At 68.1% G+C, this 57,671-nt stretch carries 48 protein-coding genes (2 of these 48 running past the window's edge); 23 read left to right on the top strand and 25 right to left on the bottom strand.

The features are described 5' to 3' along the window. The 3 genes in view from nbrcactino_RS06165 to nbrcactino_RS06155 are tightly spaced (at most 46 nt apart) and all read right to left on the bottom strand, a layout consistent with a single transcriptional unit that may run on beyond the window. A protein-coding gene (locus nbrcactino_RS06165; protein ID WP_161926559.1) for an acyl-ACP desaturase crosses the window boundary here: on the bottom strand, window positions 1–545 show its 5' portion. It extends 325 nt beyond the left edge of the window; 545 of the gene's 870 nt are visible here — the first part of the coding sequence; the start codon lies at window positions 543–545; the stop codon falls past the left edge of the window. Between the two features lie 21 nt (window positions 546–566). After that, window positions 567–1,844 (bottom strand): serine hydroxymethyltransferase, encoded by a 1,278-nt coding sequence (gene glyA / locus nbrcactino_RS06160; RefSeq protein ID WP_161927619.1) that lies wholly within the window; start codon window positions 1,842–1,844, stop codon window positions 567–569. A 46-nt stretch (window positions 1,845–1,890) separates the two neighbouring features. After that, the gene (locus nbrcactino_RS06155) at window positions 1,891–3,117 is read right to left on the bottom strand and encodes a DUF885 domain-containing protein (RefSeq protein ID WP_161926558.1); all 1,227 of its coding nucleotides are present in this window, start codon (window positions 3,115–3,117) and stop codon (window positions 1,891–1,893) included. Window positions 3,118–3,251: 134 nt separating this feature from the next. On the opposite strand from nbrcactino_RS06155, the gene coaA reads away from it, so the two are divergent. Next, on the top strand, window positions 3,252–4,190 hold the full coding sequence (coaA, locus tag nbrcactino_RS06150; RefSeq protein ID WP_161926557.1) for a type I pantothenate kinase: 939 nt from the start codon (window positions 3,252–3,254) through the stop codon (window positions 4,188–4,190). 87 nt (window positions 4,191–4,277) lie between these two features. On the opposite strand, the gene nbrcactino_RS06145 is transcribed toward coaA, so the two are convergent. Further along, window positions 4,278–5,009 carry an SDR family oxidoreductase gene (locus nbrcactino_RS06145; protein WP_308470334.1) on the bottom strand — a complete coding sequence of 244 codons (732 nt, stop codon included), beginning with the start codon at window positions 5,007–5,009 and terminating at the stop codon, window positions 4,278–4,280. Window positions 5,010–5,118: 109 nt separating this feature from the next. Between nbrcactino_RS06145 and pdxR the strand changes: the two genes are divergently transcribed. Next, entirely contained in the window at window positions 5,119–6,564 is a 1,446-nt protein-coding gene (gene pdxR / locus nbrcactino_RS06140; RefSeq protein WP_161926556.1) for a MocR-like pyridoxine biosynthesis transcription factor PdxR, read from the top strand. Window positions 6,565–6,614: 50 nt separating this feature from the next. Here the strand turns inward: pdxR and nbrcactino_RS06135 are convergent, their stop codons facing one another. Continuing rightward, complete coding sequence (locus tag nbrcactino_RS06135; protein ID WP_161926555.1) at window positions 6,615–7,175, bottom strand: nuclear transport factor 2 family protein; 561 nt, start codon at window positions 7,173–7,175, stop codon at window positions 6,615–6,617. Window positions 7,176–7,389: 214 nt separating this feature from the next. Between nbrcactino_RS06135 and nbrcactino_RS06130 the strand changes: the two genes are divergently transcribed. After that, window positions 7,390–7,899: a TetR/AcrR family transcriptional regulator gene (locus tag nbrcactino_RS06130; protein WP_161926554.1), complete on the top strand. Its 510-nt coding sequence runs from the start codon at window positions 7,390–7,392 to the stop codon at window positions 7,897–7,899. 96 nt (window positions 7,900–7,995) lie between these two features. Here nbrcactino_RS06130 and kstD read toward each other — a convergent pair whose 3' ends face one another. Continuing rightward, a complete protein-coding gene (kstD, locus tag nbrcactino_RS06125; protein ID WP_161926553.1) occupies window positions 7,996–9,660 on the bottom strand; it encodes a 3-oxosteroid 1-dehydrogenase in 1,665 nt (554 codons plus the stop codon). Window positions 9,661–9,750: 90 nt separating this feature from the next. Between kstD and nbrcactino_RS06120 the strand changes: the two genes are divergently transcribed. Next, window positions 9,751–10,281 carry a TetR/AcrR family transcriptional regulator gene (locus nbrcactino_RS06120; RefSeq protein WP_161926552.1) on the top strand — a complete coding sequence of 177 codons (531 nt, stop codon included), beginning with the start codon at window positions 9,751–9,753 and terminating at the stop codon, window positions 10,279–10,281. Window positions 10,282–10,293: 12 nt separating this feature from the next. On the opposite strand, the gene nbrcactino_RS06115 is transcribed toward nbrcactino_RS06120, so the two are convergent. Both nbrcactino_RS06115 and nbrcactino_RS06110 read right to left on the bottom strand, forming a co-directional pair. Further along, complete coding sequence (locus nbrcactino_RS06115; protein ID WP_161926551.1) at window positions 10,294–10,941, bottom strand: CYTH domain-containing protein; 648 nt, start codon at window positions 10,939–10,941, stop codon at window positions 10,294–10,296. Window positions 10,942–10,976: 35 nt separating this feature from the next. Next, complete coding sequence (locus tag nbrcactino_RS06110) at window positions 10,977–11,762, bottom strand: isoprenyl transferase (RefSeq protein WP_161926550.1); 786 nt, start codon at window positions 11,760–11,762, stop codon at window positions 10,977–10,979. Window positions 11,763–11,844: 82 nt separating this feature from the next. Between nbrcactino_RS06110 and trhA the strand changes: the two genes are divergently transcribed. The 3 genes from trhA (at window position 11,845) to nbrcactino_RS06095 (ending at window position 14,578) form a co-directional block, all read left to right on the top strand. Next, window positions 11,845–12,519, top strand: coding sequence for a PAQR family membrane homeostasis protein TrhA (gene trhA, locus nbrcactino_RS06105; RefSeq protein ID WP_161926549.1), 675 nt, complete (start codon window positions 11,845–11,847; stop codon window positions 12,517–12,519). Between the two features lie 37 nt (window positions 12,520–12,556). Next, entirely contained in the window at window positions 12,557–13,099 is a 543-nt protein-coding gene (locus nbrcactino_RS06100; protein ID WP_161926548.1) for a hypothetical protein, read from the top strand. A 78-nt stretch (window positions 13,100–13,177) separates the two neighbouring features. Then, window positions 13,178–14,578 (top strand): PepSY-associated TM helix domain-containing protein, encoded by a 1,401-nt coding sequence (locus nbrcactino_RS06095; RefSeq protein WP_161926547.1) that lies wholly within the window; start codon window positions 13,178–13,180, stop codon window positions 14,576–14,578. A gap of 28 nt (window positions 14,579–14,606) precedes the next feature. Here the strand turns inward: nbrcactino_RS06095 and nbrcactino_RS06090 are convergent, their stop codons facing one another. The 4 genes from nbrcactino_RS06090 to mca all read right to left on the bottom strand — a co-directional run bounded on the left by nbrcactino_RS06090 (window position 14,607) and on the right by mca (window position 19,126). Further along, window positions 14,607–15,671 carry a 3-deoxy-7-phosphoheptulonate synthase gene (locus nbrcactino_RS06090; RefSeq protein ID WP_161926546.1) on the bottom strand — a complete coding sequence of 355 codons (1,065 nt, stop codon included), beginning with the start codon at window positions 15,669–15,671 and terminating at the stop codon, window positions 14,607–14,609. Window positions 15,672–15,957: 286 nt separating this feature from the next. Continuing rightward, window positions 15,958–17,943: a thioredoxin domain-containing protein gene (locus nbrcactino_RS06085; protein ID WP_161926545.1), complete on the bottom strand. Its 1,986-nt coding sequence runs from the start codon at window positions 17,941–17,943 to the stop codon at window positions 15,958–15,960. A 23-nt stretch (window positions 17,944–17,966) separates the two neighbouring features. Then, window positions 17,967–18,254, bottom strand: a complete 288-nt coding sequence (locus tag nbrcactino_RS06080) for a hypothetical protein (protein WP_186343312.1) — start codon at window positions 18,252–18,254, stop codon at window positions 17,967–17,969. 11 nt (window positions 18,255–18,265) lie between these two features. Next, complete coding sequence (gene mca / locus nbrcactino_RS06075) at window positions 18,266–19,126, bottom strand: mycothiol conjugate amidase Mca (RefSeq protein WP_228460701.1); 861 nt, start codon at window positions 19,124–19,126, stop codon at window positions 18,266–18,268. 23 nt (window positions 19,127–19,149) lie between these two features. Between mca and nbrcactino_RS06070 the strand changes: the two genes are divergently transcribed. From nbrcactino_RS06070 to greA, 3 genes are all read left to right on the top strand, one after another. Further along, window positions 19,150–19,596, top strand: a complete 447-nt coding sequence (locus nbrcactino_RS06070) for a DUF4307 domain-containing protein (RefSeq protein WP_161926543.1) — start codon at window positions 19,150–19,152, stop codon at window positions 19,594–19,596. Further along, window positions 19,548–20,351 (top strand): queuosine precursor transporter, encoded by an 804-nt coding sequence (locus nbrcactino_RS06065; protein WP_371864491.1) that lies wholly within the window; start codon window positions 19,548–19,550, stop codon window positions 20,349–20,351. Before nbrcactino_RS06070 ends, nbrcactino_RS06065 begins: the two co-directional genes overlap by 49 nt. Window positions 20,352–20,509: 158 nt before the next feature. Continuing rightward, the gene (gene greA / locus nbrcactino_RS06060; RefSeq protein ID WP_161926541.1) at window positions 20,510–20,995 is read left to right on the top strand and encodes a transcription elongation factor GreA; all 486 of its coding nucleotides are present in this window, start codon (window positions 20,510–20,512) and stop codon (window positions 20,993–20,995) included. Between the two features lie 78 nt (window positions 20,996–21,073). Here the strand turns inward: greA and nbrcactino_RS06055 are convergent, their stop codons facing one another. Beyond that, a complete protein-coding gene (locus tag nbrcactino_RS06055) occupies window positions 21,074–22,270 on the bottom strand; it encodes a Fic family protein (protein WP_161926540.1) in 1,197 nt (398 codons plus the stop codon). Between the two features lie 131 nt (window positions 22,271–22,401). Between nbrcactino_RS06055 and nbrcactino_RS06050 the strand changes: the two genes are divergently transcribed. The 5 genes from nbrcactino_RS06050 (at window position 22,402) to nbrcactino_RS06030 (ending at window position 35,884) form a co-directional block, all read left to right on the top strand. Continuing rightward, window positions 22,402–25,884, top strand: a complete 3,483-nt coding sequence (locus tag nbrcactino_RS06050; protein ID WP_161926539.1) for a helicase-related protein — start codon at window positions 22,402–22,404, stop codon at window positions 25,882–25,884. A 74-nt stretch (window positions 25,885–25,958) separates the two neighbouring features. After that, complete coding sequence (locus nbrcactino_RS06045) at window positions 25,959–28,748, top strand: DUF1156 domain-containing protein (RefSeq protein WP_161926538.1); 2,790 nt, start codon at window positions 25,959–25,961, stop codon at window positions 28,746–28,748. A 238-nt stretch (window positions 28,749–28,986) separates the two neighbouring features. After that, window positions 28,987–30,519 (top strand): HNH endonuclease signature motif containing protein, encoded by a 1,533-nt coding sequence (locus tag nbrcactino_RS06040; protein WP_161926537.1) that lies wholly within the window; start codon window positions 28,987–28,989, stop codon window positions 30,517–30,519. A gap of 118 nt (window positions 30,520–30,637) precedes the next feature. After that, window positions 30,638–34,012, top strand: coding sequence for a DUF499 family protein (locus nbrcactino_RS06035; protein WP_161926536.1), 3,375 nt, complete (start codon window positions 30,638–30,640; stop codon window positions 34,010–34,012). A 9-nt stretch (window positions 34,013–34,021) separates the two neighbouring features. After that, on the top strand, window positions 34,022–35,884 hold the full coding sequence (locus nbrcactino_RS06030; protein WP_161926535.1) for a hypothetical protein: 1,863 nt from the start codon (window positions 34,022–34,024) through the stop codon (window positions 35,882–35,884). Between the two features lie 13 nt (window positions 35,885–35,897). On the opposite strand, the gene nbrcactino_RS06025 is transcribed toward nbrcactino_RS06030, so the two are convergent. Next, window positions 35,898–36,266, bottom strand: a complete 369-nt coding sequence (locus tag nbrcactino_RS06025) for a helix-turn-helix domain-containing protein (protein ID WP_161926534.1) — start codon at window positions 36,264–36,266, stop codon at window positions 35,898–35,900. Window positions 36,267–36,429: 163 nt separating this feature from the next. Between nbrcactino_RS06025 and nbrcactino_RS06020 the strand changes: the two genes are divergently transcribed. From nbrcactino_RS06020 to nbrcactino_RS06010, 3 genes are read left to right on the top strand one after another with little or no spacing between them, the layout of a single operon-like run. After that, a complete protein-coding gene (locus nbrcactino_RS06020; protein WP_161926533.1) occupies window positions 36,430–38,655 on the top strand; it encodes an MMPL family transporter in 2,226 nt (741 codons plus the stop codon). A gap of 2 nt (window positions 38,656–38,657) precedes the next feature. Then, on the top strand, window positions 38,658–39,290 hold the full coding sequence (locus nbrcactino_RS06015; protein ID WP_228460699.1) for a TetR family transcriptional regulator: 633 nt from the start codon (window positions 38,658–38,660) through the stop codon (window positions 39,288–39,290). A gap of 53 nt (window positions 39,291–39,343) precedes the next feature. Beyond that, entirely contained in the window at window positions 39,344–39,835 is a 492-nt protein-coding gene (locus nbrcactino_RS06010; protein WP_161926532.1) for an SRPBCC family protein, read from the top strand. A gap of 25 nt (window positions 39,836–39,860) precedes the next feature. Here the strand turns inward: nbrcactino_RS06010 and nbrcactino_RS06005 are convergent, their stop codons facing one another. The 3 genes from nbrcactino_RS06005 to nbrcactino_RS05995 form a co-directional block, all read right to left on the bottom strand. After that, window positions 39,861–40,274, bottom strand: a complete 414-nt coding sequence (locus tag nbrcactino_RS06005; protein ID WP_161926531.1) for a hypothetical protein — start codon at window positions 40,272–40,274, stop codon at window positions 39,861–39,863. A 95-nt stretch (window positions 40,275–40,369) separates the two neighbouring features. After that, complete coding sequence (locus tag nbrcactino_RS06000) at window positions 40,370–41,521, bottom strand: cystathionine gamma-synthase (protein WP_161926530.1); 1,152 nt, start codon at window positions 41,519–41,521, stop codon at window positions 40,370–40,372. After that, complete coding sequence (locus nbrcactino_RS05995) at window positions 41,514–42,926, bottom strand: cystathionine beta-synthase (protein WP_161926529.1); 1,413 nt, start codon at window positions 42,924–42,926, stop codon at window positions 41,514–41,516. The genes nbrcactino_RS06000 and nbrcactino_RS05995 overlap by 8 nt, the downstream gene beginning before the upstream one ends. 88 nt (window positions 42,927–43,014) lie before the next feature. Here nbrcactino_RS05995 and nbrcactino_RS05990 point away from each other — a divergent pair, with 88 nt between their 5' ends. Together nbrcactino_RS05990 and nbrcactino_RS05985 are read left to right on the top strand one after the other, a co-directional pair. After that, on the top strand, window positions 43,015–43,956 hold the full coding sequence (locus nbrcactino_RS05990; RefSeq protein ID WP_161926528.1) for an SGNH/GDSL hydrolase family protein: 942 nt from the start codon (window positions 43,015–43,017) through the stop codon (window positions 43,954–43,956). A gap of 23 nt (window positions 43,957–43,979) precedes the next feature. Continuing rightward, window positions 43,980–45,203 (top strand): acetyl-CoA C-acetyltransferase, encoded by a 1,224-nt coding sequence (locus nbrcactino_RS05985; RefSeq protein WP_161926527.1) that lies wholly within the window; start codon window positions 43,980–43,982, stop codon window positions 45,201–45,203. Window positions 45,204–45,265: 62 nt separating this feature from the next. Here nbrcactino_RS05985 and nbrcactino_RS05980 read toward each other — a convergent pair whose 3' ends face one another. The 3 genes from nbrcactino_RS05980 to nbrcactino_RS05970 all read right to left on the bottom strand — a co-directional run bounded on the left by nbrcactino_RS05980 (window position 45,266) and on the right by nbrcactino_RS05970 (window position 49,115). Continuing rightward, the gene (locus nbrcactino_RS05980; protein ID WP_161926526.1) at window positions 45,266–46,108 is read right to left on the bottom strand and encodes a Bax inhibitor-1/YccA family protein; all 843 of its coding nucleotides are present in this window, start codon (window positions 46,106–46,108) and stop codon (window positions 45,266–45,268) included. An 81-nt stretch (window positions 46,109–46,189) separates the two neighbouring features. Continuing rightward, window positions 46,190–46,900: a TetR/AcrR family transcriptional regulator gene (locus tag nbrcactino_RS05975; RefSeq protein WP_161926525.1), complete on the bottom strand. Its 711-nt coding sequence runs from the start codon at window positions 46,898–46,900 to the stop codon at window positions 46,190–46,192. 10 nt (window positions 46,901–46,910) lie between these two features. Next, the gene (locus tag nbrcactino_RS05970; protein WP_161926524.1) at window positions 46,911–49,115 is read right to left on the bottom strand and encodes an MMPL family transporter; all 2,205 of its coding nucleotides are present in this window, start codon (window positions 49,113–49,115) and stop codon (window positions 46,911–46,913) included. Between the two features lie 132 nt (window positions 49,116–49,247). Between nbrcactino_RS05970 and nbrcactino_RS05965 the strand changes: the two genes are divergently transcribed. Both nbrcactino_RS05965 and nbrcactino_RS05960 read left to right on the top strand, forming a co-directional pair. Beyond that, on the top strand, window positions 49,248–50,396 hold the full coding sequence (locus nbrcactino_RS05965; RefSeq protein WP_161926523.1) for a phosphotransferase family protein: 1,149 nt from the start codon (window positions 49,248–49,250) through the stop codon (window positions 50,394–50,396). Continuing rightward, on the top strand, window positions 50,393–51,517 hold the full coding sequence (locus tag nbrcactino_RS05960; RefSeq protein WP_161926522.1) for an Rv3169 family protein: 1,125 nt from the start codon (window positions 50,393–50,395) through the stop codon (window positions 51,515–51,517). Before nbrcactino_RS05965 ends, nbrcactino_RS05960 begins: the two co-directional genes overlap by 4 nt. On the opposite strand, the gene nbrcactino_RS05955 is transcribed toward nbrcactino_RS05960, so the two are convergent. From nbrcactino_RS05955 to nbrcactino_RS05940, 4 genes are all read right to left on the bottom strand, one after another. Continuing rightward, the gene (locus nbrcactino_RS05955; protein WP_161926521.1) at window positions 51,514–52,251 is read right to left on the bottom strand and encodes a dienelactone hydrolase family protein; all 738 of its coding nucleotides are present in this window, start codon (window positions 52,249–52,251) and stop codon (window positions 51,514–51,516) included. The two genes, nbrcactino_RS05960 and nbrcactino_RS05955, sit on opposite strands and share 4 nt — an antisense overlap. Before the next feature lie 36 nt (window positions 52,252–52,287). Further along, window positions 52,288–53,466, bottom strand: coding sequence for an acyl-CoA dehydrogenase family protein (locus nbrcactino_RS05950; protein ID WP_161926520.1), 1,179 nt, complete (start codon window positions 53,464–53,466; stop codon window positions 52,288–52,290). 45 nt (window positions 53,467–53,511) lie between these two features. After that, the gene (locus nbrcactino_RS05945; RefSeq protein ID WP_161926519.1) at window positions 53,512–54,774 is read right to left on the bottom strand and encodes an acyl-CoA dehydrogenase family protein; all 1,263 of its coding nucleotides are present in this window, start codon (window positions 54,772–54,774) and stop codon (window positions 53,512–53,514) included. Between the two features lie 198 nt (window positions 54,775–54,972). Further along, window positions 54,973–55,818, bottom strand: coding sequence for a LysR family transcriptional regulator (locus nbrcactino_RS05940; protein ID WP_161926518.1), 846 nt, complete (start codon window positions 55,816–55,818; stop codon window positions 54,973–54,975). Between the two features lie 166 nt (window positions 55,819–55,984). On the opposite strand from nbrcactino_RS05940, the gene nbrcactino_RS05935 reads away from it, so the two are divergent. Further along, on the top strand, window positions 55,985–57,379 hold the full coding sequence (locus nbrcactino_RS05935) for an LLM class flavin-dependent oxidoreductase (protein ID WP_161926517.1): 1,395 nt from the start codon (window positions 55,985–55,987) through the stop codon (window positions 57,377–57,379). On the opposite strand, the gene nbrcactino_RS05930 is transcribed toward nbrcactino_RS05935, so the two are convergent. Beyond that, on the bottom strand, window positions 57,303–57,671 hold the 3' portion of the coding sequence (locus nbrcactino_RS05930; RefSeq protein WP_161926516.1) for a dihydrofolate reductase family protein. Its footprint extends 213 nt past the window's final position; 369 of the gene's 582 nt are visible here — the last part of the coding sequence; its start codon lies beyond the right edge, outside the window — the gene reads right to left on this strand; it ends in the stop codon at window positions 57,303–57,305. The genes nbrcactino_RS05935 and nbrcactino_RS05930 overlap by 77 nt on opposite strands.

Genomic DNA, 57,671 nt, shown 5'->3' with positions numbered 1-57,671 from the left:
AGGACATCATCGGTGACCACCCCGCGCAGCTTCGCCGTAAAGCCGGCGGTCTGCAGCTCGTGTACGGCCAGCAGCGCCAACACGCTCAGCGGACGCAGGTCGGCAACCGATTCCTCGGTCTGGCGGTATCCGGCGACGACGTGGATCCGGCGGCGGTTCTCCGCCTCGACGGGGTCGACCGCGCGGGTCACGACGAGGTAGTCGCGCAGCACGATCGCGTGCCGGTTGTCCTCGGCGGTCCACACGCCGACCAGCTGGCGCCAGTCGGAGAAGGCCGGGAAGTACATGGCCAGCAGGCGGTGGTAGGACGGCAGGTTGTCCTTGAGGAGCAGCAGCGCCACCAGGGCGGCGCGCACCTCGTCGGGGGTGTTGCTGTCCGACGGCTCCCAGTCCTTGCCGCCGAGGAACGCGTAGTTCTTACCCAGGTCCCACGGAACCCAATCGTGGGGCTGCCACGGGGTCGCGTCGGCTTGGTGCTCCTCCGACAACTCCGGAAGGGCTTTTTCCAGGGCGATGACGAGTTCGTCGGTATCGAGAATGCTCACAGTCGACCAGGATACCCGGTATCAGGCCCGGCTCATCAGTCCCCACTGCTCGAGGCCCTCGTACAGCGGGAAGTCCAGCGCCAACGCCGAAACCCGGGCGCGCAGGGCCGACACGTCGGCCGCCGAGCCGGCCGCCAGCGCCGTCGCGATGATGTCGGCGACCTCGGTGAACTGCTCGTCGCCGAAGCCGCGGGTCGCCAGCGCCGGGGTGCCGATCCGCAGACCGGAGGTGACCATCGGCGGGCGCGGGTCGAAGGGCACCGCGTTGCGGTTCACCGTGATGCCGACCTCGTGCAGCAGATCCTCGGCCTGCTGACCGTCGAGGGGGCTGTTGCGCAGGTCGACCAGCACCAGGTGCACGTCGGTGCCGCCGGTCAGGACCGAGACGCCGGCCTTCTCCACGTCGGCGCCGCCGAGGCGCTCGGCAAGGATCTTCGCGCCGGACAGGGTGCGCCGCTGACGCTCGGCGAACTCCTCGGTGCCGGCGATCTTCAGGGCGACGGCCTTGGCGGCCACCGCGTGCATGAGCGGACCGCCCTGCTGGCCGGGGAAGACCGCCGAGTTCAGCTTCTTGGCCCACTCCTGCTTGGCCAGGATGATGCCCGAGCGCGGACCGCCCAACGTCTTGTGGACGGTCGACGAGACGATGTCGGCGTGCGGCACCGGCGACGGGTGCAGGCCGGCGGCGACGAGCCCGGCGAAGTGCGCCATGTCCACCCACAGGTGCGCGCCGACCTCGTCGGCGATCTCGCGGAAGGCCGCGAAGTCCAGGGTGCGCGGGTAGGCCGACCAGCCGGCGACGATGACCTTGGGCTTGGAGTCGAGGGCGATCTTGCGCACCTCGTCCATGTCGACCCGGAAGTCTTCCTTGCTCACGCCGTAGAAGGCGTTCTCGTAGAGCTTGCCGGAGAAGTTGAGGCGCATGCCGTGGGTGAGGTGGCCGCCGTGGGCGAGGTCGAGGCCCAGCAGCGTCTCGCCCGGCTCCATCAGCGCCTGCAGTACTGCGGCATTGGCCTGCGCGCCCGAGTGCGGCTGGACGTTGGCGAACTCGGCGCCGAAGAGCTCCTTGGCCCGGTCGCGGGCGATGTCCTCGACGACGTCGACGTGTTCGCAACCGCCGTAGTAGCGACGGCCGGGGTAGCCCTCGGCGTACTTGTTGGTCAGCACGCTGCCCTGCGCCTGCAGCACCGCGCGCGGAACGAAGTTCTCCGACGCGATCATTTCCAGGGTGTCGCGTTGGCGGGAGAGCTCGCCGTTCATCGCCGCGGCGACATCCGGGTCGAGCTCTGCCAGGGACATCGAGTTCACCGACGTTGCTTCTTTCGCCTCAGCCATGCCGTCGAGTTTAGTTGGCCAGCTCCGCCCGCAGCCGAGCCGGGGTCAACGGCTCGTCGAGCAGGCGGTTGAACCGGGCCGCCCGGCCCGCCACACCGTCGTCGGCGGCGTCGAGCCACTCGCCGAGCAGGCGATATCCCTCGACGTAGGTGCTGATGTAGGCGCGCCACAGCGGAGAGGTCAAAAAACGCAGCATCTGGCGTGACCGGTCCTCGCCGACGAGCAGCCAACGGGAGAGGAAAGCGGCCACCTCGTCGGCGCCGGCGCCGCGGTCGTGAAGCATCAGGGCGGCGTCCTGGCGCGCCGCGAGCAGCCCGGCGGTGGCCTGGCCGACCGCCGAGGCCCGCTGCGCGTCGAAACGGAGGCCGAGGTCGGCATAGATCGTCTCGGCCCACAGCGGCCAGTCCGGCCCGATCGCCGCCTTCAGCGCATGATCGGCCAGTCCCTCGGCCATCAGGCACTGCGGGGTGTTGACCAGGAAGATCGACTGTTCGGCCTGACCACCGCCGACGAGGAGCTCCTCTTTGCGACAGTGCTCGGTGTGGTGCCCGGGATAGGCCTCGTGCGCGACGAGGTGCGGCAGCGCGGCCAGGTGCTGCGGCACGTCGGTGTTGATCGCGACGCGGGAGGTGAAGTCGCCCAGGTAGTAGTTGAAGCCCGACCACGGCTGGTCGGAGACGATCTGGAACTCCACGGTCTCGGTGACCGGCAGCGCGACGGTCTTGCGCACCTCGTCGCGCAGCGCCGAGGCGAAGGCGGTCACGCAGTCGCCGAGACGATCGGCCGGGATCTCGTGGGCCCGCTGATACGCCCGGTAGGCCACGCGCAGGGAGTCCGGCGAGTCGTCGGGGACGCCGAGCGCGTCAGCCAGGTCGCGGTGGGCCTGGCGGTAGACCTCGGGGTCCTGCGGCGCGATGTCGACGTCGAAGTAGGCGCGTACCTCGTCGACGAAGCCGATGTCCTCGCCGGCGAACTTGCGCGCCGAACACTCCAGGGCGCGCAGGTGCGAGTCCATGAACCCGGCCCGGTCGGGCTCGAGTCCGCCGGGCAGCCGGTCGCGCAGCACCGCGGCGCGGCGGGCGAGTGCCGCGGGATCGGGGACGCCCTCGTCGGCGACCTGGGCGCGCAACGCGGGATCGCCGGTGTAGGCGTCGACGAACCCCTCCTCCAGCAGGTCGAAGGCCAGTCCGAGGCGCAGGTATTCGGTGACGATCTCTTCGTCGGCGGTGGCTGTCACCCAGCCGAGCTTTCCACAATCCCCCCTCCCCCGTGGCACATGCCCGCACGAGGGAAATAGGCTTGACCAATGCTGTCCGCCAACAGCCCGGCCAATGGCGAGCGCCACATGCGGGACCGGTTGCAGGAGCGCCGATGAAACGATCATCGGGGCGCGACCCCAGTCTGTACCTGGAACTGGACCGCCGCCAGTGGCGCGAGCTGCGCGAGTCCATGCCGATGGTGCTGACCCAGAGCGAGCTCGACGCCCTGGCCGGCCTCGGCGAGCGCCTCGACCTGGCCGAGGTCGCCGACGTCTATCTCCCGCTCTCGCGACTGATCCACCTGCGCGTCGCGGCCCGGCAACGGCTCTATGCCGCCACCTCGACGTTCCTGGGCGAACTGCAGACCTCGCGGCAGGTGCCGTTCGTGATCGGGATTGCCGGCAGCGTCGCCGTCGGCAAGTCGACGACGGCCCGTCTGCTGGCCACCCTGCTGGCCCGCTGGGACACCCACCCCAAGGTCGACCTGGTCACCACCGACGGGTTCCTCTACCCGACCCGGGAACTCGAGCGGCGCGGCATCATGCACCGCAAGGGATTCCCCGAGTCCTACGACCGCCGGGCCCTGCTGCGCTTCGTCACCGAGGTGAAATCCGGGGCGCGCGAGGTGACCGCGCCGGTGTACTCGCACCTCACCTACGACATCGTCCCCGACGTCCGGCACTACATCCGTCAGCCCGACATCCTGATCATCGAGGGACTCAACGTCTTGCAGACCGGTCGGACGCTGATGGTGTCGGACCTGTTCGACTTCTCCGTCTACGTCGACGCGAAGACCGCCGACATCGAGAAGTGGTACGTCTCGCGATTCCTGCAGATGCGGACCACCTCCTTCGCCGACCCGAATTCGCACTTCCACTCCTACGCCGGGCTGAACGACGTGCAGGCCACCGCCGCGGCCCGCGACATCTGGACCTCGATCAACCGGCCCAACCTGGTGGAGAACATCCTGCCGACCCGTCCCCGCGCAGATCTCGTGCTGCGCAAGGACTCCGACCACTCGATCAACCGCGTCCGGCTGCGCAAACTCTGATCCGCTGACCGAACTCCCGCTCCCCCATTGCGGTCCCGCTCCACCGGCCGGGGGAGCGCGATCACGGCGAGGGAGCGGGAACCGCGCTCAGTTGCTCGCGGCGAGCCACTGGTCCAGCGTCGTCGTGGTGACGACGTCGGCGTGGGCCGGGATCAGTGCGCCGTTGCGCAACGCGGCACCGCCGAACCGGATCGGGATCAACCAGCCGCCTTTGCCGTGCGCAGACCGGATGGCGCGCGCCACGTCGACGAGATCCATCTCCTGCGGGCCGCGCACCTCGATCGCATGGCGCCCGGACGGCTCGAGCACCTCGTCGACGATGGCCGCCGCCCCGTCGCTCGCAGCCAGGGGCGCGGTGACCATGTGCGGCATCAGCGCCACCGGGCCGGCGGAGAGTTGGTCGGTCATGGTCTGCGCGAGTTCGAACCATTGGGTCGTGCGCACCAGCGTGCACCGGTCGCCGAGGCGCTGGGCGTAGGCCGCTTCTTGTGCGGCCTTGCCCTGGTAGTAGCCCATCCGCCGGTTCACCGCGGGATCGGCGGCGTTGCAGATGGACAGGCACACCACGCGGGCACCGGCCTGCTCGGCCGCGCCGGCAATGTTGGTGGCCGCGGTCCCGAAGAAGGCTTTGGCCTTGGCCGCCGACTGGGTCGTGATGTTGAGGCAGTCGACGACGACGTCGGAGCCGACCACGGCTTGCGCCAGCCCGGCCCCGGACTGCGCGTCAACCCCGCTGCCCCGATGGGCCCGCAGCACATCGGCCCCGCGCTGGGTCAACGCTTCGCTGACCAGCGCACCCATCGTCCCGCTGGCTCCCACGATGACAACCCTCACGGCATCCCCTTCCACGCCCCAATCAGCTGCCGCGACCTGCGGCACACGTGAATTCTAGGTCTGGATTGAATCAGAAAAGTGGTTCAATCAGACTATGGAAAACTCGGCCAATTCCGGGGCTGGCGAGGCGTGGGACGCGACCGCCCGACGAACCGGGGCCGACCTTCACCTCGACTTCACCGTGACCGGACCCGTTCGGGGCCGAGGCGCCCAACAGCGCCGCCGGTTGGTCGACGCGCTGCGGGCCGCGATCTCCGACGGTCGACTGACCGCGGGGACCCGACTGCCGCCGTACCGGTCGCTGGCCGCCGATCTCGGCGTGTCGCGTGGCACCGCTGCGGCGGCCTACTCCGACCTGATCGCCGAGGGATGGTTGGTGGCACACCGGGGAGCGGGCACGCAGGTGGCGCAGCGTGTCAGCACGACGCCGACCGCGACGGCCCTCCCACCGCGGTCGGCGCCCCCGGCTCCGCGACACAACTTCCTCACCGGACAACCGAATGCCGGGCGCTTTCCCCGCGCCGACTGGATCGCCGCGACCCGCCGCGCGATCACGACCGCACCGGACAGCGCCTTCGAGCCCACCCCACCCCACGGCAGCGCCCGACTCCGCGAGGCGCTCGCGGCCTATCTGGCCCGGGCGCGCGGGGTCCACGCCGAGCCGGACCAGATCGTGCTGACCCCCGCGGTCCAGTACTCGCTCGCGCTGCTGACCCCCGCGGTCCTGGGACCCACCGTGGCGGTGGAGTCCCACGGCCTGGTCTTCCACCGCCAGGCGATCGAGGAACGCGGTGCGGCCACCGTGCCCGTCCCGCTCGATGAGGACGGCGCGGTGGTCGATGCGATCCCGACCAACGCGACGTCACTGCTGCTCACCCCGGCCCACCAATACCCGACCGGCGTCTCGCTGTCCCCGGCGCGCCGTACCGCGGTCGTCGAGTGGGCCCGACGCACCGGCACCCTCGTCGTCGAAGACGACTACGACGGCGAGTACCGCTACGACCGCGACCGGGTCGGCGCCCTGCAAGCACTCGGCCCCGACGTCGTGGTCTACGCCGGCTCGGTGAGCAAGACGCTGTCGCCCTCGGTGCGCATCGGCTGGCTGGTCCTGCCACCCCGACTCGTCGACCGGGTCGCGTGGGCCAAGGGCATCCGCGAACCTGACGCCAGCATCGTGGACCAGCTCGTCCTCGCCGAGATGATCGACTCCGGCGCCTACGACCGCCACATCCGGCGGACCCGCCAGTTCTACCGTCGCCGCCGCGACCAGTTGGTCGCGCGGCTCGACGAGATCGGCGCGGCCGTCTCCGGCGTGGCGGGCGGCCTGCACGTGGTAGTCCCGACGACGGCACAGCGTGAATCGGCACTGATCGCCGCGGCTTCGGCGCGCGAGATCAGCATCACCCCGTTGTCCTTCTTCGCCCACCCCGCGGCCACCGACGAACCCCGCTACGGGCTGATCGTCGGGTTCGGGACGCCGTCGGCGTCGTCGTACTCGGCCGACCTCGACGCGTTGGTCGCGCTACTGCGCGACGTCTGAGCAATCGCCGGCGCTCGGGCCGGCGCCAACAGCTCGATCGGTCTCGGCGACTACCAGAAGGGCACGGGGGCCTGACCCAGTTTGTACCAACCCGGCAACGGCTCGCGCCTCTCCGCAGCGTCGAGTACGCGCTCGATGCGCTTGTGCATCCCTGCTGTGGCAACTCCAGCATTCAGCATCTCGGTGTACAGGGCGGTCACGTTGCCATAGTCGAAGAAGTCTCGCTGCCAACCAAAGGTGAAGTCACCCGCGTATTTGAACCAGCTGCCTTGTACACCCTCAAGCGCATAGGGGGTGCCATCCGGACGGTGGGCGGTGAAGACTTGCTTCCACAGACCGATCATGTCTCCGGTGCGCTCATCGATCACCCAGGTCTGATAGGGGTATGTCCACCCCTCTAGCCCGTCCATCTCATATCCGACGGCGTAGTCACGAATTTCATCGCGGCCCACCGCCATAAAGTCCCAGCCGGGTCCATAGTTCCAGCCGTAGGTCGCGTCGGCGGTATAGAACTCGGCCAGCGGACGCCAATCACCTGCCTCTTCTACCTCGACGTTCGCCTGCTCCCACCGCTGTCGCATGCTGTCGAGTTCACTGCGATCGAAGGCCATGACCACCACTACCTTTCACCGTGCTGTGGACGAATGCCTGGACACATCACCAGACAGTTGACTGCCGTAAACTATACGCCTGTAAACTAGCCACCTGTCAAGCGGCTTGACTAGGATCTGCACCGTGGCAGCATCAGAATCCGACCCTCCTAAGCGCGCCGGACATTCGGCCGTCGGCAGAGGCGGGCCGGTACCAGACACCGCCGATCGAATCGTGACCGCAGCAGTGCAGGCCCTCCACGACGTGGGCTACGACCGCTTGTCCATGCGCGACGTTTCTCGTCGAGCTGGGATCACCCACGCGACCACCTACGGATACTTCTCCTCCAAACAACACGTCATTGCCGAGGCATTCGCGCGCCTGGTCGACCAGTGGGGTGGCCAGCACATCGTCGGCGACTTGCCGGCCGATCGCCTCAAGCAGGTATTCACCTCCTTCGGGGCGCTTCTCGCCGATGACCCCGACTTGAGTCGCTCATCCACTGCAGCCCTGTTGAGCGACGACCAATCGGTGCGCCGCGTCCGCGAGCGCGTGGGTCACACGATCGCCGATCAACTGGCCGCAGCGTTGGGCGACCACGCCACCGAAGACCGACTCGACGCGTTGACTATCGCGATCAACGGCGCGACGTTGCAGGCCGGCCTGGGGCATGCCCGCTACACCGAGTTCGCCGAGCGCTTTATGCGGGCTGCTCGATTCGTGATCGCCGACATTGAGAACTGATTGGACTGACCCGACTGACCGCCGGATGGTTCGGCACCGACAGTCAGCTCCGGGCAGGACCCGATGCGTCGACCCGATCAACCAGCGCCGACCAGATTAACCAGCGCCGACCAGATCACACGCAGCCACGTAGCCGAACACGATCGCCGGTCCAATCGTGGCACCAGGGCCTGCATAGGTATGCCCCATCACTGCGGCCGAAACATTTCCCGCCGCATAGAGCCGGTCGATCACCGTCCCGTCATCCCGCAGTACACGCGCCCGCTCATCAGTCAGAACACCACCCTTGGTCCCCAGGTCGGCGGGCACGATTTCCGCCGCGTAGAACGGCGGTTTGACGATCTCCCCCAGGCCGGGGTTGGGCTTGTTGGTGATATCGCCATAGTAGTGGTCGTAGGCCGACTCTCCCCGACCGAAGTCACGATCCACTCCGTCGCGCGCAAACCCGTTGAACCGGGCGATGGTCGCTTCCAACTCGCCTGCCGGGAGGCCGATCCGGTCGGCCAGGGCGGGGATCGAATCGGCTCGGACGAGGGCACCGCTGTCGAACCACTTCTGCGGTAGCGGAGTCTTCGCCGGACGCCCGGCGAAGACGTATCGATCACGATATCCCTGGTCGAAGATCATCCATGCCGGCAGATTCTTCGCCGGCCCGTCCCCACTACCGTGCGGGCCACCAAACATGGCATGAGTGGCCTCCACATAGGGCAGTGACTCGTTCATAAACCGGACCCCACGACTGTTGACCAGGATGCTGCGCGGAAGAGACCGTTCCGCGAGGGCAAACCATGGCCCGTTCGGCAACGGAATCGACGGTGCCCACCAGGCGTCGTCCATCAAGTCCAGCGCCGCACCCACCTCGAGCGCCGCGTTGATACCGTCGCCGGTGTTGGCCGTTGCCCCCAACGAAAGATCGGCGCTGGCAGGCTTCCGGTGATAATGCGCCCGCATCGCAGCATTGTGGTCGAATCCCCCGCTGGCCAAGACCACACCACGACGCGCCGCTATCTGTTCACCACTCTCAAGCACCACACCAGCAACCTCGCCGCCATCGCCGATCAGCAACTCGCGCAAGCCCTCACCCAGTCGCACCTGGACGCCAGCAGCACGCACGCCGATCATCAATGGACCGACGAGCGCTCCACCCAACCCGACGAGCCGCTTCCCGCGCAGCCGTGCCAGCACGGTCCGGGCCGCCACTTTGGTCATTCGTACCGGTCCTCGCCAGTGTCGCGTCCCAGTGCTCAGCCACTTGTAATCACCTTGCGCGACAACAACGTTGAGCGGCGTCTTGGTGTAGAAGGGTTCCATTGTTTCGTAGTCCGCGCCCAACACCCTGGTGTCAAACGGCTTCGGTTCCACTGACCGACCCGCCGCGCGGCCGCCGGGGAGTTCGGGCAGGTAGTCGGAATAGCCGTCAACCCACATCAGCTTGAGCGGCGTCCACGAGCACAGTGCTCGCAAAGCCTCCGGGCCGCGATCGATGTAGGTGTCGATCCGTAGCGGATCGACCACGTCGTCGGCCAGTGCGTGCAGATACCGACGCGCGTCCTCGATGTCATCGGCACCGGCATGACCGAGCAGATCATCGTTGCCGGGTATCCAGATCCCGCCCCCGGAGCGCGCGGTTGACCCGCCCCACCGTTCCGACTTTTCGACGAGAACGACTTCAAGACCGCCGCGCGCGGCAGTGATGGCGGCGGTCATCCCCGCGGCACCAGAACCGACGACGACAACATCGAATTGGTAGTTACTCTCCATATGAGAGTTACTATCACATTGGACCCCGCTGCCACAATCTGACAATCTGACACCGTGACCTCACCACTGCGCTCACGAAGGCGCACCGAAGTGCGCCGCAGCATCGACTCCGCAGCGCTGCAGCTTTTCGCCGAGAACGGGTATCGCTCGGTGACAACCGACCAGATCGCCGAGGCGGCCGGCGTCTCGCCTAGTACCTACTATCGGCATGTTCCCTCAAAGGAGGACCTGGTGTTGGGCCCCATCCGGGCGAGTAGCGCAGCGATTGTCGAGCGTTTCGCCGACATCGACGCCTCGACCCCCGAGGATGACTTGATCACCGCAATTCGCGACCAGACCCAGGCCATGAATGACCTCGAGGCCAGGCGCTGGCGCACCATCATCACCGGCGCACCCGACATCCTTGACCGGGTCCACCTGATCACCGACAACGACCGGGACGCCTTGATCGCCATCGCCGCCCACCGTTTGGGGCGGGGAGCCGACGATTGGCACGCCGGCGTACTGGTGGCCACCGTCCTGGCCGTCGTCGAATACGGCTATCGCCGATGGATGACCGCGACCGACCAGACACCGCTGATCGACTATCTCGACACCGCACTAACCGCACGCACCGGCTAGCTCCTGGCCGACCTAACCGTCGAAGCGGTTCTCCCCCAGCGACTGCATAAACCCGGGACCGAGAATCCGGTACTCATCGGCGAACTCGGCCGCCCACGTCGGGAACGGGTGGTAGGCCAGGTATTCGTTGCCGAAGCGGGAATCCTCGGACACCTCGGTGACGCAGAAGTCCGGGATCGCCAGGTCGGTGACCGGGCGGGCCCGCTCCACCTCCCCGACGAGCAGCGGCGCGTTGTCGGCCAGGAACCGGTCGACCACCCAGCCGTCCTCGCCCATCCACATCGAATAGCGGACCTTGGCGATCAACGCCTCCGACCGGGCCGCGATGGACCCGGCGACCAACGGGTCGATCTGCCGTTCGGCCTCATACCGCGTCCCCGACACCGCCGGACCCTTCGCCCCGAGGGTGCCCAGCGAGTCGTCGCGGTCGGTCAGCGCCTGCGCGAGGTCGCGCGGCGGCCGGTCCAGGTCGAGCCGACCGGCGGGACCGCTGATGCGCACCCGCACGGCGAACCCGTCGTCGGCGAAGACGTAGGCCTGCACGATCAACGTCGGGCTGGGGTCGGCGGCCGCCTCCGCGGGCAATTCGCGCAGCAGGAACTTCCGCTCAAACTCGAAATCGCCGAGGTCGGCCGCAGCCTCGCACGCATCGTCGTACATAACCCTAATCTAGGCCACGACCAGCCGATTCCCGGTTAACGGCCAAATCGGCGATTCCGCGCGCCGAAGTCGCGCAGCGCGCGCAAGAAATCGACCCGACGGAACTCGGGCCAGTAGGCGTCGGTGAACCAGATCTCCGAATACGCGCTCTGCCAGAGCAGGAACCCGGAGAGGCGCTGCTCCCCCGAGGTGCGGATGACCAGGTCGGGGTCGGGCTGACCCTTCGTGTAGAGGTTCCGGTCGATCGCGTCGACGGTAACCGCCTCGATCAACTCGTCGCCCGACGCGCCGCCGGCAATGCGCTCGGCCAGCAGGTCGCGCACCGCGTCGACGATCTCCTGTCGACCGCCGTACCCGACGGCGACGTTGACGTTGAGCCGGTCGTCGTGGCGCACGGTCCGGTCGGCGGCGGCCTTGAGCCGCTGCGCGGCGACGGCGGGCAGTTGGTCGATGTTGCCGACGAGGCGGACCCGCCAGCCGCGCCCGGGCGCGGAGATCTCGTCGACGATGTCGGGGACGATCTCCATCAGCGCGTCGAGTTCCTCCGACGGGCGCTGCAGATTCTCGGTCGAGAGCAGGTAGATGGTGACGGTGCCGATCCCGAGTTCGTCGCACCAGGACAGCATGTCCGCGATGCGCGCCGCGCCGACGCGGTGCCCGTGGCTGACGTCCTCGAACCCCGCCTCGCGCGCCCACCGGCGGTTGCCGTCGCAGATGATCGCCACATGCTTGGGCAGGCGCTCCCGGTCCAACAGCTGCGCGAGCCGTCGCTCATAGACCGCGTACATCGGGGTACGCAGCGTGTCGGGAATGAGTTTCATCGTCCTTCAGAGTACGCGGGGCGAGAGTGGCGCCGAACACGAAAGTGGCGAACGCGTCAGTAACTTACGGTACCGTAGGTTTATGGTTACCGAAATCCCGACGCCGGCTCACCTCGAGTCGAAGCCGCGTATGCGCGGGGTGATCCACCAATACAGCGCGTGGATCTCGACGCTCGCCGTCGCCGCCATCGTCATCGGTGCCGCCCAACTCAAGGGGGTCGGCGCCGCGCTGGCATGTGCGATCTACGGGATCACCGTGTTCGGACTCTTCACGATCAGCGCCACCTACCACCGGCACAAGTGGGGATCCGAGCGCGCGGCCATGCTCATGAAGCGGGCCGACCACTCGATGATCTTCTTGTTCATCGCCGGCTCCTACACGCCGTTCTCCTACCTCGCCCTGCCGTCACCGACGCGCTGGTGGGTGCTGGGCATCGTCTGGAGCGGGGCGATCGCCGGCATGGTGCTCAAGATCGCCTGGCCCCAGGCCCCACGGTGGCTCGGCGTCGCCCTCTACATCGGCCTGGGCTGGGTCATCGTCGCCAAAGCCTCCACGCTGATCGAATACTCCGGCGGGCTGGTCATCTCACTGTTGGTCCTCGGCGGGGTCCTCTACAGCGTGGGCGGCGTCCTCTACGCGCTGCGCTGGCCCAACCCGTGGCCGCAGACCTTCGGCCACCACGAGTTCTTCCACGCGTGCACCGTGGTGGCCGCCATCGCCCACTACACCGCGATCTGGCTCCTGCTGCTGCACTGAGCCCGGCGCGGCGGAGGTCCGCCGTTAGACTCAGCGCATGCTCGCCGTCGCAGCCCCGCAGACCGGTGCGGTCCTGCGCACGGTGCGCGGCCTGACCGTCGGGAGCCTCGCGGCCTTCCTCGCGCTCGGCGGGCACCTGGCCGCCATGCCGTCGGACACCCCCGGGATCGGCCTGCTCACCCTGCTCGTCCTCGGCTGTGCCGGGGGCGGCGCGGCCGCCGGCGGCCACCGCGCCCGCTCGTGGCAGCTCGGGGCCCTGCTCGCCGCCGCACAGGTCCTCGGCCACCTGACCCTGACGATCGGCGCCGCCCACCCCATGGGGCTGCCGTCCCCGACGATGATCGGCGCCCACGCCGTGGCCCTCGCCGTCGGGATGGTCGTCGTCGAAGCCGCCGAACGCGCCGCCGCGCACGCCCTGGGCCTGCTGCACGCCCTGCACCGGACCGACTCCCCCGGCCCGGCGCCCGCGCCGCGCCCGTGGGCCGTCGTCTGCTCTGATTCACCGCTGGTCGCAACGCTGGACGCCGTTGCCCGACCCATTCGACGGGGACCGCCGGCGCTGGCCGCCGTCAGCCCCTAACCGTCTGCACACCTCTCCGCCCGGGCCGCGCGCCCGCGGCCGGTCGACGGTGCGCACCACCCGAATCGAGCCGTCCCCGTGTTCCGTCCCCTGCTGCCCTTGATCCGCCGGCTGCATTTCTACGCCGGCATCCTCATCGCCCCGTTCCTGCTCGTCGCCACCGTCAGCGGCGGCCTGTACGCCCTCGCCCCCACCGCCGAACAGTTCGTCTACCGCGACCTGTTGCACAGCGACTCCGCCGGCCCGCCGCACACCATCGCCGACCAGGTCGCGGCCGTCCGTGCGACACACGACGCGGTGACGGTCACCGCGGTCGACGCCGCCGCGGCACCCGGCCAGACCACCCGCGTCTACCTCGCCGACGATTCGCTGGGCGACTCGCAGCGGCGGACCGTCTTCGTCGACCCGGGTAGCGCACGGATCCTCGGCGAGACCGTCACCTACGGCAGCAACGGCGCCCTGCCGCTGCGGACGTGGATCGACCACCTGCACCGCGACCTGCACCTCGGCGACGCCGGGCGCCTCTACAGCGAGACGGCCGCCTCGTGGCTGTGGGTGGTGGCGCTGGGCGGACTGGTCCTGTGGATCGCACGCTTTCGCACCCGTCGGCGCAACACCGGCGAATCCTGGTGGCGCGTGGGCACCGTCGCGCGATCGGGCACACGGCGCACCCGGACGCTGAACTGGCACGGTGCGGTCGGGTTGTGGCTCGTCGTCGGACTGGTGTTCCTCTCGGCCACCGGCCTGACGTGGTCGCGCTACGCCGGGGAGAACATCGCCGAATTGCGCAGCCAATTGAGCTGGCAGCGCCCGAGCCTGCCGACCGTCCTGCCGGTGGCCCACCAGCACCACACCGGCGCCCACCCCGGTGGGGAGGCGCCCACCCCTTCTGCGCCCACCCCTTCTGCCCCGACCATCGTCGAGGACCGGCTCGACGCGATCACCACTATCGCGCGCGATCACGGCGTCGACGGCCGCGTCGAAATCTCCCTGCCCACCGATCCGTCAGACGCGGTCACGGTCACCCAGACCCGACTACCCTGGCGCTACTCGTCGAACGCCGTCGCCATCGACCCGACGACCCTGGCGGTCACCGCCGAGCTGCCGTTCGCCAGCTGGTCCTGGCCGGCGAAGCTGACCGACTGGGCGATCCAGCTGCACATGGGCATCTTGTTCGGCTGGGTCAGCGCGCTGGCACTGGTCATCCTCGCCGCCGCGCTGACCACCGTCATCGTGCGCGGATACCTGATGTGGTGGCGCCGCGGTCCGGCCACCCGGCCGGGGCGCGCACCCTCGCGGGGAACGTGGCGCACGGCCGTTGCCTCGTCGGGGTGGGGCACGCGCCTGGGCTTCGCCGCCCTGGTCGCGACCACCGCGGCCGTCGGGTGGTTCGTGCCGCTGCTGGGTATTCCGCTGGCCGCCTTCCTCGTCGGCGACGCGCTGATCGGCCGGGTCCGCGACCGGTCACCGGTGCGCTGACCTCGCCAGACCCGGCCGCGCCCCGGACTCAGCCCTTGGCGGCCGAGGCCAGGGTGCGCAGCACCTCGTCGGTGGCCTCCCAGCTCATGCACTTGTCGGTCACCGACTGGCCGTAGACCAACTCCTCGGCGTCGGGCGACTGGGCCCCGGCCACGAGGAAGCTCTCCAGCATCACGCCGCTGACCGGCACGCCCGCGGCGACGAGGTCGCCGATCTCGGCCGCGACGACGGCCTGGCGCTCGTGGTCCTTGCCGGAGTTGGCGTGCGAGGCGTCGATCATCACCCGCTTGGGCAGCCCGGCACGGTCGAGCACCGAGACCGCCTCGGCGACCGACCCGGCGTCGTAGTTCGGTCCCCGGGTCCCGCCGCGCAGGATGATGTGGCAGTCCTCGTTGCCCGCGGTCTCCACGACCACGCCGTTGCCGAAGTCGTCGAGCCCGAAGAAGACGTGCTGGGCCGCCGCGGCCTTCACCCCGTCGACGGCCACCTGGACGTTGCCGTCGGTGCCGTTCTTGAACCCGATGGGCATCGACAGACCCGACGCCAGCTGGCGGTGGACCTGCGACTCGGTGGTCCGCGCGCCGATCGCACCCCAGGCCACCGCGTCGGCGATGTACTGCGGGCTGTTGGGCTCGAGGAACTCGCAGCCGACCGGCAGACCCAGGTCGATGATGTCCAGCAGCAGCGACCGTGCGGTCCGCAGGCCGCGCTCGACGTCGAAGCTGCCGTCCATGCCCGGATCGTTGATCAGGCCCTTCCAGCCGACCGTGGTGCGCGGCTTCTCGAAGTACACGCGCATGACGATCTTGAGCCGGTCGGCGTATTCGTCGGCCAGCGGGGCGAGCCGGCGCGCGTAGTCGAGCGCGGCGATCGGATCGTGGATCGAGCAGGGCCCGACGACGACGAGCAGCCGCTCGTCGCGCCCGGCCAGGATGGCGGCGATCTCCTCGCGGTCGCGCGAGACGGCGACCGCGCGGCGTGCGGTCAGCGGCAGTTCGCTGCGCAGCGCGTCCGGCGTGGGGATCGGACGGAACGCCCGGATGCGCCGATCAGACGTCGACGTCTGCGCATTCAGGTCTGGGGTGGTGGTCACTGGTGTTCGCCTCTCGCGTTGGTACCCGACGGGCCCCGCGGCGGAGCCCTGAAAAACAAGAGAGCAGCAACCAGGTGGTCGCTGCTCGGGCTCCGGATGTGAATTGTGCGCGCGAAACTACCGCTTCACCGCAGGCTCACCCGGAGCCTCGGTAAAGCGCCAATATGCGCGCACGGTGGTGGTCACGCCGACCACGATAGCACCGGCGCTCGCCGGCCCGCATTGTCGGCCCTGCCACAATCGGCCGAATCCAGGGGGGTCGAGGGCATATTTCCCTCGAGGGGGCTTATTTCGGCCGATTCTGGTCGAGTTCGCGGCGCAGCGCCTCGGCGTCGCCGAGCGGCAGCGAACACGTCGTCCCGCGACAGACCAGGACGGTGTCGGCCGGCTGGTCCGCGGAGAACCCCGTGTCGCCGGCGGCGGTGACGACCGCGTAGCCCGGGGCCGCCTCGCGCGCCACGGCCAGCAGCCGCGCGGACGAGGCGGTGAGGTGCATCGGCCCGGCCAGGGCTGCCTGCGCCACCGCCAGCCAGTGCCCGGCCGCACGCGGCGCCTTCGCCAGCAGCACCGCGGCCCGACCCAGGGTCTGGTCGGCCAGGCCGGCGTAGCGCCCGGCCCGGTCCGGATCGGCCAGCATCGACGCCGCCAGCAGCGCCTCGGCCGTCAACGACGCCCCCGACGGAGTGGCGCCGTCGGCCGGGTCGCGGGGCCGCACGAGCAGCCCGCCGTCATCCGGCGCGTCGAACCACGAACCCGCCTCCGCCGAATCGCCGAAGGTGTCGATGGCGCGGTCCAACAACTCGAGGGCCGTGCTCCGCCAGTGGTCGTCGCCGGTCGCGGCGAACAGCGACAGCAGGGCGACGACGAGGGCGGCGTGGTCGTCGAGCATTGCGGCCGGTTCCCCGACGACGCCGTCCAGCGAGCCGCGGCGCAACCGGCCGTCGACGATGTGGCTCTCCACCAGCACGGTCGCACACCGGGCGGCCCGGTCCACCCACTCCTGGTGTCCGAGCGCGATTCCCGCCTCGACGAGTGCGGTGATCGCCAGCGCGTTCCACACCGTGACGACCTTGTCGTCGCGGGCCGGTTGTGCCCGGTCGTCGCGCGCCGCGCGCAAGGCCGCCACCACCGCGGCGAAACGCGCCGGGTCGTCGGGATCGTGCGGGAGTTGCAGGGTCGAGGCCCCCTCCTCGAACGTGCCGGCCGCGGTGACCCGGAACAGCGTGGCCGCCCACGCACCGTCGTCGGGCCCCAGCACCTGGTCGAGCTGGGTCGGCGTCCAGACGTAGGTGGCGCCCTCCACCCCGTCGGTGTCGGCGTCCAGCGACGACGCGAACCCGCCGCCGGCAGTGCCGAGCGCCTCGTCGAGGAATGCGACCGTCTGCTCGCACACCCGCTCGGCGACCCCACCCCGGTCGTGGCGCGCGAGCTGGGCGTAGGCGCGCAACAGCAGCGCGTTGTCGTAGAGCATCTTCTCGAAGTGCGGCACCACCCAGGCCTCGTCGACGGCGTAGCGCGCGAAACCACCGGCCAGTTGGTCGTAGATGCCGCCGCGGGCCATCGCCGCACCGGCGCGCGCCACCACGTCGAAGGCCGCCGGCGAACCGACCCGCTCGTCGTGGCGCAGCAGCGCCAGCATCGTCGCCGACGGCGGGAACTTCGGCGCGCGGCCCAAGCCCCCGTGGACCGGGTCCTCGTCGGCGATCAGCGCCTCGACCGCGGCGGCGACGAGCCCGTCGTCGACGCGCGCACCCGAGTCGGGCAGTCCCGACGCGGTCGCCGCCAGGTGGGCGCGCACCTGGCCGGCGACCTGGCCGACCTCGTCGCGGCGCTCCACCCACGTCTGGGTGATCGCGGCGAGGACCTCGCCGAACCCCGGCTGCCCGCCGCGCGGTTCCGGCGGGAAGTAGGTGCCGCAGTAGAACGGGTCGCCGTCCGGGGTGAGGAAGCACGTCATCGGCCAGCCGCCCTGCCCGGTCATCGCCACCGTCGCGTTCATGTAGACCGCGTCGATGTCCGGGCGCTCCTCCCGGTCGACCTTGATGCAGACGAAACCGTCGTTCATCTGTGCCGCGAGGGCGGGATCGTCGAAGGTCTCGTGCGCCATGACGTGGCACCAGTGGCAGGCCGCGTACCCGACCGAGAGCAGCACCGGCACGTCCCGGCGCGCGGCGTCGGCGAAAGCCTCGTCGGACCACTCCCACCACTGCACCGGGTTGCCGGCGTGCTGGCGCAAGTAGGGGCTGGTCGCGGAGGCGAGACGATTGGCCACCCGCCCAGCCTAGCCGCGAGGAGTTAGGGCGAGGCGGTGTCGTCGGGCGCGTCGGCGTCCGGCGCGTCGACCGGGATGCTGACCTTGTCGGTCCCCTCGTCGAAAGCCTGGTCGGCCTCGGGGTGCTCGGTGTCGAAGGTCTCGGGCAACCGGCGCAGCTGGGTGTTCATCGAGCGGATCAACAGGGCGGTCCCGGCCAGGAGCACGAGGATGACCAGCAGGCCGATCGGCGAGGCCTTGCCGAACTCCGGACCCTTCGTGTCATCGGGCGCGGCGAGAAACATCGTGAGGTTCGTCGCGACGACCGTCATCGTCGGGCTCATCATTCCTCGATCCCGGTGAACAAGTCGGTCTCGGGGATCGACGTGGTCACCCGTGTCTGCGCCAACTCGAACTCTTCGGTCGGCCACAAGCGCTGCTGCCACTCCAAGGGTACTGCGAAGAAAAATCCGTTCGGATCTATCTGGGTCGCGTGGGCCCGCAACGCGTCATCGCGCGCCTGGAAAAAGTCCGCACATTCGATCTGCGTGGTGACCCGGGCCATCATGTCGCCCTGGTTGCGATCCCACTTGTCCAGCCACTCCTTGAAGGGGCTCGTCTGGCCGTTGCGGTCGAACTCCTCGGAGAACCGCAGGATCCGGTCGCGGATGAAACCGTGCGTGTAATAGAGCTTGCCGACCGTCCACGGGTCGCCCGTGCCGGGGAAGGCATCCGGGTCGCCGGCCTGCTCGAACGCGGCCACCGACACCTCATGGCAGCGGATGTGGTCGGGATGCGGGTAGCCGCCGTGCTCGTCGTAGGTGATCATCACGTGCGGACGGAAGTCGCGGACCACCTGCACCAGCTTCTCGGTGGCCGTCTCCAACGGCACCGTCGCGAACGAGCCCGCCGGCACCGGCGGCAGCGGATCACCCTGCGGGAGCCCGGAGTCGACGAACCCCAACCAGGTCTGGTCGACGCCGAGGGCGGCCGCCGCGGCCGCCATCTCCTCGCGGCGGACCTGGGCGATGTTCTCCAAAATCCCGGGCCGGTCCATCGCCGGATTCAGGATGTCGCCGCGCTCACCGCCGGTGAGGGTGACGACCAGGACGTCGTGGCCTTCGGCGGCGTAGCGCGCGGTCGTCGCAGCGCCCTTGCTGGACTCGTCGTCGGGATGCGCGTGAACCGCCATCAATCTGGCCATGGCTTCATGGTAGGTATTGACAGGTGAACGCATCCGACGGGGGCCGCTACGGGCCGCGCGCGACCTACCCGACCGAGCTGTCGAATCGGTCGCGCCGCAAGTGGTTCCTGGGCCTGACCGGCCTGGTCCTGGCCGTCGGGGTCGTGCTGGCGATCATCGGATTCCAGAAATTCGGCAGCCCCGACGTCGCCGGCGAGGGCACCGGCTTCTTCATCACCGGCCCCACCACCGTCGACGTACAGTTCACCGTCTCCCGCGCCGACCCGAGCAAACCGGTGTCGTGCGTGCTGAAGGCCCGCGCCAAGGACGGCAGCGAAGTGGGTCGACGCGAAGTCCTGATCCCGGGCGGGCAGGCGCCGCGCGTCGGGGTCCGCACCACCGTCCACACGTCGGACCGGCCCGTCGTCGGTGAGGTCTTCGGATGCGGCCCGACGGTGCCGCCGTATCTGACCGCGCAGGACGACGAGTAGTGGCCGAGCAGCGCCGCACGGCTGCGTTCGCCGAGACGGGTAGCCGCTACTTCCCGGTCCTCGTCGGGCTGTTCGTCGGCGTGATGCTCATCAGCAACGTCACCGCGTCGCGGCCGGCGGTGTTTTTCTCGTCGTGGCTGCAATTCGACCTGGGGCCGATCCACGTCAACGGCCTGCCGACCGACGGCGCCTTCTTCCTCTTCCCGCTCGCGTACGTGCTGGGCGACGTCATCAGCGAGGTGTACGGCTTCCGCGCCATGCGCCGGGTGATCGCGCTGGGCTTCGGGATCCTGCTGCTCGCCTCGGCGAGCCTGTGGGTGGCCGATCAGCTCCCCACCTCCGATCCGGTGACCGACGCCCAGACCCACGAACTGCAGGCCGCCTTCCACACGGTGTCCGGGGTCATCCCGCAGATCTTGATCGCCGGATTGGCCGGTTACCTGGTCGGCGAGTTCCTCAACTCCTACGTCCTGGTGCGGATGAAGGAGCGCTCCGGCGAGCAACGCCTGTGGGCGCGGCTGATCGGTTCCACCATCGTCGGGGAGGCCGCCGACACCGTCGTCTTCTGCGCCATCGCCGCCCCCGCGCTGGGGTTCACCACCTTCTCGTCGTTCCTCTCGTACACGCTGGTCGGCTTTGTGTGGAAGGTCTGCATCGAGGTGCTGGTCATGCCGATCACCTATGCCGTGTGCGGATGGCTCAAACGTCGGGAACCGACGTACGGCGAGCAACTGCAGTCGGCAACGAACCGATAACGGTTGTGCTGCGGGACACAACGACTGGTAGCCTGTAGGCACAGCACGGCCCCAAATCGTGGGGCCGTGTTCAGTTGCATTTAGGACAGTGTCCAACCCGCACCGCGCCTCATTTGGGGGCGGCCCTGCGGGTTTCGGACCAGATGAAGGAGTATCCGATGGCCGACACCACCTGGCTGACGCAGGAGTCCCACGACCGCCTCAAAGAGGAGTTGGACTCGCTGATCGCCAACCGTCCGGTCATTGCCGCCGAGATCAATGAGCGCCGCGAAGAGGGCGATCTCAAGGAGAACGGCGGCTACCACGCCGCGCGCGAGGAGCAGGGCCAGCAGGAGGCGCGTATCCGCCAGCTGCAGGATCTGCTGAACAACGCGAAGGTCGGCGTCGCCCCGACGCAGTCCGGCGTCGCGCTGCCGGGCTCGGTGGTGACCGTCTATTACGACGGCGACGAGTCCGACACCGAGACCTTCCTCATCGCGACCCGCGAGGAGAGCGCCGCCGACGAGCTGGAGATCTACTCCCCGAGCTCGCCCCTCGGTGCCGCCCTGCTCAACGCCAAGGTCGGCGATACCCGCGAATACGCGGTGCCCTCCGGTGCCCAGGTCAAGGTGACCCTGGTCAAGGCCGAGCCGTACCACGGCTGATTCCAGTGCCGTTTCGTCAGTCCCGCATCGTCCGGTGCGGGACTGACGAGTTTCTGAGGGGTTGGCGCGCGCCACAGGTCATGGCACGTATCGACGTCCAGCGCGCTCGGCGAAAGCATCCAGTGCGGCGAGCACTTCTGGCGCACGCCACGCCCGGTTTCGCGCTCGGTCGGTGAACTCGACGATGATCCCAGCCTCGATGAGTGGGTCGATGTATCGTCTGGCGTTGCCGGTTCGAATCCCAAGCTCGCGCTGTAGCAGCACCGCGTTGAATACCGGGCGACTCACCAGAAGATCGGCGACCCGGTGAATCGACGAGTCCCGGCGGGCGACAATCCTGTCACCCCACGCCGACCGGATCTTTGTCAGATCGTCCACGAGTCGTCGACCGTTGGCGACCGCGTGCGATGCCGCTGCCGCCATCACGGCAACAATCCGACTCGCGTCTCCCTCACGGTATGCCGTGAGCGCGGCGAAGTAGCTCTCGGTGTCGGCAAGCAGGCCGGCGGAAACCGGAACTGTGATGCGGCGAGTCAGCCGTTGATGCCTAAGCATTGCCTGGAGTAGAGCGCGCCCGGTTCGCCCGTTCCCGTCGGGGAACGGGTGGATGGTCTCGAACTGGGCATGCGCAACGGCCACCTGCATCAGCACCGGCACATCGTCGCGGGAGGCGAAGGCGACTAAATCGTCGATCGCCGCGGGAACCCTGCTGTGATGCGGTGCCACAAAATCGGCACCCCGAGGACCGAACGGGCCACCGCCGATCCACACTTGCTCGGTGCGCCACTTCCCGGCGATCTCGGGTTGGCTGGGTGCCATCAATGCGTAGTGCATCGCAAGTATCGCGTCGGTGTCGATACGGTCGGCCAAACCGACTGCCGCGCGCATCGCGTCGGCGTTGGCGACAATCAGGTTTGCGTTCTTCCGCGTGCCACCGAGCACCTCCGCTTCGGCGATCGCTCGCGCCGAAGCCGTCAGGTTCTCAATGTTCGAGCTTGCTGCGGCTTCGGACCGCAGGAGAACGGTGGTAAACGACGCGATCTCCGAGCCGAGTTCGGCGTCGAACCGCGCGATCTCGTGCGCGGCGTCGTCTGCGTCGGCAAGAACCGACTGCGGCAGCGCGACGGCGAGTTCGGCGATATCGGCCGGAATTGCGGCCTGGTACACCCCGGATTGCCGAACCGCCGCGCGCTGGTCAGCCACCCCGTAACGGGCTTCGACCGGCAGGGCCCAAGTCAGTTGCTCGTAGGCCACTGCGGTACCAAGTGAGGCCATACCCCCGACAATAGCATCACTTATGCGAGTAAGTGATGTCATCGCTGCCACAACAACACCCAATGTCTGCACACTTTGTTGTGGATAGGGTAATGTCGTGCGGCTTTGCACCGACACCACGAGGGCGGCCGATGACACTCACCTTTGCCGACATCACCACCGGTGTGCGATTGACCGGCCGGTGGCCGCGCCCGGTCACCGTCGTCGCGGTGACGCCCCACGGCGACTCGGCTCTGGCCATCGTCGTGCGCGACGACGAGACCGGCATCGCCGAGGAGATGCTCTACGAGTCCGAGCTGGCCGACCTGACAATCGCCGCCGACTCCGCCGGCTGGACCTTCGACTCCGACGCCGGTCGGTTCAAGCTCGCCACCGAGGCGCTGCGCATCAGGATGGCCGGTGCCCATGACCCCATGGTGGCGGTCGCCACCAGCGACATCTCGCCGCTGCCCCACCAGATCCGGGCGGTCTACGGGGAACTCCTCCCCCGCACACCGTTGCGCTTCCTCCTCGCCGACGACCCCGGCGCGGGCAAGACGATCATGGCGGGCCTGTACGCCAAAGAACTGATGCTCCGCGGCGACCTGGCACGCATGCTCGTCGTCGCGCCGGGCGGACTCGTCGAGCAGTGGCAAGAGGAGTTGGAAACCAAGTTCGGGATCACGGCCACGCTCCTGACACGGGACATGATCGAAGCCAGCGTCGACGGTGACCCGTTCTCCGGGCACCCCGTCATGATCGCGCGGATGGACCAACTCGCCCGCAACGAGGATCTCCTCGAGGCGCTGTCGCACACCGATTGGGATCTTGTCGTCGTCGACGAGGCACACCGCATGTCGGCGAACTGGTGGGGCGGTGAGCTGCGGATGACCCGACGCTTCGAACTGGGCCAGCTCCTCGGTTCGATCAGCCGCCATCTGCTGTTGATGACGGCGACCCCGCATTCCGGCAGCGACGACAACTTCGCCGCTTTCCTCTCCCTCCTGGACGAGGACCGGTTCGCCGGCCACCAACTGCCCGGCGCCCCGACCCCGGACACCTCCGGATTGATGCGGCGCATGGTGAAGGAGGAACTGCTGACCTTCGAAGGCAAGCCGCTGTTTCCGGAGCGGATTGCCGAGACGGTCCCGTACGACCTCTCCGACGGCGAGCTGGAGCTGTACGAGGCGGTGACCCACTACGTTCGCGAGGAGATGAACCGCGCCGAGGCTCAGGCAGATTCACCGCAGCGGCGCACGGTCGGCTTCGCCCTGACCGTCCTGCAACGACGCTTGGCGTCGAGCACACACGCCATCCTGCGCAGCCTGGAACGCCGCCGTCACCGGCTGGCCGCCATGCGCGCCGAGCTGCAGGCCGGACGCAATCCGTTCGCCGACCCGGCCCCGCAGGACTTGGATGCGCTCGACGATTCCGACGATTTCGACGCCGCCGAGTACGAGGCCGCGGCCGACGAGGTGGTCGATGCGGCGACTGCCGCCCGCACCGTCGCGGAATTGGATGTCGAGATCGCGCTACTCGACGACTTGGTCGCGATGGCGACGCGGGTGCGCGACTCCGGCGTCGACCGCAAGTGGTCGGAGGTGCGCGACCTGCTGATCGACCGCAAGCTCCTTCGCGGGCCCGATGGCCAGCCGCGCAAGCTCATCATCTTCACCGAACACCGAGACACCCTCGACTATCTCGCTCGACAGATCCGCAATGTGCTGGGCAGCGACGAGGCGGTCCTCACCATCCACGGCGGGACGCCCCGCCGCGAACGCACCGTGCTGCGCGAGCAATTCACCAACGATCCCCGGCGGCAGGTGCTCGTCGCCACCGACGCCGCGGGTGAGGGCCTGAACCTGCAGGCGGCGAATCTGATGATCAACTACGACCTGCCGTGGAATCCCAATCGGTTAGAGCAGCGATTCGGCCGGATCCACCGCATCGGGCAGAAGCAGGTCTGCCGCCTGTGGAACGTGGTCGCCGATCAGACCCGCGAGGGCCAGGTCTACCTGCGCCTGCTGGAGAAGATGGAGCAACAGCGAAAAGCCTATGGCGGCAAGCTGTTCGACGTGCTGGGCGAATCCTTCACCGAGCAACCGCTGCGCAAGCTGCTGATGGATGCGATCCGCTACGGCGACGACCCGAAGCGGCTCGAGGAGATTGAACGGGTCGTCGACGCAACCGTCGCCGACGGGTGCCGTGATCTCGTGCAGTCGCGGGCCCTGGCCCGGGAGACGCTCGGGCCGCTCGAGTTGGAGCAGTTGCGCAGGGAGATGGATGAGGCCCAGGCCCGGCGGCTGCAGCCGCACTACATCGAACGGTTCTTCCGCGAGGCGTTCGGCGCACTCGGCGGGCGTCTCGCCAAGCGCGAGAAGGGCCTGTTCCAGATCGCCAACGTGCCGCTGGTGCTGCGCGACCGGCCGGCGCGGCGGGAGCACGGCGGGCGCCCGGTGGTCCGGGCGTATGAACGCGTCGCCTTCGAACCGGCCGCCGCCGAAGGCGTCCGACACCGGGTCGATTTGTTGGCGCCGGGGCACCCGCTGCTCGATGCCGTCGTCGACGCGACCGTCGAGCGCGGATTCGACGAGTTGCGCCGCGGTGCGGTTCTCGTCGATCCCGCCGACCCCGGAGACCAGCCGCGGGTCATCGTCGCCATGACCGGCGAGATCGTCGACGGGACCGGTCGGGTGGTGAGCAAGCGGTTCAGCTTCGTCGATCTGCGCCCCGACGGAACAGCGTCCGACGCGGGACCCGCTCCCCATCTCGACCTTGCTCCTATCGACGCATGCGCCGACCCGGTTGCGGCCCGCCGCGCCGCTGATCGCGCACTGGCGACGGAATGGCTCTCCGGTCAGCTCGCCGACGCCGCCATGGGTTGGGCTGCCGGCACCGCCCAACCGCAGCATCTGGCGGAGGTGCGCACACGCCTGGTCGCCGAGATCGACCGAACCGCCGATGCCGTTCGGTCGCGGTTGCACGGGCAGATCAACCACTTGCACGGTGAAGTCGCGCGGCTGCGCGAGGAGGATGCCGCGGGTGGTCGGCGGCGCAAACGCCGACACAGCCCGGACACCCTCGCCGCTCGCGCCGAGGATCTCGAATTGCGATTGGAGCGACGGTTGGCCAAGCTCCAGCGCCAACGCGCACTGACCGCCCGGCGTCCCGAATTGGCCGCGGTCATGGTGGTCATCCCGGCGGGAATGCTCGGCGGCGCGGTGGCGCAATACGCCCGGGATACGACGCTGAGCGAGCGTCGAGCGGTGGATCTGGCATTGGCCTCCGAACGCGCCCTGGGCCGCTCACCCGAGGAAATGGCGCACAACAACAAGGGCTTTGACATCCGTTCCACCACGCCGGGTACCGCCGATCCGACGGTGTTCCTGGAGGTCAAGGGCCGCGTCGAAGGAGCCGACAGCGTCTTCGTCTCCTACAACGAGGTGCTACACGCACTGAACACTGGGCAGCAGCACCGATTGGTACTGGTGTCGGTGAGTCCGGATGGACCCGAGCACGACGAAATCCGTTATCTCACCGACTATTTCAGCGACGTGCATCTCGGCGATGCCGACGTCGCCGGGGTGCAACTGCAATGGAAGAAGGTCTGGGCCAAAGGCTTGCCGCCGCACTGACCTAACCACTACACACACACACTATGTTGTGCGGTACCCTGCAATGTTCCGCCCACTTCCACCGAGGGATATCCGTGTCTACGTCTGCACATCATGTTGGTTCATCGATTCCTGCCGCCGAGCGGCGCAAGCTCATCGAGGTCAGCATTCCGCTACAGAAGATCAACGAGGAGTCGGCCCGGGAGAAGTCGATCCGGCACGGTCATCCGTCGACCCTGCACCTGTGGTGGTCGCGTAAGCCCTTGGCAACCTCACGTGCGGTGTTGTTTGCACAACTCGTTGATGATCCGGCTTCGCGACCCGATCTGTACCCCACCGTCGAAGACCAAGAACTCGAACGCAAGAAACTGTTCGAGCTGATGGAACGGCTCGTCGTCTGGGAGAACTCCAATGATGAGGCCCTGCTGCGCGAGGCATACCAAAAGATCCTGGAATCCACCGACGGCAACCCGCCACCCATCCTCGACCCCTTCGCCGGCGGCGGGTCGATTCCACTGGAAGCCCAACGCCTCGGATTGGAAGCCCACGCGTCGGACCTGAATCCCGTGGCGGTGCTCATCAACAAGGCGCTGATTGAGATCCCACCGAAATTCGCCGGTCAGCGGCCGGTGTTCCCCGGTGCCGCCGACGAGACCTTTCAGGACTGGCCACGAGCCACCGGCCTGGCCGAGGACGTCCGGCGCTACGGCCAATGGATGCGCGATGAAGCCGAGAAACGGATCGGGCATCTCTACCCGAAGGCGTCGCTGCCCGACGGGACCAAGGCCACGGTCATCGCCTGGATCTGGGCCCGTACGGTGACCTGCCCCAACCCCGAGTGCCGGATCGCCATGCCACTGACGAGCAAGTGGTGGCTGGGCAAGAAGAAGGGCAAGGAGGCCTACGTCGTCCCGGTGATCGAGGGCAAGACCGTGCGCTTCGAGATCGACCACGATCCGGCAAAAGCCCCAACGGCGGAGACCGATGGGACCGTCGGACGCCAGGGGGCAACCTGCGTGCGCTGCGGGTCAGCAGTTGAATTGAAGTACATCCGCGCCGAAGGCCGGGCCGGCCGGATGGGATCCCAACTCATGGCAACCGTCGCCGAGGGCGATCGCCGCCGCATCTACCTCGCACCAACTCCCGAGCATAAAAGCGCGGCCAACGTGGAACGGCCTGCGACGGCGCCGCCCGGATCGATCTTTGACAACCCACGCAACTTCAATACGAAGGTCTACGGACTAACCGAGTTCGCCGACCTCTTCACCCCACGCCAGCTCACCGCACTGACCACCTTCAGCGACCTGGTCAGCGAAGCTCGAGAGCGAGTGCTCGCCGATGCCCGCGCGGCCGGGATGCCAACGGGTGACCGCCTCGAAGCTGGTGGCATCGGCGCTGCCGCCTACGCCGATGCGGTGGCTACATACTTGGGTTTGGTCAACAGCCGCTGCGCAGACTACTGGTCCGCAGTTTGCAGCTGGCACAACACCGGCGAAAAGATGCGAAACACATTCGGCCGCCAAGCCATTCCGATGGTCTGGGATCTGGCTGAGTGCTCACCATTCTCAGCCTCATCCGGGGGCTATGACAGTCAATTGAGGTGGACCTCATCGGCTTGCGGGAGAACCCCAGCCACCAACCAAGGCTTCGCGCGATCCGCATCAGCACTCGAAGCGGTCAATCGACCCACAACCGGGCTTTCGACGGACCCGCCCTACTACGACAACATCGGCTACTCGGATCTGTCGGACTTCTTCTACGTGTGGCTACGGCGGTCCTTGAGCGACGTCCACCCCTCCTTGCTCTCGACCATGCTCGTCCCCAAGGCCGAGGAACTGGTCGCGAATCCCTACCGTCATGGCGGCAAGGATGGCGCCCAAGAGTTCTTCGAAGACGGCTTTCGCGAGGTCTTCCGTCGAGCCCGGGAGAACGCCCTGCCGGATTTCCCGATCACCGTCTACTACGCCTTCAAGCAGCAGGACACCTCCAAGGACGGTCAAGCATCGACCGGTTGGGAGACCCTGTTGGAGGGCATGATCACGTCCGGCTGGCAGATCACCGCCACGTGGCCGATGCGGTCCGAGCTCGGCAACCGGATGCTCAGCCAGGGCACCAACGCCCTCGCCTCCTCAATCGTCCTCGCATTGCGTCCGCGTCCGGAGAACGCACCGCGGATTGACCGTCGTGGATTTACCGCCGCCCTCAAATCCGAACTGCCGCAGAAGCTTCGAGAGCTCCAGCAAGGGTCGATTGCCCCCGTCGACCTCCCGCAGGCGGCGATCGGCCCCGGTATGGCCGTCTTCTCCCGCTATAGCCGGGTGATGGAGGATGACGGCTCGTCGATGACGGTGCGCACCGCCCTGCAGCGCATCAACGTCATCCTCGACGAAGTCCTCACCGAGTTGGAGAACAACTTCGACGCCGAGACGCGCTTCGCGCTGACCTGGTTCCGCCAGCACGATTTCGGCACCGGGGTCTTCGGCGATGCGGAGAACATCGCCAACGGTCGCGGCATTTCGCTGGACCACGTGGAACGCTCCGGAATCCTGACGAAGGGCGGCGGAAAGGCCGCCTTGATCGCGCCGCGCGATATGCCGGCCGACTACGACCCCTCCGGCGACGACGCGATCAGCCAATGGGAGGTGGTCATGCACCTGACTCGCGCCCTGGCGACCGACGGCATTCCGGCCGCCTCGGCCCTGCTCGGCCAGGTCCCGGGCACCGTCGACCGCGACCTGTGCCGCGAGTTGGCGAGTCTGCTGTTCAAGCTCGCCGAGGACCGCAAGAAGACCGCACTCGCCGTCGACTTCAACCAGCTCGGCGCGGCGTGGAACGACATCGCTCGCGGCGCAGAAACCGCCGGTACCCAGGGCACTTTACTCTGATCGATTCCGCACAACAGGTGTTGCATTAGCTCGTATGTTCGAGTAGCATTGGATCATGGAGCAGATGACCCGCACCGATGCCACCCAGCGTGTGGCCGCCGAGAGCGACTCGCCCTCGTCGACTGCGGATGCCGCGACGGTATGGGAGCGGGTGTCGGAGGTGATGGCCGGTTTCGCGGCCGGTCGCGGTGCGGGTGACGCGGCGGCGGTCGTGGCGGGTATCGGGGCGTGCGACTGGGTGGAGTCGTACGCCGCCTGGTTGCGGTATCTGCGTGCGGCGGAACTTTTCGATATGGTGCTGGCCGAGATGACCGATGCTGCCGCGGTCGCCGGGGCAGGCGCCGAGGTGGAGTTGGACCTCTTCGACGCCCATACTCAGACCGCGGCGCGGTTGGCGATGACGATGCGCGTGTCGCAGGGCTGGGCGGAGAACCTGTTGGCTCAAGGTATGTCGCTGCGCGACCGGCTCCCGCAGGTCGCACTGTGCTTGCGTGACGGGTTGATCACCGCGGCGCAGGTGCGGATGATCATCACCCGCACCGAACTGCTCGACCACAAGGAAGTACGGATCGCCGACGCCGAACTCGCGGCAGCGATCCGCGGCAAGCGCGGCGGTTACTCGCTGACGGGCATCCGAGATTTGGCTGATCGGCTGGTGTTCCGGATCGATCCGGACGCGGTGCGTCGTGCCCGGGAGAAGAGCGTGGCCAACCGGACGACGTGGAACAATGCGACATCGCATGGCATGGCGAACCTGGGAGCGTCAATGAGTGCGGAGAACGCAGCGATCGCCCACGCTGCCGTTCACGCCCTCGCCGCAACCGTGTGCGCCAATGATGGCCGTAGCAAGGCTGCTCGTGCCAGCGACGCCTTCTACGCTCTGCTGGCCGGTCAGCGGTTCAACTGCGAATGCGACCGGGATGACTGCCCTGCCGACATTCCCCGCCCAGGGCAACTGCGGACCGACACCGCCGGTCAGATCGTGGTGCATGTCGTTACCGACGCCGCCACCGCCGAGTCAACCGCGGACAATCCGGGATTCATGGATGGCTACGGAGTGCTCAGCGCCGCTCACATCCGCGACATTCTGTCCCGCCCGAACACTCTGGTGAAGCCCCTTGGCTCACGATCGGCACCCGATCGTCTCTCGTTGCCGTTGCACCAACCAGCCAACACGTATCGACCCTCGCGCGCGCTGGACACGTTCGTGCGGATTCGTGACGGCCGCTGCACCGCACCGGGCTGCGGCCGGCCGGCGTTCATCGCCGAGGTTGATCATGTCGTCGAATACAACCATGCCGACCCGGCCGCCGGTGGCACTACCCACCCGACCAACCTGAACAGCAAGTGCAAGTTTCACCACCTACTCAAGACCGTGGGCAATTGGACCGACGACCAAGACACCGACGCAGACGGACACACCCACATCAGCTGGACGACGCCCGAAGGTGTCACCATCGACGGTGCCGACGAGAACAATGAACATCTATTTAACGGATTGGGCCGCTACCGTTGGCACGCACCCGACGCGGCGGCGGCCACCGCTGGCCCCGAGGTTCCTCCCGGCCGTCCGGTCGGTGATCCGGAGGCAAAGTCCCGGCGGGTCACGTCACGCCTCGATCGCAAGCACGCCCGCCGACGAGCCGAACGCAACCGCAACCGCAAAGAGCGCGAGCACCACCGCAACGAAAGCAAACGGCTAGCCGCCAACCACAAGGCCCGAGTCGCCGGTCAAGGCCCGCCACTGCTGCCCGACGACCCACCGTACTGACGCGCTGATCGCTGCCACTGCCACTGCCACTGCCAGCCTGCTGCTGCGTCAGAGGTTCCTGATTCAATACTGGTAACAGATACACAACTAGTTGTGAAGGCAGGAAGCTGTAGTGGCTATGAGCAATCGGGATCGCGTCCACAAGTCGATGGATCTGCTCGGTCCGGCGCTGAACCGATTCATCGCCCAGGTATTGAAGCCCGATCTGGGCGAGAGCTCCTGGGTAGACCTCATTCGTCTCCGAGACCAAGGCAAGGGCGCGCCAACAGACAAGGCATATAACCCAGACGACCCGATGGTCGGGCTACGCCTGCTCACCGAGAACATCCCGAATGCCGTCCGGCGCGGGTGGTACCCCTTCGACGGTCCCCTCTCCCGCGTTCAGATGAGCTGGGCCACTGAGGTGCGCGAAATCCGGAACAAGGACGCGCACAACGAACCCTTCACCAACGAAGACACCCAGCGCGCCCTCGACACCACCGAGCGCTTCCTCCTGGCCATCGGTGCCCCCGCCGAGGCCGAGCAAGTGCGCAAGTTGCGCAACGACGTGGTCCGCATCGCCCACGACCGCGAAGATGCCAACACCGCCCGCAACAATCCCAGCCTCGCCGTCGGGTCGGAACACCTCCCACCGTGGCGCGAGGTCCTCTCCCCGCACCCCGACGTCGCGAGCGGAGACTTCAATGCCGCCGAGTTCGCCGCCGACCTCTACTCCGTCGCCAACCCGAACTCCGACGCCAAGAAGAACCCCGAGTACACCAACCCCGTCCCGTTCTTCGAACGCACCTATCTCACCCACGGCCTACGGGACTTGATCAAGCGCAACGTCGCCCGCCTATCCGGCGATCTCAACGCCTCCCCCGTCGTCAATCTGCAGACCAACTTCGGTGGCGGCAAGACCCACTCGATGCTCGCGCTGTGGCATCTCGCCTCCGATACCCCCAGTTCCGCCTACCCCGACGACGTCGCCGCCCTGGCCGCCCCGCTCGACGAGCTGCGCGGGACGAAAATCCGCCGGGTCGCGCTGGTCGGTAATCAGCTCGAACCCGCCAAGCCTGATACCCGTGACGGCCGACCGGGCATCCGGACCATCTGGGGCGAGCTGGCGTGGCAGCTGGGCGGTCAGGACGCCTTCGACATCGTCGCCGACGCCGACCGCACGTCGACCAGCCCGGGTGCTGCCTTACGCGAACTCTTCGAGTTGTATTCCCCTGCCGTCATTCTCATCGACGAGTGGGTGGCCTACGCACGCCAACTCGTCAACGCATCGGGACTACCCGCCGGCGACTTCGACACCCAGTTCACCTTTGCCCAGACACTCACTGAAGCCGCCAAGGCCACCAAGGGCGTCCAGGTGGTCATCTCGATCCCCGCGTCGTCGAATCCCGGTGACGATCAGATCTCCGACGAGGAGGTCGGCGGCGAGTTCGGCCGTGAGGCGCTGATGCGGCTGCGGCAGATCGTCGGACGCACCGCCGACCAATGGCAGCCGGCCAACGCGCAGGAGAGTTTCGAGATCGTCCGGCGCCGCATCTTCACCACGCCCGACGCGGAAGCCATGACGAAGATCGGGGCGATCGCCAAGAGCGTCGTCGAGTTCTATCGCAAGCACTCCGCGGATTTCCCCAGCGAGGTCCGCGACAACTCCTATGCCGACCGGATCAAGCAGTGCTACCCGATCCATCCCGAGCTGTTCGACCGGCTCTACGAAGATTGGTCCACCCTCGACCGCTTCCAACGGACTCGTGGCGTGCTGCGGGTGATGAACCAGATCGTCGGGTCGTTGTGGCGCGACCAAGACAAGGCCCCCCTCATCCTTCCCGGCGGGGTGCCCTTGGAGAATTCTGATTTCGTCGACGAGATCCGCTACTACCTCGATGAGAACTGGGGACCCATCATCGACAGCGACGTGGCCGGGACCAGCTCGGTGCCCTACCAGGTCGACAAAGACAACGACGTTTTCGGCAAACGCGGCATCGCCGAGCGCCTGGCCCGCACCGTCTTTATGGCCGCGACGCCGGCGCTGCACACGGCACACAAGGGCGTCGACAAACCTCGAATCTTCCTCGGCACGGCCATCCCCGGCGACACCCCGGGCAACTTCCACTCTGCTCTCGACCATCTGACCAACCGGTCGACCTACCTGTACACCGAGGCGTCTCGCTTTTGGTATGACACCCAAGCGAATACGACGCGGGCCGCGCGGGACCACGCCGACAACCTGCGCGACGCCGATGTGTGGGCCGAGGTCGACCGCCGCCTTACCGACGCGCGCAAAGCCACCCGCGACCGGACGTTCGCCGCCGTCCACGTCTGTCCGGCGTCCTCGGCCGAGGTTCCCGACGAGGCCAGCACCCGTCTGGTCATCGTGCCGATGAAGGTCACCCACTCGGCCCGGGCAGCGGCGAGCACCGCCCTCGACTGGGCCAAGGACGTTGTCGACCACCGCGGCGACGGCAACCGAACCTTCAAGAACTCGGTGGTGTTCGTGGCCGCCGATGCCAAACGCGCCCCCGAACTCGACAAGGCGGTGCGCGACTTCATCGCGTGGCGCTATGTGCACCAGAACGCCGAAAGCCTCGGCCTGGGCGGACAACAAACCAAGCAGGCAAAGGTCCGCATGGACCAGGTCAGCGAGATCGTGGACACTCGTCTGCTCGACACCTACGTCTGGGGTATCTATCCCACGCAAGGTGCCGGAGATGCCACCTACTCCATCGACAGCTCGTCGACCGGCGGTACCACCACCGACCTCATCGAGCGCACGGCCCGCAAACTTGAGGACCAGATCGCCACGGCACGCGCCGCCCGGCTCATCCGGATGGACCTCGACGGACCATTGGCGCCGGCATGGGAGAACGGCAGCATCACCGCTGGCGAATTGCACTCGTACTACGCCACCTACCCCTACCTCACCCGCCTTCGCGACCGGGAGACCCTCTTCGACGGATTACTCTCCGTCGACGACGAAATGTATTGGGAAACAGACGGTTTTGCCTTCGCCGACGCTTACAGCGCCGAAACCGGGCGTTTCGTCGGACTCCGACTGCCTCGCGATGCCGAAGCCGCGCACATCGTCGAATCGACGTTGATCATCAAGCCGCCGATCGCGCAGGCGCAGCGCACCGACGAAGTCAAGGACTACGGAGATGGGGACGACGGGGACAAAGACAGCGGAGACAAGGACAACGAGCCGCAGACAGACGGCGCCGGAAGCAACAGCGGAGACCCTCGGCCACCCTCACCGGGACCGGCCCCCGATCAGCCCAAGACGCGCTACTTCGGGTCGGTCACCCTCGATCCGAATCTGCCGGCCAAGGCCTTCAACGAGATCCACGCCGAAGTCCTCCAGCACCTGTCAGTCGCCGGGGCTAGTGTTCAGATCACCTTGGACATTGAGACCACTGCCCCGGGCGGCTTCCCGGAGAACGTGGTCCGCACCGTCCGCGAGAACGGCGCAACCCTGCGCTTCACACAGAACGAGTTCGAATAGGAGCGGCGAATGACAGCCAGCGACACCCTTCCACGGGAATCCACTCGCCTCGGCTGTCGGTCACTCGTCAGCGTCGCGCACGATCCGCAACTCGTCGACAAGGTTCGTGAGCAAGTCCGTTCGTGGTGCGTGTCCAAGCGGTGGGACGCCGAGGCCGTTGCCGATCCGGGCATCGCTGCGGTAGCTCCTGGTGTCCACGCCTCCTTCGTCGAGGAGCAACGGCAAGACGACAGCGTCATCGCGCGCTGGCGGTTCACGCAGTCAGAATCAACCGGCACCTGGACCACTCAGATCACCACTCTCCTCCACCGCGACAGGTCGGGAGTCGTCTGGGTCGATCTCTATGCGCCTGGAGATAGGCGCCCCGCCGCTCCGCGGATCATCCGAAACATCGGTGAAGTGATCGATGCACTCGACGGTGGCTATCGCGCACCAGCGACGCCGACACGCGCGTACCCCGACGATGTCGAATCCATTTACGGCGCGTTGGACGACGAGAATCGCCGGGGCCTCATTTTTCTCGCCGGGTCTGACGAGGATCTGGTCCCAATGCCCCAATGGGTCGAGTACGTCACGAAGCTGCTGAAGGGGACGAACGGCCTGGCAACCGCATACGTACTTGATCCCGAAGCCACTCGCGAACTGAACCGCCGACTGCCTCAGACACACGGCGTACGCCCCTGGACCATCCGGACGTTCTATCCCAAACCCGATTTCAGCAGTCCCGACGATGCCCTGCGTCACCGTGTCCTCAGCACGGGCCGAATCGCATCATCCGACGACCGCGGCGTGGCCGGGATTCTGAGCAACGCTGCCCTCCGCAACTCGACGCAGTTGCCATTGCCGAACGAGCTGATTCGAATCGACCGGCGCTTGCGTGCCCTACTCGATGAAGCAGTTATCGAGCGCGCCAGCGCCGCGCCACGGGGATCACTTTCCACTACTTCCAACGAGATTCCAGCAGCGACGGTCCAAGCCACCGAGATCACGGCCGACACAGACGACGCCCAGACATCGAAGAAGGCGACGGGATTCGCCCCCGCAGTACTGACTGCCCTCCGCCTCGGGCTGGAGAAGGTGGCGGGCAAGGCAGAACTGTCGATTGATTCTGTCAACAGCCTCGTATCTGCCGCAGTGGATGGAATTAAGTATCGTGAGAATATCGGCTTCCTCCGTCGACGCTTGGAATCGGTAGAGGCTGAGCGCGGACTACTCGAGGACCAATCGACAGAGCTCCAGACAGAGCTGGACGACGCCCGGCTCGACCACGCAGTAGCCCAGCAGACCCTCGACGAGGCCAATCGTGAACTCCGCCATCTGCGCCGTGAACTGGCTAAGTTGGACCACGGCACCGCCAACTGGGTGACAGAAACCACGGACCTCGACGTTCCTCCCGAATCGTTTCGCGACTTGCTCGCCCGCATCGCGGAGCTCGATCATGTCGTCTTCACCGGCGAGACGAAGCCGACCATCAATCTAGATGACCATGATCCGCTCGGAACTTGGGCGAAGAAGACCTGGAACATCCTCCGAGCGCTCAACGATTACGCCTGTCTTCGGGCAGCAAGCGAGTTTCAAGGCTCCGTGGATGAGTACGCCAGCAATACTCCGTCCGGTTACATGGGACTGACCGGCCACAAAGCGGGTGAAACGCCGCATACCGAGAACCACTCCAAGTACGGAAAGATCCGCACCTTCCCCGTTCCAGAGTCAGTTGCCCCCTCCGGGAAGGTCTTCATGGGCGCCCACGTCGCAATCGCGAAGTACGGCATGATCAGCCCGCGGCTGCACTACTACAACGACGCGGCCCAGTCCGGCATGATCTACGTCGGTTACATCGGCAAGCACCTGGAGAACTTCCGCACGACCTAGGCCTGCGACGCTGCTATTCGTCCAGCTCCTCATGTGGTTCACGCTTGAGGCGCTCGAAGAGCTCCCTCTCCACCCGCGACCCATCGGTCAGCTCCGGGGACTGCTCCGGCAGTAGGGACCCAACGTCGGGAAGCAACAACGACGGCGGGACGTTGAGCGCCACGGCCAACCGGTAGACCGTCGAGAGTTGCGGGTCGGAGATGTAGGGCTCGCGATTGCTGCGCGCCCGTTCCAGGTTGGAAATCTGATTCCGATGAAGGCCGGTCTCGTGTGCGAGCGCCTCCTGGGTCAAGCCCCTGTGGCGTCTGACCTGCACCAATCGGAACGCGAACGAGTTCGCATATGATCCCCAATCCAGGGGTCCGCGGACTCGTTTCGGCACGCGTTCAAATCTCGTTCAACCACACCTCATTGTCAGCACACCGTGATGTGTGCCGACCCGAAGGGCCCAGTCGACGGGATCGAGGGCCCAGTCGACGTGAGCCTCGCCACCGTCGGCAATCAGCGGTTGCGCGAAAAAGTGTTAGTCAGTAACACTTGTTGGCATGTCGTCATACTTGTTCTCCCTGGGACGCTTTTCCTTCCGACACAAGTGGTGGGTGATCGGCGCGTGGGTCGCCGCACTCGCGATCCTCGCCGGTCTCATCGCCGGCCTGAACCCCAAGTTCTCCAAGGACTTCGAACTGCCCGGCACCGACGGCGGTGTCGCCATGGAGCAGATGGAGCAGCACTTCTCCGAACTGACCAAGTCGCAGACCGAGGCGAACACCCTCGTCTTGATCGCGACCGACAAGAACAACCCCTCCGACAAACTGGCCAACCACGTCGACGCGATCAACAAGCTGGTGGCCGACCTGCAGGGCCTCCCGGAGGTCGCCGACAAGAGCACCATCGTCAACCCGGTCCTCGCCGCGAAGGCGATGCCCGCGATGGCGGGCAAGGTCCTCGGCGATGACGGTCGCGTCGGTCTGATCACGGTCCACCAGAAGCTCAACGTGATGGACCTGAAACCCAAGGACAAAGAGGCGCTCACGGAAGTCCTCGACAAACACCGGGGCAACGGGCTTCAGGTGGAGGCCACCCTGGGCGTGATGCAAGCCCAAGAGGAGGCCGGCAAGGCCGAGATGATTGGTTTCGCCATCGCCTTCGTCGTCATGATCGTCGCGTTCGGCGCCATCGTCGCCGCGTTCATCCCCTTGATCACCGGCATAGTCGGCGTCGGCCTCACCATGATGCTGCTGATGGTCTCGTCGAAGTTCATGACCGTCAACCAGACCGCGACTGCCATCGTCACGATGCTCGGTATCGCCGTCTCGATCGACTACGCCCTGTTCATCGTGACCCGCTACCGAACCGAACGCGCCCGGGGCGGTGATCCCGCTGACGCGGCCGGGCGCGCCGTCGGCACCGCCGGCTCGGCCGTCGTCTTCGCCGGCCTGACCGTCATCGTCGCCGTCGCCGCGCTGATGGTCATCGGGATTCCGCTGATCACCCAGATGGGTCTGGGCGCCGCCATCGCGGTCGCCGTCGCCGTCCTGGCCGGCCTCACGTTGATCCCGGCCCTGTTGGGCGCGACCGGCAAATACGCCTTCTCGCCGAAGATTCCGTGGATCCGCCACGCCGAGGAGTCGGCAACCGGGGACACCCTCGGTGTGAAGTACGGCCGCGCCATCGTCAAACGCCCGATTCCGTTCATCGTCGGCGGGCTGGCGATCCTCGCCGTCGCCGCCATCCCGATGAGCCACATGCAGCTGGGCATGGACACCGTCTCCGACGACGAGGTCGCCGGCCAGCAACTGCTCAAGCGCGGGTTCGGCGAAGGCACCGGCGCCGAGCTGTTCGTGGTCGTCCACACCGAACAAGGCACCGTGACCGCTGCCGCGAACACCGCCGTCGCACAGATCCAGAAGATGGACAAGAACGTGGTCAACCCCGCGCTGCTGACCTGGATCGGCAACGGGAAGGACGCGAAGAACCCGAATGTCGACGCGAACACCGCACTCATCCTGGTCACCCCGACCAGCGCGGCGTCGTCGGAGGCCACCCACCAGTTGGTGGAGGACATCCGGGCGCTGAGTCCGCAGATCGAGGCCAAGGGCGGCGAGATCCACGTCGGCGGCCAGACCGCGATCATGGCCGACCTCACCGCCAAGCTCGACAAGGCCCTCATCCCCTACCTGCTGGTGGTCGTCGGCCTCGCGTTCCTCATCATGATCGGCGTCTTCCGGTCGCTGTGGGTCCCGCTGATCGGCACGCTGGGATTCATCTTCTCGGTGCTCGCCACGTTCGGCGCCACGGTCTGGTTCTTCCAAGACGGGTCGCTGGGCCTCATCGATCACACCAAGCCGCTGCTGTCGTTCCTGCCGATCTTCCTGATCGGCGTGGTCTTCGGCCTGGCGATGGACTACCAGGTGTTCCTGGTGACACGGATGCGCGAGGAGTACATCCACGGCATGACCGCCAAGGACGCCATCATTGCCGGCTACCGCCACGGCGCCCGCGTCGTGACCTCGGCGGCCATCATCATGATCAGCGTGTTCTCGGCCTTCATGCTCGCGCCGGACACAATGGCGAAGATGATGGGCTTCTCGATGGCGATCGCGATCTTCTTCGACGCGTTCATCATCCGCATGACCGTCGTGCCAGCGGTGATCGCCCTGCTCGGCGACCGTGCGTGGGGCCTGCCCAAGTGGCTGGACAAGGTGGTCGTCAACTTCGACATCGAGGGTGAGGCAGTCCGCGACCGGGGACTGCAGCCCGCGGCGGCATAGCAGTGCAGTGCACGACCGGCGGCGGGGTGCGGGCCCAGAAGAAGGCCCGCACCCGCGCCGCCATCCGCGCCGCAGCGTTGGAACTGTTTACCCGACAAGGGTTTTCGTCGACGACGGTCGAGCAGATCGCCCACGCCTCGGGCGTCTCGCACACCACCTTCTTCCGCTACTTCACGTCGAAGGAACAGGTCATCATCGGCGACGACCTGCGGGCCGAACGCGAGGCGACCTTCGCCGCCATCCCCCCGGGGCTCAACCACTTCGACTTGGTGCGACGGATGGTCACCGGGATGTACGAGCTCGGCATCGCCGACGAGTGGGTGGCGAACTACGACCGGATCGCGTTGATCCACGCCGATCCCCACCTGCGCTATTCCAGCCAGGTGGAGACCGAGCGCATCATCTCCGAGGCGACCGAGTTCATCGCGGACTACACCGGGGTGCCGACCACCGATCTGCACCTGCGGGCCTTCGTCGCCGCCATCAGCGGCGTGATGTTCTACATCGCCCACGCCGAACCCCAGGCCGATCACGCCGTGGGGATGGCCGAGCTCCTCGAGGCGATCGACCTGCTCGAGCAGGGGCTCCCCATGCCGACCAAGCAGGGATCCGACGAGACGCACGACCGTATCTAGTCAGCGCCGCGACCCGCCCCGGTGCGCCGGTTCGCGGCGATACACTCCCACTCATGCCCTTTGGCCTGACCCCCTTCACCGAGCCCTTCTTCGACGAGGCGCCCATGCAGTACACGATCGACGTGGCGGTGCCCGCCGATCCCGACTACGTGTGGTCGGAGTTCACCCGCCAGAACACCCTCGACTGGTGCCGCGCCCTGAAGCGGGTCACCTACACCAGCCCCCAGCCGTACGGCCCCGGCACCACACGCACCGCGACGTTGACCGGCGGGGTGACACTGCACGAGAACTTCTTCCTCTGGGAGGAGGATCCCTCAGCCCACCGCTACCGACACGCCTTCTACGTCGAGGGCGCCTCGGTACCGGGGATGAAGCAGTTCGGCGAACTCACCGAGGTCACCCTCGGCACCGACGGTGGGAGCCACATCGTGTGGCGCTTCGCGCTGCGGCTCGGCGGAATCGCCCTACCGTCAGCACTGTCCTCGCGCATCTCGTCACTGGCGTTCGGGTCGGTCGAGAACGACACGGTCAAGCACTTCAGCTGAGGCCCGTCCTCCGTGGGGGCCAGTCCTACGTGGGGATCAAAAACGAACTGCCCGCGTTGTCGAAGAACTTGTAGAGCTCGCGGTCCTTCCCGACGTAGACCGGCGTCGTACCGGCGGGAATCCCCGCACCGTTCGAGCAGCTCACCTGGTTCCCGTAGTACTTTCCGGGCGCAACGTTGGGAATGGTGAACTCGATGATGCCGCCGGCACCGTTCCAGGCCGTGCCCTTACCGCTGTATGTGATCTTCCCGCCACCGCGCACAACGCCCGCGGTGCACTGGATCATGGTGCCGACGCCGATGATTCGCACGGCCACCGTCGACTCACCGCCGGTGTAGCGGACCTCCATCGCGGCGTGGGCGGGTGCGCCGACGACCGCGCCGCCGAGGGTTGCCGCGGCCACCGCCGCAACGCTCATGCCGGTTCGGATGGCTTTCATGGGACTCTCCATTCAGTCGGGGATGACCCCTTTCGGGGCGTCTCCCGAGAATGGCGCCTGCCATCGCCGAGCGAACGAGTAGCGCACTACTCGAATCAGCCGAGGGCGCGGTCCAGATCGGCGATGAGGTCGTCGACGTCTTCGATGCCGACCGACAGACGCACCAGGTTGTCGGGGACCTCGAGCAGCGAACCCGCGGTCGACGCGTGGGTCATCGCAGCCGGGTGCTCGATGAGCGACTCGATACCGCCGAGCGACTCGGCGAGGGTGAACACCGAGGTCCCGGCGCACAATGCCTGCGCGCCCTCGCTCCCACCGGCGACGAGCACCGACACCATGCCGCCGAACCGCTTCATCTGCTTGGCCGCGACGTCGTGGCCGGGATGGTCGGGCAGGCCGGGGTAGAGCACCTTCTCGATCTTCGGGTGCGTGCCGAGGAACTCGACAACCTTCTCCGCATTGTCGCTGTGCCGGTCCATCCGGACGGCGAGCGTCTTGATCCCGCGCAGCGTCAGATAGACGTCGAACGGTCCGGGGACCGCCCCCGCGCCGTTCTGCAGGAAGGCGACTGCCTCGTCGATCTCGGCCGAATCGGTCACCAGAATGCCGCCGACCACGTCGGAGTGCCCGCCGAGATATTTCGTCGTCGAATGCAGCACGATGTCGGCGCCGAGGCTCAGCGGCTGCTGCAGGTACGACGAGGCGAAGGTGTTGTCCACCACCAGCTTCGCGCCGCCCTCGTGGGCGACGGCGGCGATCGCCTCGATGTCACCGATGTTCAGCAACGGGTTGGTCGGGGTCTCCAGCCACACCAGCTTGGTCTGCGGGGTGATCGCGGCGCGCACGGCGTCGACGTCGTTGACCGCGGCCACCGAGTAGGTGATGCCCCACTGGCCGAAGACCTTGTCGATGAGTCGGAAGGTGCCGCCGTAGGCGTCATTCGGGATGACCAGGTGGTCCCCCGGGCGCAGCGTGGCGCGCAGCGTCGCATCGGTGGCCGCCATCCCCGACGAGAAGCCGCGGCCGTAGCGGCCGCCCTCGAGCGCGGCCATGTTGGCCTCCAGGGCGCGCCGGGTCGGGTTGCCGGTGCGGGCGTACTCGAAGCCGTCGCGCATCCCGCCGACGCCGTCCTGCGCGAAGGTCGAACTGGCGTAGATCGGGACGTTGACCGCGCCGGTCTGCGGATCGGGCTCGTAACCGGCGTGGATCGCGCGGGTCGAGAAGCCGGCCTGGTCCTGATCAGTCATGCTGCTTTCCTCCAACAACGGGGTTCTTGGTGACGAAGGCGAGAAGGTCGTGCCGGGTGATGACGCCGATCGGCTTGCCGTCCTCGACGACCATCAGCGCATCGGACATGCTCAATTCGGCGGTCGCGGCGGACACCGGCTCACCGGCACCGATCAGCGGGAATGCCTCGCCCATGAAACTCGACACCGGGTCGGCCAGGCTCGCCTCGCCGGAGAAGACGGCGGAGAGCAGGTCGCGCTCGGTCACCGCGCCGGCGATCTCCCCCGCCATAACCGGCGGTTCGGCCCCGACGACCGGCATCTGCGAGACGCCGTACTCGCGCAGGATCTCAATCGCGTCGCGCAGCGTCTCCTGCGGGTGGGTGTGGACGAGGTCGGGCAGCTGGCCCGACTTGCCGCGCAGCACGTCGCCGACGGTGGGTTCGGCGGCGTGCTTGCCGTCGAGCGTCGAGCGCAGGAATCCGTAGCTGCTCATCCACTCGTCGTTGAAGATCTTGCCGAGGTATCCGCGCCCGCCGTCGGGCAGGAGGACGACGACGAGGGCGTCGGGGCCCTCGCGCTTGGCGACCTGCAGGGCGGCCACGACCGCCATCCCGCACGAACCGCCGACGAGCAGCCCCTCCTCGCGCGCCAGGCGGCGCGTCATCTCGAAGGAGTCGGCGTCGGAGACGGCGATGATCTCGTCGGGGACGCTCGGGTCGTAGGCCTGCGGCCAAAAGTCTTCGCCCACGCCCTCTACCAGGTAGGGGCGCCCGGAGCCGCCGGAGTACACCGACCCCTCGGGGTCGACGCCGACGACCTTGACCGCGCCGTTCGACACCTCTTTGAGGTACCGGCCGGTGCCGGTGATGGTGCCGCCGGTGCCGACGCCGGCGACGAAGTGGGTGATCTTGCCGTCGGTGTCGCGCCAGATCTCCGGACCGGTGGTCTCGTAGTGGCTGGCCGGTCCGGCCGGGTTGACGTATTGGTTGGGCTTCCACGCGCCCGGGATCTCCCGCGCCAACCGGTCGGAGACGTTGTAGTAGCTGTCCGGGTCTTCCGGCGCGACCGCCGTCGGACACACGACCACCTCGGCGCCGTAGGCGCGCAAGACGTTTCGTTTGTCCTCGCTGACCTTGTCCGGGCAGACGAAGACGCACTTGTACCCGCGCTGCTGGGCGACGAGGGCCAGCCCGATCCCGGTGTTGCCCGACGTCGGCTCGACGATGGTCCCGCCCGGCTTCAGCAGTCCGGCCTCCTCGGCCGCGTCGACCATCTTGACCGCGATGCGGTCCTTGGAACTGCCACCCGGGTTGAGGTACTCGATCTTGGCGGCGACGGTGCCCGACCCGGGCTCGACCACCGAGTTCAGCTTGACCAGCGGCGTGTTGCCGACCAAATCGATCACGTGATTGGCGATGCGCATACGTCTATCGTCGCACCCCAGCGGCGCCCGGGCACACCGGGTCCGCCGTTGTCGGGCATGATCGCGCGAAACCAGTAAGGTTGAAATCGTGCCGTCAGCTGATTCCGGGGAGAAGGTCGATCGACTCCTCCGCGACGTCGGCGCCACCGTGGTCGCCGCCGGCGCCAGCGCCGCCGCGTCCTACGCGGCCTACAGCTACCTGAACTCGCAGGCCGCCCACGCCCGACAGGTCATCCCGCGCCGCACCGACAACGCCCCCAACGGCGACGGCGTCTACTACCCCGACGGCCGCGGGCCGATCCCGTTCACCCGCGGTACCGAGGTGGACCTGCACCTGGCGGTGTACGGGGACTCGACGGCGGCCGGGCTCGGCGTCGACACTGCCGACGAGACGCCGGGTGTGCAGATCGTTCGCAACCTGGTCCGCGAGACCGGGAAGATCGTCCGCTACAGCAACAAGGCCATCGTCGGCGCCACGTCCAAAGGCCTGGCCGCCCAGATCGACGCGTCGCTCATCACCAAGTCGCGGCCCGACGTCGCGGTGATCCTGATCGGCGCCAACGATGTCACCGCGGTCAACCGGGTCCACTCGTCGGCCCGGCGCCTCGGCGAGGCGGTCCAGCTCCTCGTCGACGCCGGCGCCAAGGTCGTCGTCGGCACCTGCCCGGACCTCGGCGTGGTCACCGCCATCCCGCAACCGTTGCGCTGGGTCATCCGGCAGTACAGCCTGCGGCTGGCCGCCGCCCAGCGAGGGGCGGTCCGCTCCCACGGCGGCCGTGCGGTGCCGTTGGCCGACGTGCTGGCCAAGGAGTTCCTCGCCCGCCCCGAGCACATGTTCTCGCCGGACAACTACCACCCGTCGGCGGCCGGTTACGCCCTGTCGGCAAGCATTCTGCTGCCGGAGGTGCTCGACGCGGTCGGCGAGTGGGGCGGTCCGCTGCCCAACCCGCCCGTCGTCTCCGAGGCCGTCGAGTCGCGGCGCCTGGTGAACCGTTTCCGGCGTTTGCTCCGGTCTGGTTCGAACCGCTGACCGACCCGGGTAGGGTAGCGATCATGCCAGAAGCAGTGATTGTCGCCCATGCCCGCTCCCCCATCGGCCGCGCCGGAAAGGGATCCCTCAAAGACGTCCGCCCGGACGAGCTGAGCCGCCAGATGGTGGCCACCCTGCTGGGCAAGGTCCCGCAGCTCGACGTCGCCGACATCGAGGACATCCACTGGGGCATCGGCCAGCCCGGCGGCCAGGGCGGGTACAACATCGCCCGCGTCATCGCGGTCGAACTCGGCCTCGACCACGTCCCCGGTGTGACGGTCAACCGCTACTGCTCGTCCTCGCTCCAGACCACCCGCATGGCGATGCACGCCATCCGGGCCGGTGAGGCCGACGTGATCATCTCCGGTGGCGTCGAGAGCGTCTCCTCCTTCGCCGTCTCCGGCGCCGCGGACGGCAACCCCAACTCGCACAACCCGGAGTTCGCCGAGGCGGAGGCCCGGACCGTGAAGGCCGCCGAGGGCGGCGCGGGCACCTGGGTGGATCCGCGCAACGCGGGCCTGCTGCCCGACGTCTACATCCCGATGGGCCAGACCGCGGAGAACGTCGCCTCGTTCACCGGTATCTCCCGCGAGGACCAGGACCGCTGGGCGGTCCTGAGCCAGAACCGCACCGAGCAGGCCATCGCCAACGGCTTCTACGCCCGCGAGATCGACCCGGTCACGCTGGCCGACGGCACCCAGGTGACCGCCGACGACGGCCCGCGCGCCGGCACCACCTACGAGAAGCTCAGCGAGCTCAAGCCGGTCTTCCGCCCGGACGGCACCGTCACCGCCGGTAACGCCTGCCCCCTCAACGACGGGGCGGCCGGCCTCGTCATCATGAGCGACACCAAGGCCAAGGAGCTCGGCCTCACCCCGCTGGCGCGGGTCGTCGCCACCGCGGCCACCGGGCTCTCCCCCGAGATCATGGGCCTCGGCCCGATCGAGGCGGTCCGCAAGGTGCTGCGCATCGCGGGCAAGTCGGTCTCCGACATCGACCTGTTCGAGATCAACGAGGCCTTCGCGGTCCAGGTTCTGGGCTCGGCCCAGGAACTCGGCCTCGACCACGACAAGCTGAACGTGTCGGGCGGGGCGATCGCCCTCGGCCACCCCTTCGGGATGACCGGCGCCCGCATCACCACCACCCTGCTGAACAACCTGCAGACCCACGACAAGACCTTCGGCGTCGAGACGATGTGTGTCGGCGGCGGCCAGGGCATGGCGATGGTGCTCGAGCGCCTCAGCTGATCACCTAAAACCAGCGGGCCCCGAGGAGAAATCCTCGGGGCCCGCTGTGTTTGGTGCTGTCGCTAGTCGTTGAAGTAACTCAACAGGCGCAGGATCTCGGTGTAGAGCCAGACCAGGGTGACGGTCAGGCCCAGCGCCACGCCCCAGGCGGCCTTCGACGGCGCGCCCGCGTGGATGAGGCGGTCGGCCTGGTCGAAGTCGATCAGGAAGCTGAAGGCGGCGAGGCCGATGCAGACCAGCGAGAAGATGATGGCGATCGGGCCGCCGTCGCGCAGGACCCAGGGCTCACCGGTGAAGAAGCTGATGACCAGGTTGCCGAGCATCAGGACGACGACGCCGATGATGCCGGCGATGATCATCCGGGTGAAGCGCGGGGTGACTCGGATGGCGCCGGTCTTGTACACCACGAGCATGCCGAAGAACACGCCGAAGGTCGCCAGGACGGCCTGACCGATCAAGACGCCGGCGTTGATGTTGTCGCCGACGACCAGGTTGGCGAACACGTGCGAAATCGCGCCGACGAACAGCCCCTCGAAAGCGGCGTAGGACAGCACGATGGCGGGGTTGTCCTGCTTGCGGCCGAAGCTCGCGACGAGGACGAGGACCAGGCCGCCGATCATGCCGATCCCCCACAGCGGGAAGGTCAGGCCCGGGACGACCTGGATGACGCCGTAGGTGGCGACCGCGAACGCGGTGAGGACCGCGAGGGTGATCCCGGTCTTGGTGACGACGTCGTCGATGGTCATCGACCGGCCGGACTGGACCGGCGCGTACTGCGGCTGACCGGCGGCGTCGAGGACGACGCTCTGCGCACCGGCGGCCATCTGGCCGAAGCCGGCGTACGGCGCATTCTTCTCGTTGTCGCGGACGACGCCGCGCATCACGGGGTTGCTGGACTCTCGCACAGCATGGCTCCTTAGGTTGGGGGGAACGCTCGTGGCTCCATCATTGTCTGTAACGCGCGGAGCCGCCGATCAGTTCCGACTTTACCCTTTCTTGACCTTTCCGTCGTCGCGGGAGTGCGACCGGAGGACCCCGACGGCCCGCTCGACGTCGGCTCCGGAGGCACTGTCCCCCACCAACGGCATGACCCCGCGTCCGAGGCAGGCCGCCCGCATGACGGATTCGGCGACCTGGAACTCGCTGCCCCACGGCAGGTCGGGTTTGGTGATCATCAGCGACGAGACCCCGTGCGCGACAACCCACAACTCGAGCGCCGCCTCCAGTTCGTCCACCCCGTCGGACTCGTACCAACCGCATTCGACGAGCCCGACCACGCCGTCGACGAGACGGCCGAATGCCGCCGTCCGCAACGCCTCGTCGACCACCGGCGTGCCCTCGGGCCCCGACGGGCAGAACGCGAACCGGTAGACCGCCGGGTGCGCGACGGCGAACCGGACGTAGGTCATCCCCAGGGCGAGCATTCGATCGAGCGGATGGGTGTGTTGGGCCTGCGCGGCGGCCATCGCCTCGTCGAGCTGGTCGAAGTAGCGCCCGCACACCGCGTCGAGCAGCGCCTCCTTGTCGGTGAAGTGCAGGTAGATCGCCGGCGGACTCACCCCCACGCGGTCGGCGACGGCACGGATCGAGACGGCCTCGGCGTCCGCGCGGTCCTCCAGCAGATGGGCGGCGGCATCGATGATCTCGCCGCGCAACTGCTCTCCCGACCCGCGCGGGGACCGCGCCCGACGAGTCATTCCGCCGCCCTCACGATTCGGACAGTCCGATCTTGTCGTGCAGCTTGCGCAACGGTGCCGGCGCCCACCAGTTCGCCCGCCCGGCCAGCCGCATGAACGCCGGGACGAGCAGCATCCGGATCAGCGTGGCGTCCATCAGAACGGCGATGGTGAGTCCGAAGCCGAACATGCGCATGAAGGAGACCTGCGAAGCCATCATCGCGGCAAACACGATCGCCATCAGCAGGGCCGCCGCGGTGATGACCCGCCCGGTGTTGGCCAGGCCGAAGGCCACCGCGTGGTCGCTGTCGGCACGGGTCTTGCCGGACTTGAGCCACTCCTCCCGGATGCGGCCGAGGAGGAACACCTCGTAGTCCATCGACAATCCGAAGGCCACGCAGAACATCAGGATCGGCATCGTCGCGGTGATGAACCCGGTCGCGGTGGTGCCGAGCGCGCCGAAGTGGCCGTCCTGGAAGATCCACACGATCGCGCCGAACGTGGCCGAGAGCGACAGCAGGTTCAGCACCAGCGCCTTGAGTGGCAGCACCACACTGCCGGTGAACAGGAACAGCAGGATGAACGTCGTCACCGCGACCCACAGCAGCACCCACGGGAGGTGGCGGTAGATGGAGGCCACGGTGTCCTCGGTCGCGGCCGCCGTGCCGGTGAACTTCACGTCGGCGTCGGGTTTGGCGACCTCGCGCAGGTTCGCCAGCAGCGTCTTGCCCGAATCCTGCAGCGGATCGGTGTTGGAGGTGACGGTCAGGATGCGGTACTCGCCGTGCCGGTCCTCCGACTTGCGCGGGGCGGCCGCACGGCCGTCGACGAAGAGCGCGTCGGGACTCGTCACCGCGTCGACGTCGGCCACCTTCGACAACCGGGCCGCGTAGTCGTCGACCGCCGCGTCGGTGGACCCGGTGATGACGATCGTGACCTCGCCGCCGAGTTTGCGCTCGTAGTCGTCGCGGATCTCGTTCATCGCCACGCGCGACGCGTGCGACGTCGGCAGGATCCGGTCGTCGGGGAACCCGAGTTTGATCGACAGGAACGGTGCGCCCAGGATCAGCAGGACCACGGTCGTGATGAGCATGACCGGCGCCGCCCGGCGCAACACCCACTGGACGAACCGGTACCACCAGGTCTGCTCGGTGGGCACGAACCCGCGTTCGGGCCGGCCCAATGCGCGCCGCACCGGCTTACGCAGGTCCAGCGCGTCGATCCGGTCGCCCAGCACCTTGAGCAGCGCCGGGGTGATGACCAGCGAGCCGAGTAGCGCGACCACGACGACCGCCAGCCCGGCGTAGGCGAACGAGCGCAGGAAGTACTGCGGGAAGAGCAGCAGGCCCGACAAGGACAGGCCGACGGTGATCGCGGAGAACGTCACCGTCCGCCCCGACGTGGCCATCGCACGGTGGATCGCGGCTTCCCGGGTGAGGCCGCCCGCCACCTCCTCGCGGTAGCGGGTGATGATCAGCAGGGTGTAGTCGATCGCCAGGGCCAGACCCATCGCGGTGGCGAGGTTCATGGTGAAGATCGAGACGTCGGCGAACAGGGCGAACACCCGCAGCAGAGCCAGCGTGCCGACGATGGAGAAGATGCCGACGGCCAACGGCAGCAGGGCCGCGATGACGCCGCCGAAGATGATCACCAGGGCGATGAAGCTGATCGGGATGGCGATGGCCTCGGCCAGGAACAGGTCCTTGGACACCTGGGTGTTGGTGTCGGCGAAGACCTTGCCCTGCCCGGTCGGGGTGATCCGCACCCCGTCACGCTCCCCGCCGAACCGTTCGGCCAGGTCCTCGGCATGCCCCGGGGCGGCATCCTCCCCGCCGTCGAGCGGCACGACGACCAACGTCGACGATTTGTCCTTGCTGATCAGGTTGCGCGCCGCGACCGGGTCGGTCCAGATCGACAGGACCGGGTCCTGGATGAAGTCGTACTGTTTGAGGTCCTCGACCAACTGCTTGCCGACGCGGCCGACCACCGGGTCGGCGGTGACATCGCGGTTGGGGGCGTCGATCTTGAAGATGACCGGGATGCCGCCGCGCTGGTATTCGTCCTCGAGGATCTTCGTCGCCTGCGCGGATTCAGCATGCGGATCTTCAAACCCGCCCGACAGCAGGTGCGAGGCGACCCCGCCGCCGTAGAGCCCGAACAGTACGAGTAGCGCGAGCGCCCCGACGAGCACGGTGCGCGGAGCGGCGAGTACCGCTCTGGTCAGTCGTTCCACCACATCCCCCTAGAAGTTGGTTATCGCCGTTAAGTTATCGGCGATAACCCGCTGTGTCAACGGGAGCGGCCGGATTGCCCGACGACCCCGACCGAACCGGTCCCGCGCGGCGGTGACGCGTGGTCTACTCGGGGCGTGGCCGACCCGACAGACACCGCCCCCGAAGCAATCCCCGAAAACTCCGCCGAACTCGCCCGCCCCTCGGCGTCGCGCCTCGACGCCGAGGCGATCATCCCGGCGCTGACCGACTGGCTCACCACGCGCGCGGGCACGCCGACGGTCATCACCGCCCTGCATCCGCCGGACGGGAACGGCATGTCCAGCGAAACGGTTCTCGTCGACGCCGAGTGGGGTGGACAGCCCCACCACCTGGTCGCGCGCGTGGCGCCCTCGCCCGACAGCGACCCCGTCTTCGCCGGCTACGACCTGGACAACCAGTTCCGTCTCATGGCGCACGTCGCGGACACCACCGCGGTCCCGATACCGCCGCTCTATTGGAGCGAGCCCTCCCCCGACGTCATCGGCCACCCGTTCATCGTGATGGGCCGGGTCGACGGTCAGATCCCACCCGACGTCTTGCCCTACACCTTCGAATCGTGGTTGACCGCGGCGGACGAGGCCGACCGGCAGCGCCTGCAGCGCGAGACCATCGCCGCACTCGCCGCGATCCACGCGGCCCCGATCCCGACCGAACTCGTCGAACCGCCGGCCGCCGGCGAGACGGCGCTGGGCGCACAGGTGCGGCGCCTCGACGAGTTCTACCGGTGGACCACGCGCGACCACGCCGGTTCGCCGCTGCTCGAGCGGGCGCTGCGGTGGGCACACGACACCATGCCGGACACCGACGACGAGGTGCTGATCTGGGGCGACGCCCGCATCGGCAACGTCATCTACCAAGACTTCCGCCCGGTCGCGATCCTCGACTGGGAGATGGCGGGCCGGGCCCCGCGCGAACTCGACGTGGCCTGGGGCATCGCACTGCACCGCTTCTTCCAAGACATCGCCGAACTCGCCGGCCTGCCCGGGCTGCCCACCTTCTGGCGCCGCTCTGAGGTGGAGGCCGCCTATGCCGAGGCGTCCGGAGTCGGGTTGCGCGACATGGACTTCTATATCGCCTACGCCACGCTCTACTACTCGATCATCCTGTTCCGCGTTCAGTGCCGCGCCGTCGATTTCGGCCAGGCACCCGAACCGGCCGACCCCGACGACAAGATCCTCAACCGGGCCACCCTGACGGCGATGATCGAGGGCACCTACTGGGACGGGGTGGGTGAGAACCGGTGATCACCCCCGCAGACGAGTTCCCGATCCACCAGGCGCCGCTGCCGATCGCCTGGCCGACCACCTCCGACCGCAACTTCTACGACCGCTCCTACCTGTGCGCCCACGATCGCAGCGGTGAGATCTTCGTCGTCATCGGTGTCGGCTACTACCCCGTCCTCGGGGTGAAGGATGCCTTCCTCCTCGTCCACCGCGGCGGCGAGACCGATACCCAGACCGCGGTCCAGCTGTCCGCCGCGATGGACGACGACCGGCTCCATCAGCGCGTCGGGCCGTTGGCGATCGAGGTCGTCGATCCGCTGAAGTCGCTGCGGGTCACCCTGGCCGAGACCGATGGCATCGCCGCCGAGCTGACCTGGACCGGGTTGTTCGACGTCGTGCAGGAGCAGCGCCATCTGATGCGCCAGGGCACCCGGGTGACCCTCGATGCCCAGCGGTTCGCCCAGGTCGGATCTTGGTCCGGCCGGCTCGTCGTCGACGACGACGAGTTCACCGTCGACCCGGCGACGTGGATCGGGACGCGCGACCGGTCGTGGGGCATCCGCCCGGTCGGCGAGGCCGAGCCGGCCGGCCGGCCCGCGGACCCGCCGTTCGAGGGGATGTGGTGGCTGTACGTGCCGATGGCCTTCGACGACTTCGGCATGGTGCTCATCATCCAGGAGGACCCGTCGGGCTTTCGCACCCTCAACGACTGCACGCGCATCTGGCGCGACGGGCGCGTCGAACAACTCGGCTGGCCGCGGGTGCGCATCCACTACCGGTCGGGAACCCGGCGCCCGACCGGGGCGACGATCGACGCGACCGCGGCCGACGGGTCGCCGGTGACCATCGAGGTCGACGGCACGTTGGGCACCCCGCTGCACGTCGGCGGCGGTTACGGCGGCGACCCCGATTGGTCCCACGGACAGTGGCGCGGCGACGGCTTCGCCGCGCGCGTCACCTACGACCTCGACGATCCCGCGGTCGCCGGGCGCATCCCGTTCGGCGTCATCGACCACGTCGGGCACGCGGTGTGCCGGGAAGCCGACGGCACCGAACGGGAGGGCTGGGGCATGTTCGAGCACGCCAGCTTCGGTCGCCACGACCCGTCCGGGTTTGCCGACTGGGGTGCCGTCGCACCCTAGTCCGGCGTGCTCCCGTCATGGAGGAACTCGACGGTGCGGCGCCACGCGAGGTCGGCCTGCTCGGCGTCGTAGGTGCCCAGCAGGTTCTCGTCGTTGAGGAAGGCGTGCCCGGCCGGGTAGAAGCGGAAGTCGACCCGCTGCCCGGTCTGCTCCTCGATCGCCGCGGCCACCGCGTCGATGTCGGCGCGGTCGAGCCACTCGTCGGTTTCCGCATAGTGGCCCAGGACTTGCGCGCTCAGCTTCGAATAGTCCTGCGGCACCCGCGGCAGGCCGTAGAACGGCACCGCCTTGGCGATGCGGTCGCCCTGTTGCGCGGCGAGCGCCAGGACGAAGCCGCCGCCCATGCAGAAGCCGACCGCCGAGACGGCGTCACCGACGACCTCGGACCGCTCGAGCAGATAGTCGACGGCACCGGACAGGTCCGCCGCCGCCTGCTCGACCGGCAGCGCCTCGAGGAGTCCGGCCGCCTCGGCCGAATCGTGGGTGGTGCGCCCGCCGAACAGGTCGGGTGCCAGTGCGACGAAGCCCTCGGCGGCGAACCGCCGGGTGAGGTCGGCGATGTGGGTGGTCAGGCCCCACCATTCCTGGATGACGATGATCCCCGGGCCGCTGCCCGAGGGCGGCAGCTTGAGGAAGCCGTGCACCGTCCGCCCGCCGCTGTCGAAGGTGACGTTGTGCTCGCTGTCGTCGGAGTCGATCGCGCGGCCGCGCAAATCATCGGTGGTGTCGGTCATGGTTGTGGTGTTCCTTCTCTGATCGGTCGAGCGCGGTCAGCGGTCGAAGTTGGCACGGTCGAGCGCCTCGGGTGACCCCAGTGTGCGCCGAACCGTGTCGGGGGTGGGGTTGTGGAACTGCCCGGCGGCGACGTCCCGGTAGAGCCGCTCGATGACCGAGCCGTGGTGCAGCGCCCGGCCGCCGACGACCTGCAGGCTCAGGTCGACGACCCGTTTCGCCCCGGTGGTCGCGTGGAATTTGGCCGATTGCAGGCGCCGGCCCCAGGCCGCGTCGCCCACCGGGTTGTCGGTCCAGCGCGCCGCCGCGGCGTCGACGTGCGCCTCGATCCCGTCGAGCTCGATGACCGCGTCGGCGAGCACCGCTTGGATGAACGGGTCGGCCAGGCGCGGCTCGCCACCCAGTTTCGCCGACGCCCGACCGGCGGCCGAGGCGACCGCGATGTCGAGCGCGCGCTGGCCGAGGGCGAGGTACACGTTCGACGTCAGCACCAGCGCCCACGCCCCCACCGACCCGAGGTAGTCGCTACCCGGACGGCCCGGACCGACGACGGCGAGGATCTTCTCCGCCGGCGAGTGCGCGCCGTCGAGGACCGTGTCGTCGCTGCGGGTGGCGCGCAACGCGAAGGTGTCCCAGTTGTCCTTCACCACCACCCCGGGGTCGTCGCGGCGGATGAACCCGTGCACGATCGCCTCGGGATCGGAGGTGTCGCGGCCGTGCACGCCGAGCAGGGTCCACACCGGCGACAGCGACGTGAAGTGCTTGTGCCCGGTGAACCGGTAACCACCGGCACCGTCGGGCTCCGCGTCGGTCGTCGACCCGCCCAACCCGAGGTCGTTACCGCTCTCGGAGTGCCCGGCGGCGATGATCGCACCGTCGCGGACCGCTTCGAGGATCCAGGCCACCGACTCGTCGCCGGCCCGGTATCGGTCGGCCGCGGCACCCACCCAGAACAGGTGCATGCCCGACGCCAGGGCGGTCGCGGTGGACCGGTAGGCGATGCGGCGGTGCCACCGGGCGAGCTCGGCCAACGAGAGGCCGGGGCCGCCGAGTTCGACCGGCACCGGGGCCCGGTAGTAGCCGGCGTCGCGCAGCTCCTCGAAGTCCTCGGTGAAGAAGGCGCCGGCCCGGTCGGCGGCCTCGGCCCGTTCCTCGATGCGGGCGAGGAGACCCTCGTCGAGGGTGAATCCGGCCCGCGGCGGTGCGGTGATGGTCATCGGTGTGTTCCTCCAGTCGTCAATCGTCGGCGGCTCGGCGCGGGCTCACGAGTACCAGTCGACGGCCAGCGGGTGCTCGCCGCGCAGCAGGTAGGCGCCCACCTGGCGCCGCTTGTAGGCGACCGGGTCGTGCAGGCTCTGGGTCCGCAGGTCGCGCCAGAACCGGTCGAGCTCGTAGCGGCGCGCGGTGGCCCGCGCCCCGACCAGCTCGAACACCGTCGTCGTGACCTCGATGCCCACCTCGACGGCCACCGTCTTCACCGCCGACAGCAGCGCGGCGAGTTCGGCGCGGCTCTCCGGGGTGAGCGAGTTCGGGTCGTCGAGGGCGGCACTGACCTGCGCGGAGGCGTCGCGCAACAGTGCCTCGGCGGCCAGCAGGTGTGCCTGCAGCCCGCCGAATCCGTCCACCACGTGCGGCTCGTCGACGGCCCGCTCGTACTCCGAGTGCAGCCACGACCGCGAGTGCTTCTGCACGTAGTCCACGGCCCGGTCGAGGGCGCCGCGGGCGAGGGAGAGGTAGAACGTGGGCATCAGCGTCTGCGAGGTGAGGCCCGGGGAGAGGTTGGCGTTCTGCGGGACGAACTGCTTGTCGTCGAAGCCGATCGCGTCGGTCCACGGCACCACCACGCCTTCGACGCGGGCGCTGCCGCTGCCGGTGGACCGCTGCCCGAGGGTGTCCCAGTCATTGCCGTAGATCACGCCGGGGTCGTGGCTGTCGGCGAGGACGAAGAACACGTCGGAGGTGCCCTCGATCGCCACGCCGATGACGACGCGGTCGGAGACCGGGAGCCCGGTGTTGAACTGCTTGCCGCCGTGCAGGACGAGGTGGTCGCCCTCGTCGCGGGCGCCGATCGGGTCGTCGCGGAAGTTGGCGATGCCGGCCAGCAGCAGCCGCTGCTCGGTCACCTCGCGCTCCCAGCGCTCGCGCTGCGCCGGCGTGCCGAAGGAGCGGAACAGCCAGAAGTACGCGTAGTGCCAGCCGAGGATGTTCGCCAGCGAACCCTCCACCTTGGCGAACTCGGCGACGACGTCGAGGACGGTGGCCCAGTCGGCGTCGCCGCCGCCGTGCGCCACCGGGCCCTGCAGCCCGAGGAGCCCAGCGCGCTTGACGAGCGCGATCTCCTCGACCGGGTCGGCCGCGGCGGTGTCGCGGGCGAGGCTGGTGGTCGCGACGAGGGCCGCGACCGCCTTGGCCCGGGCGACCCAACCGGCGCGGTCGGACGGCACCCCTTCGGCACTCCAGTCGGGCTCGGACTCGAACGGACCTGGGGCGGAAGCCAGGTCGGGGGTGGGGGTCGAAACGGTCATGGTGTCCTCCAGGTGCAGTGGTCGTGGTGGTGCGGATGTGCCGACGACGCTAGGAACCCACCGGCCGTGACGGCCAACGATGATTTCCGATGACCCCCATCGGGTTCTCCGATGGGAGGACGACGGTGCAGGTCAGACCGGGTGCCCGGGACCACCGGCACGTTGGGGTCACCGAGGCGCAAAGGAGCACCGCGGCTGCTAATCCAGCAGGGAGGCGACCGCGGCACCGGCGGTGGCCGCGAGGCGGGCGTCGATCCCGCGGCGGGCGACCAGGTTGACCCCGACGCGGCCGGCGTCGGGCAGGTCGGCCAGCTCGGACAGCCCCTCGGGTACCGCCAGCGACACCGGCAGCAGGGCGACGCCGAGCCCGGCCCGGGCCGCGGTGACGACACCGTCGAGGGTGGCCGCCTGCACCGCGATGTCGGCGTTGTGGCCGCTGCGCCGCAGCCGGGCGACGGCGAGTTCGCGGATGCCGCACGACCCGTCGAAGGCGACCAGGTTGACCGGGTCACCGGGGGCGGCCGGGCCGAGACCCGGTGCCGCCAACCAGCGCAGGGCGAGGGAGCCGACGCGTTCGCCGGGGGCGTCGCCGGCCAACGCGAGGGTGAGCGCGAGGTCGAGCCGGCCGGCGCCGACGGCCTCGACCAGTTGCGGCGACCGGTCCAGGGTGAACGTCACCCGACGATCCGGGTAGGCGTCGCGGACCGTGGAGATGATCCGCGGCAGCAGGCTGTCGGCAGCGTGCTCGGTGGCGCCGATGGCGATCTGCGGGTTGCGCCGCGCGTCGAACCGGCGCACGAGGGCGTCGTGGCCGGCCAGCAGCGCCCGCCCGTCGTCGAGCAGTTGTTGCCCGTCCTCGGTCAGCGCGACTCCGCGTGCGTCGCGCACCACCAGTTCGGTTCCGAGCCGCTGCTCGAGCAGATTGATGTGCTGGCTCACCGTCGACTGACTCAGCCGCAATGCCCGCGCCGCGCGGGTGAAGCCGCCGTGGTCGACGACGGCCGCGAGCGTGGCGAGATGCGCCAGATTCAACAATTCGGCCATGACGCACTCCCTGGTTCGCGTGTCACCGTAGCGCTGCCCCGGGCCCGGGCGCCCGGTCAGGATTGCGTTGATTCTTTCGTGTACGCCCGGCGCGAGCAGGCCTATCGTCGGCGGTCATGCAGCATTGGCACCCCTGTCTCCCGGTCGCGGCCAGCGGTGCGGTGCGATGAGTGCCCGCCGCCAGATGGCGTTGAACGCGTTCATCTTTCCGCCCGGCCACCACGAGGCGGCCTGGCGCTACGACAAGTCGCAGCCGGAGCGGATCTACGACGCCGACTACTACCAGCAGATCGCGCTGGCCGCCGAGGCCGCCAAGTTCGACGCGGTCTTCTTCGCCGACAGCCCGAGCCTCAACGGCGCCGTCGAGTTCAACGCCGCCGGGCGGCTCGACCCGCTCCTCACCCTGATGGCGATCGCCTCGGTCACCGAACGGATCGGCCTGATCGCCACCGCCTCGACGACCTATTCGCAGCCGTACAACCTCGCGCGCGCCTTCGCCTCCCTCGACCACCTGTCGCACGGGCGCGCGGGCTGGAACATCGTCACCACCGATTCCGCGGCGGCCGGCCCGAACTTCGGCGTCGACCACCCCGATCCGACGGATCGCTACGAGCGGGCCCGCGAGTTCGTCGACATCGTGACGGCCCTCTGGGACAGCTGGGAGGAGGAGGCGGTCCTGCTCGACAAGGCGGCCGGCCGCTACGCCGACCCGGACAAGATCCACCGCGTCGACATCCGGGGCCGGCTCCTCGCCTCATCCGGCCCGCTCAACGTGCCGCGCACCCCGCAGGGCCAGCCGGTCCTCGTCCAGGCCGGCGCCTCCAACGAGGGCCGTGATTTCGCCGCCGCGCACGCCGAGGTGATCTTCACCGCGCAGCGCACCCTGGCCGACGCGCGGCGGTTCTATTCGGCGGTCAAAGCCCAAGCCGCACAGCGTGATCGCGATCCCGATCAGGTGCTGATCCTCCCCGGGATCAGCCCGTTCATCGGTTCCACCCAGCGCGAGGCCGACGAGTTGGAACAGCGGTTCAACGAGTTGACCGTGCCCGCCTACGGCATCCGCCAGATCGCGTCGATCACCGGTGAGGACGTGAGCGGCCTGGACCTCGACGCCCCGGTGCCGGCGTCGTTGTTCGCCGACGCCGGCGACGTGACCGACAACCGCCGCTCCCGCCGTCAGGTGGTGGCCGGCATCGTCGAACGGGACAAGCCGACGCTGCGCACCCTGCTGCACCGGTTGGCCGGGGCCCGCGGTCACCGGGTCATCGCGGGTACCCCCGAACGCGTCGCCGACGAACTGGCCGAATGGTTCCTGCGCGGCGGTGCCGACGGGTTCAACGTGATGCCGCCGTACTTCCCGGGCGGTCTCACCGACTTCACCGAGCAGGTGGTGCCGATCCTCGTCGACCGGGGCCTGTTCCGACGCGACTACACCGGCACGACCCTGCGCGAGCACCTCGGTCTGCGCGTGCCGGAGAACCGGTTCACCCGGGCCCGCTCCAATCCCCCGCGCTCCGATCTTCCGCGAGCGGACCGACGAATCGGTACCGGGCACCGATGAAGGCGCCGTTGCGCCCGGTGTCGAGCAGCGCCAAGTCGTAGCGGCGCGGCAGCAGCGGCCGCCCGGACCCGAGGGTGACCGGTGCGATCGACACCACGATCTCGTCGAGGAGTCCGGCGTCGGCGAACTGACCCGCGAGGTCGCCCCCGCCCACGATCCACAGGTCCCGCCCGTCGGCGGCCGCCACCATCTGCTCGTGGACCGGCACGACACCGCCCGAGGCGAACCGGATGTCGGCACCGGGGACCGCGTCGAGTCGGCGGCTGGTCATCACCCAGGTGGGCATGTCGTA

It is taken from the genome of Gordonia crocea (assembly GCF_009932435.1).
Taxonomy (GTDB): domain Bacteria; phylum Actinomycetota; class Actinomycetes; order Mycobacteriales; family Mycobacteriaceae; genus Gordonia; species Gordonia crocea.
Note: the sequence above shows the minus strand (reverse complement) of the source record. Positions and strands in the feature narration are given on the sequence as shown.

Excerpts from the sequence above, each read along its gene's own strand:
- nbrcactino_RS05945 (WP_161926519.1), bottom strand. The coding sequence starts at position 54,774 with ATGACCGTTTCGACCCCCACCCCCGACCTGGCTTCCGCCCCAGGTCCG.
- nbrcactino_RS05950 (WP_161926520.1), bottom strand. The coding sequence starts at position 53,466 with ATGACCATCACCGCACCGCCGCGGGCCGGATTCACCCTCGACGAGGGT.
- nbrcactino_RS05940 (WP_161926518.1), bottom strand. The coding sequence starts at position 55,818 with ATGGCCGAATTGTTGAATCTGGCGCATCTCGCCACGCTCGCGGCCGTC.
- nbrcactino_RS05955 (WP_161926521.1), bottom strand. The coding sequence starts at position 52,251 with ATGACCGACACCACCGATGATTTGCGCGGCCGCGCGATCGACTCCGAC.
- greA (WP_161926541.1), top strand. The coding sequence starts at position 20,510 with ATGGCCGACACCACCTGGCTGACGCAGGAGTCCCACGACCGCCTCAAA.
- nbrcactino_RS05975 (WP_161926525.1), bottom strand. The coding sequence starts at position 46,900 with ATGACTCGTCGGGCGCGGTCCCCGCGCGGGTCGGGAGAGCAGTTGCGC.
- nbrcactino_RS06030 (WP_161926535.1), top strand. The coding sequence starts at position 34,022 with ATGACAGCCAGCGACACCCTTCCACGGGAATCCACTCGCCTCGGCTGT.
- nbrcactino_RS05935 (WP_161926517.1), top strand. The coding sequence starts at position 55,985 with ATGAGTGCCCGCCGCCAGATGGCGTTGAACGCGTTCATCTTTCCGCCC.
- nbrcactino_RS06035 (WP_161926536.1), top strand. The coding sequence starts at position 30,638 with ATGAGCAATCGGGATCGCGTCCACAAGTCGATGGATCTGCTCGGTCCG.
- nbrcactino_RS06020 (WP_161926533.1), top strand. The coding sequence starts at position 36,430 with ATGTCGTCATACTTGTTCTCCCTGGGACGCTTTTCCTTCCGACACAAG.
- nbrcactino_RS06115 (WP_161926551.1), bottom strand. The coding sequence starts at position 10,941 with ATGTACGACGATGCGTGCGAGGCTGCGGCCGACCTCGGCGATTTCGAG.
- glyA (WP_161927619.1), bottom strand. The coding sequence starts at position 1,844 with ATGTCCCTGGCAGAGCTCGACCCGGATGTCGCCGCGGCGATGAACGGC.
- nbrcactino_RS06010 (WP_161926532.1), top strand. The coding sequence starts at position 39,344 with ATGCCCTTTGGCCTGACCCCCTTCACCGAGCCCTTCTTCGACGAGGCG.
- nbrcactino_RS06080 (WP_186343312.1), bottom strand. The coding sequence starts at position 18,254 with ATGACGGTCGTCGCGACGAACCTCACGATGTTTCTCGCCGCGCCCGAT.
- pdxR (WP_161926556.1), top strand. The coding sequence starts at position 5,119 with ATGGAAAACTCGGCCAATTCCGGGGCTGGCGAGGCGTGGGACGCGACC.
- nbrcactino_RS06005 (WP_161926531.1), bottom strand. The coding sequence starts at position 40,274 with ATGAAAGCCATCCGAACCGGCATGAGCGTTGCGGCGGTGGCCGCGGCA.
- nbrcactino_RS05995 (WP_161926529.1), bottom strand. The coding sequence starts at position 42,926 with ATGCGCATCGCCAATCACGTGATCGATTTGGTCGGCAACACGCCGCTG.
- coaA (WP_161926557.1), top strand. The coding sequence starts at position 3,252 with ATGAAACGATCATCGGGGCGCGACCCCAGTCTGTACCTGGAACTGGAC.
- nbrcactino_RS05985 (WP_161926527.1), top strand. The coding sequence starts at position 43,980 with ATGCCAGAAGCAGTGATTGTCGCCCATGCCCGCTCCCCCATCGGCCGC.
- mca (WP_228460701.1), bottom strand. The coding sequence starts at position 19,126 with ATGGCCAGATTGATGGCGGTTCACGCGCATCCCGACGACGAGTCCAGC.
- nbrcactino_RS06055 (WP_161926540.1), bottom strand. The coding sequence starts at position 22,270 with ATGGCCTCACTTGGTACCGCAGTGGCCTACGAGCAACTGACTTGGGCC.
- trhA (WP_161926549.1), top strand. The coding sequence starts at position 11,845 with ATGGTTACCGAAATCCCGACGCCGGCTCACCTCGAGTCGAAGCCGCGT.
- nbrcactino_RS06135 (WP_161926555.1), bottom strand. The coding sequence starts at position 7,175 with ATGGCCTTCGATCGCAGTGAACTCGACAGCATGCGACAGCGGTGGGAG.
- nbrcactino_RS06050 (WP_161926539.1), top strand. The coding sequence starts at position 22,402 with ATGACACTCACCTTTGCCGACATCACCACCGGTGTGCGATTGACCGGC.
- nbrcactino_RS06000 (WP_161926530.1), bottom strand. The coding sequence starts at position 41,521 with ATGACTGATCAGGACCAGGCCGGCTTCTCGACCCGCGCGATCCACGCC.
- nbrcactino_RS06100 (WP_161926548.1), top strand. The coding sequence starts at position 12,557 with ATGCTCGCCGTCGCAGCCCCGCAGACCGGTGCGGTCCTGCGCACGGTG.
- nbrcactino_RS06110 (WP_161926550.1), bottom strand. The coding sequence starts at position 11,762 with ATGAAACTCATTCCCGACACGCTGCGTACCCCGATGTACGCGGTCTAT.
- kstD (WP_161926553.1), bottom strand. The coding sequence starts at position 9,660 with ATGGAGAGTAACTACCAATTCGATGTTGTCGTCGTCGGTTCTGGTGCC.
- nbrcactino_RS06065 (WP_371864491.1), top strand. The coding sequence starts at position 19,548 with ATGCGGCCCGACGGTGCCGCCGTATCTGACCGCGCAGGACGACGAGTA.